The sequence below is a fragment of the Pseudonocardia petroleophila genome, from assembly GCF_014235185.1.
In the GTDB taxonomy this organism is placed as follows: domain Bacteria; phylum Actinomycetota; class Actinomycetes; order Mycobacteriales; family Pseudonocardiaceae; genus Pseudonocardia; species Pseudonocardia petroleophila.
Map to the genome: position 1 here is coordinate 2,757,609 of NZ_CP060131.1, position 55,630 is coordinate 2,813,238.

Sequence of the window (55,630 nt, forward strand, 5' to 3'; positions counted from 1 at the left end):
TGCTCGCCGTCCTCATCGCGGCCACCGCGGCCGAGGGATGGGCGGGCTACCGGCTCCGCACCATGTACGTGGTGCCCGACGGGCCCGCGACCAGCGGATCGATGACCGGTATGTCGGACTCGACGACCGGTGCGCGCCCTGACGCCGACGGTCCGGCCGTCGAGGGCCCGTCGCACCCCGACCGCGCAGAGTGATCGACTCGCGGGCCCGAACGGCCTGGTCGCACGCGGGGTGGGCCCGTCCGACCCGTGGGAACCGGCTGATAATGTGCGCAACGTAAGCGAAACCTGGCGCAGACGGCCGTACGCCGGCGTGCGCGCGCCAGGCGCCCGCGACGACATCGTGCGGGCTTAGGCGATCTCCTGGACCACGGTAGGCGGGCCGGGAGCACCGGAAGGATCCCCATTGGGCGAGTTCGTACTGGCGGCCGAGGAGTTCACTCCGCCCGGCGTCGGCACCTTCATCTACCCGCCGATCTTCGGTGAGGTCACCAAGCCGATCGTGCAGGCCGTCCTCGCCGCGATCCTCGTGGGCGTGTACTTCACGGTCGTCACCCGACGCATGTCGATGGTTCCGAGCAAGGGCCAGTTCATCGCCGAGTACATCTACGGCATGGCCCGCAACACCATGGCCCGGGACCAGATCGGGGGCAAGGAGTTCAAGCCCTTCATCCCGCTGGTGCTCGGACTGTTCAGCTTCGTGCTGGTGAACAACCTGTTCGGGATCATCCCGTTCTTCCAGTTCCCGACGATGTCGCGCATCGGCTTCCCGATCGCGCTGGCCCTGTTCGTGTACGTGGCCTACCACTACGCGGGCTTCAAGAAGCACGGCTTCGTCGGCTACATCAAGCACGCGGCCCTGCCGCCGGGCGTGCCGGCGTTCGTGGCCCCGCTGATCATCGTGATCGAGCTGTTCACGAAGTTCGCGTTCCAGCCGTTCTCGCTCGCCCTGCGTGTGTTCGCCGCGATGTTCGCCGGTCACCTGATCCTGGTGCTGGCGGTCGTGGGCGGGGAGTTCCTGCTCTTCTCCGGTAGTGCGCTGGTCGTCGCCGCACCGTTCGCGTTCATCGCGGCGATCGCCTTCACCTTCCTCGAGGTGCTGGTCATGAGCATCCAGGCCTACGTCTTCGCCCTGCTCGCCGGTGTCTACATCGGCGCTGCGGTCTCCACGGAACACTGATCCCCCGGCCTCGCGGCCGACTCCCGCTTCGCCGATCGATCCGCTCCCCGGCGGACCCACCGAAAGGAACCAGCACGTGAACTCGACCATCGTCCTCGCCCAGGCCGCGGAGGCCGTCAACATCAACCCGGGCCTCGCGGCCATCGGGTACGGCACGAGCGCCATCGGTGCGGCCATCGGCGTGGGCATGATCTGGTCCGCCGTCATCAGCGGCACCGCCCGCCAGCCGGAGGCCCGCGGCACCCTGATGGGCATCGCGTGGACCACCTTCGTGCTCGTCGAGCTGCTCGCCCTGATCGGCCTGGTCGTCTTCTTCATCGCGTCCGCGGGCTGATCGACCGAACTACAGCGGCTCCGTGTTCCACGGGGCACCACTCCTGATGGAAGGAATGACGGTGGACATCTCGATCCTCGCCGCCGAGGAGCCGCTCCCGGTTCTCCCGCTGCCCGGTGAGCTGATCGTCGGCCTCGTGGCGTTCGCGATCCTGCTCTTCGTGCTCAAGAAGTACGCGGTCCCGCGGTTCGAGGCCCTCTACGAGGAGCGGACCGACGCGATCGAGGGCGGGCTCAAGCGCGCCGAGGAGACGCAGGAGCAGGCGCAGCGCCTCAAGGCCGAGTACGAGGAGCAGATCGCCGGGCTCCGCGCCGAGGCCGCGCGCATCCGTGACGACGCCCGCGCCGAGGGCACGCAGATCAAGGCCGAGCTGCGCGCCCAGGCCGAGGAGGAGGCCGCGCGCATCAAGCAGCGCGGCGAGGAGCAGATCGCGGCCGCCCGCGAGCAGGCCGTGCGCCAGCTCCGCGGGGAGATCGGTGGCCTCTCGGTCCAGCTCGCCGGCCGGATCATCGGCACCGAGCTCTCCGACGACGCGGCCCGCCGCGGCACCGTCGACTCCTTCCTGGCCGAGCTCGACGGCATGGAGCCCCGGCAGAACGCCGCCGTCCCGTCCTCCGGGGCCAGCTGATGGCCGTCGTCCTGCAGGCAGCGAGCCGGGAGTCCCTGGCCGCGGCCGGTGACCGGCTCGACGGCATCGTCGACTCCTCGTCGGCCGCCGACCTCGGGACGCTGGGCGACGAGCTGTTCGCGGTCACGCGGCTGGTGGTGGGGCAGAAGCCGCTGCGCACCCACCTCGCCGACCCGTCGGTGCCACAGGAGGCCCGCAGCGGGCTGATCCGCCAGGTGCTCGACGGCAAGGTCGGCGAGCGCACCCTCGAGGTCGTCTCCGGCATCGTCGGGTCGCGCTGGTCGCAGTCGATCGACCTGGTCGAGGCGCTGGAGACCGTGGCCCGGCGGGCCACGCTGGCGGTGGCGGAGAAGGACGGCAGCCTCGACGACGTCGAGGACCAGCTGTTCCGCTTCGGCCGCATCCTCGACCGGGAGCCCGAGCTGACGGCGCTGCTGGCCGACACCACGCAGCCCGAGGACCGGCGCATCGCGCTGCTCGACTCGGTGCTCGGCCGCGACCGGGTCTCCCCGGTCACGGCCGCGCTGCTGCGCCAGACCGTCCGCATCCCGCGCGGCCGGCACCTCGACATCGCGGCCGAAGAGCTCTCCGAGCTGGCCGCCGCCCGCCGCGACCGGTACGTCGCGCGGGTCCGCACCGCCGTCGCGCTGAGCGACGAGCAGGAGCGCAAGCTCGCCGACACGCTCACCCGGATCTACGGGCGGCCGATGTCGCTGCAGGTCGAGCTCGACGAATCCCTGCTCGGTGGTCTGGTCGTCGAGGTCGGCGGAGAGGTCATCGACGGCAGCGTCGCGGGCCGGCTCGCCGCCGCCGGACGCCACCTCCCGAGCTGACATTCCTTCTTAGAGATAGGACAGACGACAGCCATGACAGAGCTGACGATCTCCCCGGAGGAGATCCGGAGCGCGATCTCCAGCTACGTCTCGTCGCTGGAGACCGGAACGTCCCGCGACGAGGTGGGCCACGTCTCCGACACCGGTGACGGCATCGCCCACGTCGAGGGACTCCCCTCGGCGATGACCAACGAGCTCCTCGAGTTCGACGGCGGCGTGCTGGGTGTCGCACTGAACCTCGACCAGCGCGAGATCGGCGCGGTCATCCTCGGTGACTACGCCGGGATCGAGGAGGGTCAGCCGGTCAAGCGCACCGGCAACATCCTCTCCGTGCCGGTCGGCGACAACTTCCTGGGCCGGGTCGTCGACCCCCTGGGCAACCCGATCGACGGGCTCGGCGACATCGAGGCCGAGACCCAGCGCGTGCTGGAGCTGCAGGCCGCGGGCGTGATGGACCGCCAGGGCGTCAGCGAGCCGCTGCAGACCGGCATCAAGGCGATCGACGCCATGACGCCGATCGGCCGCGGCCAGCGCCAGCTGATCATCGGTGACCGCAAGACGGGCAAGACCGCCGTCTGCGTCGACACGATCATCAACCAGAAGCAGAACTGGGCCACCGGCGACCCGCAGCAGCAGGTGCGCTGCATCTACGTCGCCATCGGTCAGAAGGGCTCCACGATCGCCGGCATCCGGGCGTCGCTGGAGGAGGCGGGCGCGCTGGAGTACACCACCATCATCGCCTCGCCCGCCAACGACCCGGCCGGCTTCAAGTGGCTCGCCCCCTACACCGGCTCGGCCATCGGCCAGCACTGGATGTACGAGGGCAAGCACGTCCTCATCATCTTCGACGACCTGTCCAAGCAGGCCGAGGCCTACCGCGCCATCTCGCTGCTGCTGCGCCGCCCGCCGGGCCGCGAGGCGTACCCCGGTGACGTCTTCTACCTGCACTCCCGCCTGCTGGAGCGCTGCGCCAAGCTGTCCGACGAGAAGGGCGCCGGCTCGATGACCGGCCTCCCGATCATCGAGACCAAGGCCGGTGACGTCTCGGCGTACATCCCGACCAACGTCATCTCGATCACCGACGGCCAGGTCTTCCTCGAGTCCGACCTGTTCAACCAGGGCGTCCGGCCGGCGATCAACGTCGGCATCTCGGTCTCCCGGGTCGGTGGCGACGCGCAGATCAAGGCCATGAAGACGGTCTCCGGCTCGCTGCGCCTGGACCTGTCGCAGTACCGCGAGCTGGAGGCGTTCGCCGCCTTCGGCTCCGACCTCGACGCCGCCTCGGCCGCCACGCTGGGCCGCGGCAGCCGCCTGGTCGAGCTGCTCAAGCAGGGCCAGTACGCGCCGCAGCCCGTCGAGGAGCAGGTCGTCTCGATCTTCCTCGGCACCCAGGGCCACCTCGACTCCGTGCCGGTCGCCGACATCCAGCGCTTCGAGTCGGAGTTCCTCGACCACGTGCGCCGCAACGAGGAGGGCATCCTCGGCGAGATCCGCGACGCGAAGAAGATGTCCGACGAGCTGTCGGACCGCATCGTCTCCGCGGTGAAGGGCTTCAAGGAGAACTTCACCGCCTCCGACGGCTCCTCCGTGGTGCCGAAGGAGAAGGAGGCCGAGGCGCTCGACGAGGACGACGTCGACCGCGAGTCGGTCAAGGTCACCAAGAAGAAGCCCTCGGGCGAGAGCTGAGCGGGTAACGCATGGCAGCGCAGATTCGCGTCCTGCGGCGGCGGATCAAGTCGACGCAGTCCATCAAGAAGATCACTCGCGCGATGGAGCTGATCGCGACCTCCCGGATCGTCAAGGCCCGGGCGCGGGTCGAGGAGTCCAAGCCCTACGCCGAGCAGATGACGGCCGTGCTCACCGAGCTGGCCAACAACTCGGCGCTCGACCACCCGCTGCTCGTCGAGCGGGAGGAGCCCAAGCGGGCCGCGGTGCTGGTCGTCACCAGTGACCGCGGCCAGTGCGGCGGCTACAACGCCGGCGTGCTCAAGGAGGCGGAGCAGCTGCAGTCGCTGCTGCGCGAGCAGGGCAAGGAGCCGGTGCTCTACGTCATCGGGCGCAAGGGCGTGAACTACTACCGGTTCCGCAAGCGCAAGGTCGAGCAGTCCTGGACCGGCTTCTCCGAGCAGCCCGACTACGAGAACGCGGCCGTGGCCGCGCGCACCCTCGTGGCGTCGTTCATGGCGGGCTCCGACGACACCGTCGGCGCCGACGGCGAGCGCGAGCCCGGCGAGGACGGCGTCAAGGGCGTCGACGAGCTGCACCTCGTGTACACGCAGTTCAAGAACATGGTCACCCAGACGCCGCAGGCGCGGCGGATGGCGCCCATGGAGGTCGAGTACGAGGTCGACACCGTCGCCCAGCCGGGCGGGGAGATCGAGGAGCGCCGCGAGGAGGCCGCCGCATCGAAGGGCGAGCTCCAGCCGCTCTACGAGTTCGAGCCCAGCGCGGACGTCCTGTTCGACGCGCTGCTGCCGAAGTACATCGGCGCGCGGCTGTTCGCCGCGCTGCTGGAGTCGGCGGCCTCGGAGTCGGCGAACCGGCAGCGGGCCATGAAGGCCGCCACCGACAACGCCAACGATTTGATCCGTACCCTGACGCTGGAGTCGAACCAGGCCCGTCAGGCCCAGATCACCCAGGAGATCAGTGAGATCGTCGGTGGCGCCGACGCTCTCGTGAGCACAGGAAGTGAGAGCTGAGATGACCGCCACCGCTGACGCCCCCACCGGCACCAGGACCGGCCGGGTCGTCCGGGTCACCGGCCCGGTCGTCGACGTCGAGTTCCCGCGCAACGAGGTCCCGGCGCTCTACAGCGCGCTGACCGTCGAGGTCGAGTTCGGTGACCTCGCGAAGACGCTGACGCTGGAGATCGCCCAGCACCTCGGCGACAACCTCGTCCGCACGATCTCCATGCAGCCCACCGACGGCGTGGTCCGCGGCCAGACGGTCACCGACCTCGGCCGTCCGATCTCGGTGCCGGTCGGCGACCAGGTCAAGGGGCACGTGTTCAACGCGCTCGGCGAGTGCCTGGACAAGCCCGACCTCGAGATCACCGGCGACCTGTGGGGCATCCACCGCAAGGCGCCGAACTTCGACCAGCTCGAGGGCAAGACCGAGATGCTGGAGACCGGCATCAAGGTCCTCGACCTCATGACCCCGTACGTGGTCGGCGGCAAGATCGGCCTGTTCGGAGGTGCGGGCGTCGGCAAGACGGTGCTGATCCAGGAGATGATCCAGCGCGTCGCCCTGAACTTCGGTGGCACCTCGGTGTTCGCCGGCGTCGGCGAGCGCACCCGTGAGGGCAACGACCTCATCACGGAGATGACCGAGTCCGGCGTCATCCAGAACACCGCGCTGGTGTTCGGTCAGATGGACGAGCCGCCGGGCACGCGCATGCGCGTCGCCCTGTCCGCGCTGACGATGGCGGAGTACTTCCGCGACGAGCTCAGCCAGGACGTGCTGCTGTTCATCGACAACATCTTCCGGTTCACGCAGGCCGGTTCCGAGGTCTCCACGCTGCTCGGCCGCATGCCGTCCGCGGTGGGGTACCAGCCCACCCTGGCCGACGAGATGGGCGAGCTGCAGGAGCGCATCACCTCGACGCGCGGCCGCTCGATCACCTCGATGCAGGCGATCTACGTGCCCGCGGACGACTACACCGACCCCGCGCCGGCCACGACCTTCGCCCACCTGGACGCGACGACGGAGCTCTCCCGCCCCATCTCGCAGAAGGGCATCTACCCGGCGGTCGACCCGCTGACGTCCACCTCGCGGATCCTCGACCCGCAGTACGTCGGCAACGAGCACTTCCGGGTCGCCAACGAGGTCAAGCGGATCCTGCAGAAGTACCAGGACCTGCAGGACATCATCGCGATCCTCGGTATCGACGAGCTCTCCGAGGAGGACCGGCAGCTCGTGGGCCGGGCCCGCCGCATCGAGCGCTTCCTGTCCCAGAACCTCCTGGTCGCCGAGCAGTTCACCCAGCAGAAGGGGTCGACGGTCCCGCTCAAGGAGACCATCGAGGCCTTCGACAAGATCGCCAAGGGTGAGTTCGACGACTACCCGGAGCAGGCGTTCTTCCTCTGCGGTGGCATCGAGGACCTGGAGAAGAACAAGAAGAAGCTCGAGGGCTGATCGCACATGGCGGAGATGACGGTCGACCTGGTCGCGGTCGAGCGGAAGATCTGGTCGGGTCAGGCCAGCTTCCTCAAGGCGCGCACCACGGTGGGTGACATCGGCGTCCTGCCGGGCCACCAGGCCACGCTGGCGCAGCTGGAGGACGCGGGGGTCGTGCGCGTCGACGGCACCGACGGCTCGTCCACCACGCTCGCCGTGCGCGGAGGGTTCCTCTCGATCACCGCCGACACCGTCACGGTGCTGGCGGAGTTCGCCGAGCTGGCCGACGAGATCGACGTGTCGGCGGCCCGGGCCGCGCTCGACCGGGCCGACACGTCGGACCCGGACGGCGCGGCCGAGGCCGCCTGGGCGAACGCGCGGCTGCAGGCCGCCGGCGCGTCCGAGTAACCGGCAGCGCGGGTGGCCACGGCGCTCGGCCTCGTGCTGTTCGTCGTGTGCCTGTGCATCGGCTACCTCGCCTTTCGGCGAGTACGTCTCATGCGGGGCGGTGGTGTGGACCTGAGTCTGCGCCGCCGCCCCGCTGTCGTCGCGCGGTACGCCTCCCGCGACGCCTCCGCGGGCTGGCACGCCGGGGTCGCCCGCTACCGCGGTGACGAGCTGGCCTGGTTCCGGCTCACCTCGTTCCGGCCCGGGGCGTCGCTGCGGCTCGACCGCAACGAGCTCGAGATCATCGACCGCCGCGAGCCCGCCGACGCCGAGGCGTACGTGATGCCGTCCCGGTCCGCCGTGCTGCGCTGCCGCAGCCACGGCGTCGACGTCGAGCTCGCGATGACCCCCGGCGTCCTCACCGGCTTCCTGGCGTGGCTGGAGGCCGCCCCGCCCGGTCGCAGCACCGGGTACCGCCAGGCCTCCTAGGAGGCCGCCTGGGGGCCGCCGGGCTGCCACAGGACGTCGCCGTCGGGGTTGGCGGCGCGGCCGAGGATGAACAGCAGGTCGCTGAGGCGGTTGAGGTACTTCGCGGTGAGCGGGTTGGTGCGCTCGGCGTCGACCTCCAGCAGGGCCCACACGCTGCGCTCCGCGCGCCGGGTGACGGTGCGGGCCACGTGCAGGTACGCCGCTCCCGGGGTGCCGCCGGGGAGGATGAACGAGTCCAGCTTGGGCAGGTCGGCGTTGAACTCGTCGCACCACCCCTCCAGGCGTTCGACGTAGTCCTCGGTGACCCGCAGCGGCGGGTACTCCGGGTCGGGGACGATCGGGGCGCACAGGTCGGCCCCGACGTCGAACAGGTCGTTCTGCACCTGCGCGAGGGGCGCCAGCAGCGCGTCGGAGAGGCCGCCCACGGTGACCGCGACGCCGACCGCGGCGTTGGCCTCGTCGGTGTCGGCGTAGGCGGCGAGCCGGACGTGGGTCTTGGGGACGCGGCTGAAGTCGCCGAGCGCGGTGGTGCCGTCGTCGCCGGTCTTGGTGTAGATCCTGGTCAGGTGCACGGACATGGGGCCGAATCTAGCCGGGATCGCGTGCCGATACCGTCGTCGCTCGTGGCTGAGCATTTCGCGGTGGACGGCGGCGCGCGCCTGCGGGGCACCGTCGACGTGGTGGGCGCCAAGAACAGTGTGCTGAAGCTCATGGCGGCGGCACTGCTGGCGGAGGGCACGACGACCCTCACCAACTGTCCGGAGATCCTCGACGTCCCGCTGATGGCCGACGTCCTGCGCAGCCTGGGCTGCACGGTGAGCGTCGAGCACGGCACGGTGACGATCGACGTGCCCGCCGACCCGAGCGCGGAGGCCGACTACCGGTCGGTGTCGAAGCTGCGCGCCTCGGTGTGCGTGCTGGGCCCGCTGGTGGCGCGGTGCCGCCGCGCGGTCGTCCCGCTGCCCGGTGGCGACGCCATCGGGTCGCGGCCGCTGGACATGCACCAGGCGGGCCTGCGCAAGCTCGGGGCGACCACGGAGATCGCGCACGGACGGGTCGTCGCCACGGCGGAGACGCTGCGCGGCGCCCAGATCTGGCTCGACTTCCCGAGCGTCGGCGCCACCGAGAACATCCTCATGGCCGCCGTGCTCGCCGAGGGCACCACGGTGATCGACAACGCGGCCCGCGAGCCGGAGATGGTCGACCTGTGCCTGATGCTGCAGCAGATGGGCGCGAAGATCGACGGCGTCGGCAGCTCCACGCTGACGGTGCACGGCGTCACCGGGCTGTCCCCGACGCAGCACCGCGTGATCGGCGACCGGATCGTCGGGGCGACGTGGGCGTTCGCCGCGGTGATGACGCGCGGCGAGGTCACGGTCCGCGGCGTCGACCCGCACCACATCGACCTCGTCCTCGACAAGCTCCGCAGCGCCGGGGCCAGCACCGACGTCTCGGCCGACGGCTTCACCGTCGCGATGGACGGGCGCCGGCCCAAGGCCGTCGACTTCGTGACGCTGCCCTACCCCGGCTTCGCCACCGACCTGCAGCCGATGGCGATCGCGCTGTCCGCCGTGGCCGACGGCACGTCGATGATCACCGAGAACGTGTTCGAGGCGCGGTTCCGGTTCGTCGACGAGATGGTGCGCCTGGGCGCCGACGCGCGGACCGACGGGCACCACGCCGTCGTGCGGGGGGTCGAGCAGCTCTCCAGCGCGCCCGTGTGGGCCAGCGACATCCGGGCCGGGGCCGGGCTCGTGCTGGCCGGGCTGTGCGCGGAGGGCCGCACCGCGGTGTGGGACGTCGAGCACATCGACCGCGGCTACCCGCGGTTCGTCGAGAACCTCTCCGGCCTGGGGGCCGGCATCTCGCGGGTGGTCGGCGAACCCGACACGTGAGGTGCGTGTGAGGCGTCACCCGATCGGGTACCCGGCCCGATGACCAGCGCAGCCCAGTCGGCCAACAGCAACGCCAAGCAGGCGGCCCGCAGCCGACCCGTGAAGATCGCCGCACGCGTCGGGATCCTCGCCTACGGCATCACGCACCTGCTGATCGGCGGGCTGGCGCTGCAGGTGGCGTTCGGCCAGGGCGGTGAGCAGGCCGACCAGACCGGCGCGTTCCAGGCGCTCGCCCAGCAGCCCTACGGCCCGCCGCTGCTCTGGGTGCTCGCCGTCGGGTTCGTGGCCGCGGCGCTCTGGCGGGCCGAACTGGCCGTCTGGGGCTACAGCTACGTGTCCGACACGAAGAAGGTCGTGCGCAAGAAGGCCGTCAGCGCGGTGAAGGCCGTCGTCTTCGTGGCCCTCGCGGTGCTGGCGGCCACCACCGCCTCGGGCGGCGGCGGTGGCGGCGGGGGGCAGCAGCAGGCCACCGCCGGGGTGTTCGGCCTGCCGGGCGGGCCGTTCCTGGTCGGGCTGGCCGGACTCGTCGTGCTGGTGGTCGGCGTCGTCAAGGTCGTCGAGGGGTACCGGAAGAAGTTCCTCGAGGAGATGGACGCGCCGTCGGACCGGCACGCCCGCACGGTGCTGGAGCGGGTCGGGCAGGTCGGCAACATCGCCAAGGGCGTCTCGATCGGGCTGATCGGCATCCTGATCGGCGTCGCCGCGCTCCGGCACGACCCGGCGGAGGCCACGGGCCTCGACGCCGCGCTCAAGGGTCTCGCGGCGCAGCCGTACGGGCCCTACCTGCTGATGGTCGTGGCCGTCGGGATCGTCGCGTACGGCGTCTTCTGCTTCTTCGACGCCCGGTACCACCGGGTCTGAGCCGCGCCGGGTCCGGCTCACTCGGACGTGAGCACGAGCTTCGCGTCGACCAGGTCCTTCGGGAAGACGAGCAACCGGTAGCCCCCGTCGACGCGGCCGACCGTGGCGCGGATCCCCGACGCGAGCAGGCGCGAGCGCAGGACCTGGGCGGCGGTCTCCGTCGGCACCCGCGAGACCTCCTCGAGCAGGCCGTCGCCGGTGGGGTCGTCGGGGTCGGGGATGCGGGGGCCGGGTTGGTCCTTGCCCGTGCCGAACGTCCACCGCAGGGCGAGCGCCAGCACGCTCATCATGATCAACCCGCCGAAGAGGGCGAAGAAGCGCGTCGCCTGGTCGGCCATCCGCCCATCATCGCCTGCTGGATCGATCCCTGCATGTGACGACGGTCCTCCGGGCCGGGCCGTGGCACTACGTGCCAGTAGCATCACCGCGTCCCGACATGGCGGAGGTAGTCCGGTGCCGTACCCGACCGACCGTGAGCGCGACCGTCCGTGGGTGATCCGCACCTACGCCGGTCACTCCTCGGCGAAGAAGTCCAACGAGCTCTACCGGCGCAACCTCGCCAAGGGCCAGACCGGGCTGTCGGTCGCCTTCGACCTGCCCACGCAGACCGGCTACGACCCCGACGACGAGCTGGCCACGGGCGAGGTCGGCAAGGTCGGCGTGCCCGTCAGCCACATCGGCGACATGCGCACGCTGTTCGACGGCATCCCGATGGCCGAGGCCAACACCTCGATGACGATCAACGCGCCGGCGATGTACCTGCTCGCGCTCTACGTCGCCGTGGCCGACGAGCACGACGCGCCCCGCGCGACGCTCGCCGGCACCACCCAGAACGACATCGTCAAGGAGTACCTCTCGCGGGGCACCTACGTGTTCCCGCCGGCGCCGAGCATGCGCCTGATCACCGACATGGTGGCGTGGTCGGTGGCCGAGATCCCCAAGTGGAACCCGATCAACATCTGCAGCTACCACCTGCAGGAGGCCGGGGCCACGCCCGCGCAGGAGCTGGCCTACGCGCTGTCCACCGCGATCGCGGTGCTCGACTCCGTCCGGGACTCCGGGCAGGTGCCCGCCGAGAAGTTCGGTGACGTCGTCGCCCGCATCTCCTTCTTCGTCAACGCCGGGCTCCGGTTCGTCGAGGAGATGTGCAAGATGCGCGCGTTCTCCCAGCTCTGGGACGAGATCACGAAGGAGCGCTACGGGATCGAGAACCCCAAGCAGCGCCGCCTGCGCTACGGCGTGCAGGTCAACTCGCTGGGGCTCACCGAGGCGCAGCCCGAGAACAACGTGCAGCGCATCGTGCTGGAGATGCTCGCCGTCACCCTCTCCCGCGACGCCCGGGCCCGCGCCGTGCAGCTGCCCGCCTGGAACGAGGCGCTGGGCCTGCCCCGGCCGTGGGACCAGCAGTGGGCGCTGCGGATGCAGCAGGTGCTCGCCTACGAGACCGACCTGCTCGAGTACGAGGACCTGTTCACCGGCTCCGTCGTCGTCGAGGCGAAGGTGAAGGACCTGGTCGAGGGCGCGCGGGCCGAGATCGACCGCGTCCAGGAGATGGGCGGGGCCGTCGCGGCCGTCGAGTCCGGGTACATGAAGGGGCAGCTCGTCTCGTCGCTGTCCGAGCGGCGCCGGCTGATGGAGTCCGGCGAGCACGTCGTCGTCGGGGTCAACAGGTTCGACACCACCGAGCCGTCGCCGCTGCAGGCGGAGGGGGCGGCCGCGATCGAGACGGTCGACCCGGCCACCGAGGCCGCCGCCGTCGCGGCCATCCAGGAGTGGCGGGCCGGGCGCGACGCGGCGGCCGTCGAGAGCGCCCTCGCAGGGCTGCGCGACGCGGCCAAGACCGACACGAACCTCATGGACGCCTCCATCACCTGCGCCAAGGCCGGCGTCACCACGGGGGAGTGGGCGGGGGTGCTCCGCGAGGTGTTCGGCGAGTTCCGGGCCCCGACCGGGGTGTCGGCCGCCGTGTCCGGGGGCGAGGCCGCCGTCGAGATCTCCGAGGTGCGCGAGCGCGTCAAGCAGGCCGGGGCCGACATCGGCTCGCGGCTGCGCATGCTCGTCGGCAAGCCCGGACTCGACGGGCACTCCAACGGCGCCGAGCAGGTGGCCGTGCGGGCCCGTGACGTCGGCTTCGAGGTGATCTACCAGGGCATCCGGCTGACGCCCGCGCAGATCGTGTCGGCCGCGGTGCAGGAGGGCGTGCACGTCGTCGGGCTGTCGATCCTGTCCGGCTCGCACCTGGAGGTCGTCCCCGCCGTCGTCGACGGGCTGCGGGCGGCCGGGGCCGACGACGTGCCGGTGGTCGTCGGCGGGATCATCCCGCCCGACGACGCGGCGGCGCTGAAGGCGAAGGGCGTGGCGGCGGTGTTCACGCCCAAGGACTACAAGCTCACCGAGATGATGGACGAGATCGTGACGCTGGTCCGGCAGGCCCACGGCGTCTGACGGCCGAGATCGACACCATCGGGTTTCTCGGGCCCCGGAACCCCGCTGGTGTCGATCTCACACGTCGAGCGCGCGGCGGATCTGCGCGACGATGCGGTTCGGCTCGTCGCGGATCTCGTACTTCGTGTACCGGTAGATGCGCCAGCCCGCGTCGACGAGGCCGGTGTAGCGGCCCACGTCGCGCAGCACGTCCTCCGGGCGGGCGTGCTGCTCGCCCTCGTACTCGATGCCGATGCGCCGGTCCGGGTAGGCGAGGTCGAGCCACACGGCGGTGCGGGCCACCGCGTCCTGCACCGGGTGCTGGGCCACCGGCCGGGGCAGCCCGGCGAGGACGAGGAGCATCCGCAGTCGCGTCTCCATCGGCGACATGGCCATCCGGTCGGCGTGCGTCAGCACCTCGGGGAGCCGCAGCACGCCGCGGGCCCGGGGGTAGCGCGCGCCGAAGTTGAGCAGCAGGTCGGGGTTGAAGCGGAACCGGTGCGCGAGCGCGTCGACGCCGACGACGGCCTCCACCACGTCGTCGAGCCGGCCCAGGTCGAACGCCGTGCGCAGCGGCGTGGTGGTGCGGACGTCGTCGACCCGGGTGATCTCGCCCGGGTGGAGCCGGTCCCGCCGGACCGCCAGTCCCGGACGGGGGCGCTGGTCCCGGCCGGGGACGGTGACCTCGGCCGGTGCGTCCCACGGCCCGCAGGACGCCCCGAGGATCTCGGCGGCCGACCAGCCCGACAGCACGCCGCGTCCCTCCACGAGCCGGTACGCGGCTCGTGAGCGCAGCGCGAGATCGGGCGGCTCGGTGCCGACCGGTACGTAGACGTCGGGGAAGATCCGCAGGTAGCGGGGTCCGCGCAGGCGGTCCCACGTGACGAGACCGGCCGCGACCGCGAGCGATCCGCGGAACGCGGTGGGCCACCCCGGGACGGACACGTCGGCATCGTGCCGCGCGGCCCCGCTGCCCCGTGGCGTTTCCACGCAACCCGTGAGATCGACCTGGTCGGGGTTCCGGGGCGTCCGGACCCCGATGGTGTCGATCTCAGCCGTGGTTCGCCCGACCTGGCACGATCCGCCCATGTTCCGGATCGCTGTGCCCGTCGACGAGCCCCGTCGGCCGCGGCGGGTGGCCACCGTCGACATCGCGATGCTGGTGCTCGCGCTGGTCTCGGTGGGGCTGCTCGGCTACGTCGCGTTCTTCCCGCACTCCGAGGAGACCGCGCACCTGGTGTTCGTGATCGACACCGTGATCTGCGGGATCTTCCTCGTGGAGTTCCTGTTCCGGTGGCGCGACGCGGGGTGGGAGCGCTGGTTCCCGGTGCGCCGCTGGTACGAGGTGCTCGGCATGATCCCGGTCGCGCACCCCGCGCTGCGCAGCCTGCGGCTGATCCGGGTCGTCGTGATCGTCATGCGGCTGGCGCGCACGGCCGACCGGGTGTTCGGCGAGCAGTTCACGCAGCGGCTGGTGGAGCGGTTGTCCCGCCCGATCGTGCTGGCCATCAAGAAGCCGATCACGGTGGCCGTCATGGACGAGGTCGTGAAGGTGATCGGGACCGGTCACTTCCCGCGCAACATCGCGCGCTCGGTCGGGGAGAACCAGGAGCTGCTGCGCAGCATCGTCACCGAGAAGCTGCGCGAGGACCAGCTGGCCGGGCGGCTGTCACGGATGCCGTTCCACGACGAGATCGTGCACACGGTGGTGGACACGACGATGCGCGTGCTCGTCGACGTGCTCACCGACCCGCGGATGGACGCGTTCGTCGGCGAGGTGGTGCGGGAGAACGCCGAGCAGATCCGCGGGGCGGTGGAGGCCGGGCACCACGAGGTGGGCGTGGCCGACGTGCCTGGTCGGGAGGGCTCCCGCCCGGGCGTGGTCCACTCGGACGCATGAACCCGCAGCATCCGCAGCAGTGGCCGCCGCCCCCGGGGGCGTGGGGGCCGCCACCCGCGCCGCCGTCGCCGCCGTCGCGCCGGAGCTCCGGATCGCTCGTCGCAGCGGTGCTCGCCGCCGTCCTGCTGGTCGGGGCGGTGGGCACGGGCGGGTTCTTCTGGGGGGCGTCGACGCGGGCCCCGGCCCCGGACGCCCCGCCCGCGGCGCGCCTGGCGGTCGACCTGGGTGACGAGCGGAGCGTCGACCCGTGCGCCCTGCTCAGCGAGGACGCGCTGCGGCGCTTCGGGACCCCGCAGGAGTTCGCCGACTTCGGCCTGCTCACGGGTTGCCGGATCGACCTCGCCACCTCCTCGGGCGAGCAGGTCGCCGTCGGGGCGTACCTGGACAGCGCCGCCTACGTCGAGGAGGTCGCCGGGGACCGGGAGGCACTGGGGGACCTGGAGATCCGCCGTCCGGCCGCCTCGGACACGTCGTGCGAGCGGTGGATCGTGCTGCCCGACCGCACGGGCGTGCAACTGCTCGCCACCCGCTCGGCGGCCGGCGCCACGGACCTCTGCGCGGTCGCCGACGCCGCCGCCACCTCGGCCGCCGTGGTGCTGGCCGACACCGCGCCCCTGCCCACCCGGACGCTGCCCGCCCCGACCGACCGGCTCGCGGCGATCGACGTCTGCACCGTCGTCGACGACGCCACGCTGCGCTCGGTCCCCGGGCTCGACGTCGGACGGCGTGCGGTGGGCTACGGCGGGTGGGGGTGCACCTGGGGGGTCCTGACGGGGACCTGGTTCCGCGTCACGCCCACGCGCCTGGGCCCGTTCGAACCCGCGGCCGCCACGTCGAGCACCGTGGCCGGCCGCCAGGTCTGGACCTCCGACTACGACACCCCGTCGTTCTGCGAGGCGTCGATCGTGCTGGACGAGTACGTCGGGAGCACCGGCAACTCGCGGGTGAACGTCCTGACCGTGCAGCTCGGCTCCTCGGCCGACCCGTGCGGCCAGCTCGGCTCGCTGATGCCCGGGCTGGTGTCCCGCCTGCCCGCGTGACGGATCGGGCCGCGCGACGGATCAGGCCCCGTGACCGATCAGGCCTCGGCCTCCTCGCGCTCCTTCTCCTCCCCGCGGCGGCGCAGGAGCCGGAACCCGGGCACGCCCTGGATCGCGTGACGGACGTCCTGGAGCACGTCGAGGAGCTCGTGCACGTCGGGTCCGACGCGGTCGAGGGTGACCAGGATGGGCATGATGTCGGTCTCGAGGTGGTGGGTGAGCTGCGGGAGCTGGTCGACCATCCGGATCGCGGCCTGCAGCTCCGCCTCGGTGAAGTCCTCGACGAACCGGTGCGCGAGCGGGGCGGCCTTCTGCGCGATCGGCTGGTAGAGGTCGAGGATCTCCGACGCCCCCCTGCTGGTCGCGGCGGCCTCGCCGACCAGCGCCTGCGCCTCGTCGGCCACCCCGGTGGCCTTGCGGATGACCCCGCCCGCGTCGCCCGCGACACCGCCCGCGGTGGTGACGAGCGCGGCGGCCTCGTCGGCGACGGTCCCGGCGCGCCCGACCAGACCGGCGGCATCCTCCGCGACCGAGTCGGCGCGGGTGATGAGGGTCGCGGCGCCGTCGGCGACGGAGCCCGCGCGGCCGATCAGGGCGTCGGCGCTGCCGGCGACCCCGTCGGCGCGTTCGATCAGCTCGGAGGCGCTGCCCGCCACGCCGTCGGCGCGCCCGATCAGCTCGGACGCGCTGGTGGCGACCGTGTCGGCCCGGCCGATGAGCCCCGCGGCGTCCTGCGCCACCCCGTCGGCGCGGCTGACGAGCCCGGCGGCGTCCTCCGCGACGGTGCCGGCGCGGTCGACCAGACCGGCGGCGTCGCCGGCGACGGAGTCCGCGCGGGTGATGAGCGCGGCGGCGCCGTCGGCGACGGTGCCGGCGCGGGTGATGAGGGCGTCGGCGTTCCCGGCCACGGAGTCCGCGCGCCCGATGAGGTCGGCGGCGTCGCCGGCGACCGTGCCCGCGCGGTCGATCAGCTTCGCGGCGTTCCCCGCGACCCCGTCGGCCCGGTTGATCAGCAGCGCGGCGCCGGTCGCGACGTCACCCGCGTCGGTGATCAGGCGGTCGGCGCGGGCGGCGACCCCGTGCACCTCCCCGAGCAGGGGGTCGACCCGGCGGACCATGCGCTCGGCGTCGGTCAGCACCGTGTCGACCCGGCCGACCGCGCCCCGGGCGTCGGCGAGCACGCCCTCCACGCCGTCGACGAGGCCGTCGGCCCGCCGGACCATCCCGTCGACGTCGTCGGCGATCGCGGCGACCCGTCCGACCAGGGTCTCCACGTCCTCCAGCAGGTCGGCGATCCGCCCCGGGAGGGTGGCGACGACGCCCACCGCCTCGTCGGTCCAGCCCAGGACGGCCCGGGCACCCGCGATCATGTCGGAGGGGCCCCATACGGGTAGCCCGGCGATGCGCATGGACCCGATAGTGGCCTATCGCGGGCCGGTGCGCCCGGACGCGCGGGTCACGGCGGGGCGCAGAGTTCCTCGACGGTCAGGTCGGGATCGGGCAGGTTGCCCGCATCGAGGCCGAACGGCTCGGTCAGGCTGAGCCATTCGCCGGAGGCCTGTAGTGCGGTCAGCTCCGCGTTGAACGCGGCGAGCAGGTCGGTCTCGCCGATCCGAGCGGCGAACGCCGACGCCGGGACGACGGTGCGCCCGTCGACGGTGGGGTTCACCGGATCGGTGATCTCCACGCCGAGGCCGGGGTTGCGGCGCAGCTCGTCGACCAGTGACACGGCGGTGAGGGCGCCCGCCTGGGCCCGGCCGTCGACGACGTCGCGGAACAGGTCGCCCTGCGAGTCGCTGAGCACCAGCCGGTCCTCGGTGATGCCGGCGGCCCGCGCGTAGGTCAGCTCGGAGGAGCGCTCCAGCACCGCGAGCCGCACGCCCGAGCGCCGGACCCCCTGGAACGTGCCGATGCCGCGCGGGTTGCCCTCGGGCACGAGGAACGCGGGCGGGGCGACGAAGTCGGGCCGGGAGAAGGCGATCTCGCCGCAGCGCTCGGGTGTGACCGTCAGGCCCGCGGCGATCAGGTCGAACCGACCGGCCTGCAGCCCCGGGATGAGGTCGGCGAAGCGCACCTGCACCGCTTCCAGCCCTCCGACGCCGATCCGCTCCAGCACCGTGCGGGCGACGACGGGCTGGGCGCCGGTCAGCTCGCCCCGGCCGCCGACGTAGCCGAAGGGCCGCTCGCCCGCGATCCCGACGCGCAGCACCCCGGAGGACCGGGCGCGCTCCAGCGTGGTGCCCGTGGGCTGCGCGCACGCCGCTGCGGCCACGGCGAGCGGGGCGAGCAGCAGCAGGTGTCGGCGCGTGAGCATCGCCGAGCAGGCTAGGTGGACCGCTCAGGATCCGCCGGACCGGGCCGCGTAGGCCAGGATCGCGAGCTGCGTGCGGTTGGTCAGGTCGAGCTTCGTCATCGCGGCGGACAGGTGCGACTTCACGCTCGACATCGACAGGTGCAGCGCGGCCGCGATCTCGCCGTTGCTCAGCCCGTCGGCGACGGCCGAGGCCACCTCCTGCTCGCGCTCGCTCAGGAGCGCCATCCGGGCGCGGGCGTCCGGATCGGGCCCGGCGGGGGCCCGCTCGGCGGCCATCGCGATGACGCTGCGGGTCACCGAGGGGGACAGCACCGGGTCGCCCGCGGCCGCGCGCCGCACGGCGTCGACGATCTTGGCGGGCGGGGTGTGCTTGAGCAGGTAGCCCGCGGCGCCCGCGCGCAGCGCGCCGAGCACGGTGTCGTCGCCGTCGAACGTGGTGAGCACGACGACCGCGGGCCCGTCGCCGGGGCGGGACGTGAGGGCGCGGGTGGCCGCGATGCCGTCGAGCCGGGGCATCCGCACGTCCATCAGCACGACGTCCGGGGCGAGGGCGTCGACGGCGGCGAGGACGCCGGAGCCGTCGGAGGACTCCCCGACGAGCTCGATGTCGACCGCCCCGCCGAGCATCAGGGCCAGCCCGGAGCGCACCAGCGGGTCGTCGTCGACGACGAGCACGCGGATCATGACGCCCACGGTATCCGGGCCAGCAGCCGGAACCGGCCGTCGACGATCTCCCGGGTGAGCTCGCCGCCGTGCAGGGCCACGCGTTCGCCCAACCCCACGAGCCCGGCCCGCGCCCCGGGGATCTCGGTGCCCGTGACGCCGACCGCGACGGGGTTGACGATCTGCACGACGACGTCCGCGTCCACGTCCACCAGCACCTCGACCCCGGCTCCGGGAGCGTGCTTGCGGGCGTTCGTCAGGCCTTCCTGGACCAGCCGGTAGACGGTGTGCTGCAGGCGCGGGCGCAGGGCGGTGAGGTCGCCGCGCAGGGTGGCGTCCACCCGCTGACCGCTGCGCCGGGCCTCGGCGAGCAGGTCGGGGAGCTGGTCCACCGTCGGCTGGGGGGCCTCGGCCGGGTGGTCGTCGGCGTCGGGCGGGCGGAGCACCTGCAGCACCTCGCGCAGCTCCTCGAGCGCACGGGTGGCGTTGCCGCGCATCACGCCGACGGCGTCGTGCACCTCGCCGGCGGTCAGCGGCGGGGCGGAGCCGGCCTCGGCCTGCTCGGTGCGGTACTCCAGCGCGCCCGCGTGCACCGACAGCAGCGAGATCCGGTGCGCGAGGGTGTCGTGCATCTCGCGCGCGATGCGCGCCCGCTCCTCGCGCCTGCTGTCCCGCAGCCTGGCCTCGTACTCGACACGGGCCTGGTCGGCGCGTTCCCGCAGGACCAGGACCAGCCGTCGCCGGGCCCGCACCGCGAGGCCCGCGGTCATCACCAGCAGCCACAGCAGCACGATCACGACGAAGGGCGAGTACGGGTCGTCGGACACGATGTAGGTGACGACGTACGGGATGCCCAGCAGCGTCGCGAGCGCGGCGACCAGCGGCAGCGCCGGGCTCCACCCGCGGTGCAGGGCGAGGGAGAACATGAGGACCAGCGCCGCCCCGGTGGCGCTGTTGGAGACCGCGACGGCGACCGCCGCGAGCACGCCCAGCGCGACGGGGAACCGGCGGCGCCACCACAGCGCCAGGCACAGCACCATCCCGATGACCGGATCGGTGACGCGCAGCCACGTCGGCAGGCCGTAGACGTCGTCGACGACCGTGGCGTGGAACAGCACGACCCCGACGACGAGTGCGCCGAGGAAGAACGCGACGTCGACGATCCAGTCGCGCGGGGTGCGCCCGGCCGGGCCGCCCCCGGTGCCCGCCTCGGCCGCGCGCGCCAGCTCGCCCGGCAGCATCCAGCGGTCCACCGGTGCCGCGTCCATCCGCCCAGGGTAGAAGAACGGGCGGGGGCCGGGAGGGCACGATCCGGTGGCCGATCGGCTGTCCGGAATGTCCGTCCGGTGGAGGTCTCCGCGCGGTGCCGCCGGGAACGTACCGGCCATGACCACTGCGCTGCGCCTCGACGGGCTGACGAAGGACTTCTCCGGCACCCGCGCCGCCGACCACGTCGACCTGACCGTGCCGGTCGGGTCGCTGACCGGCCTCGTCGGGCCGAACGGAGCGGGCAAGACGACCTCGATCGCGATGGCGGTCGGCCTGCTGCGCCCCGACGCGGGCACCGCGACCGTCCACGGCGTCGACGTCTGGGCCGAACCGACCCGGGCGAAGGCGCTGCTGGGCGTGCTGCCCGACGGGCTGGCCCTGCCCGAGCGGCTCACCGGCGCGGAGCTGCTCACCTACTGGGGGCTGCTCCGCGGCCTGCCGGCCGACGTCGTGCGCTCGCGCGCCGCCGAGCTGCTGCGGATCCTCGAGCTCGACGTCGCCGAGGAGCGCGGGCTCATGGTGATCGAGTACTCCACCGGCATGCGGAAGAAGATCGGGCTCGCGACGGCGCTGCTGCACGCGCCGAAGGTGCTGGTGCTCGACGAGCCCTTCGAGGCCGTCGACCCGGTGTCCGCCCGGGTGCTGCGCGGGATCCTGCGCCGGTTCGTCGCCGCCGGGGGGTCGGTGGTGATCTCGTCGCACGTGATGAGCCTGGTGGAGGACCTGTGCGACCGGGTCGCGGTGATCGCGGGCGGGCGGGTGCTGGCCGACGGCACGCTCGCCGGGATCCGCGGCACCGCGACGCTGGAGGAGACGTTCGTCCGGCTCGTGGGCGAGCGGGAGATCGGGGCGGAGGAGCTCGCGTGGTTGGGACACTGATCCGGCTGAGGTTCGCGATCCAGCGGCACACGCCCCGCGGGAAGCGACTGCTCGGGCTGGGGCTCGGGATCGTCGCGGTGCTGCTGACCTGGGGCGTCGCGCTGCTCGCACCCGCCGCGGGCGACGTGCTCCTGCTCGTCCTGGCCGGCTGGCTCGCCGGGTGGGTGGTCGGGCCGGTCCTCTCGTCGGGGGCGTCGGTGCTGCGCCCGGAGTACTTCGCTCTGCTGCCGCTGGACCGGCGACGGCTCGGCGCCGGGCTGCTGGCGTCGGTGTTCGTCGGGGTCGGCGCCGCGGTGACGGCGGGCGGGACCCTGGCGCTCGTCGGCTACGCGACGGTCGTCGCCGAGGGCCCCGCGGTCGTCGCGGCCGGAGCGGCGGCGGTGCTCGGGGCGGCCCTGCTGCTGGTGTTCGTGGTGGCGCTGTCGCGCGCGGTGTACGCGGTGCTGGGCGCGGCGATGCGCACCCGGCTCGGCGTCGAGGTCGCGGCCGTCCAGTACGGGTTGCTGATCGCGACGCTGTTCGCCGGGTGGCTCCTCGTCGTGCCGGTCGTCGGGGCGACCCCGGCGTTCCTGCGCGAGGGGTTCGCCGGGCTGCCCGGCGCCGCGCAGGTGCTCGCCGGGCTGCCGTCGGGCTGGCCCCTGCGGGCGGTCGAGGCGGCCGCCGCGGGACGGTGGTCGGCCGCACTGGGGTGGCTGGGCCTGCTCGCCGCGGCCGCCGGGGCGGCGGTGCTGGTGGCGGTCGCGCTGCTCACCCCGCACGTCGGCCCCCGCACCGCGCGGCGCACCCGGCGGCCGTGGGGCAGCCGGGTGCTCACCGGATCGCGGCTCCTCCCCGGCACGCCGCTGGGCGCGGTCGTGGGCAAGGAGCTGCGGGCGTGGTGGCGCGACCCGTGGCGGAGCCTGGAGGTGCGCAGCGGGATCTGGTTCGGCGTGTTCCTCGCGGTGTTCGGGGTGCTCGCCGGGATCCCGCAGGTCGCCGCGCTGTCCGGCGTGGCCGTGGCGCTGATCGTCGCGCTGAGCGGGGCCAACCTGTTCGGCCAGGACGGCACCGCGCTGTGGCAGCTCGTCGTCGGGCAGAGCCCGGCTGCGGTGCGCGCCGACATCCGGGGCAGGCAGATCGGGTTGGTGGTCGCGCTGGGCGTCCCCGCGGTGCTGCTCGCAGTGCTGATGGCGCTGCTCACCGGGACGTGGGCGCTGCTGCCCGCCGCGCTGTGCGTCGTCGTCGCGGTCGTGCTGGCCGGCAGCGGCGTGGCCGTGGTGATGTCGGTCGTCGGCGTCACCCCGGGCGTCGACCCGCACCGCCGCGTCAACGCGACCGACGCGGGGGAGAACACCGTGGCCATCCAGGTCGCGCTCTGGGCGACGGCCCTGCTGGTATCGCCGACGCTCCCGCTCGTCGTGCTGCTCGCCCTGGACCCCGGACCGGGACTCGCGACGGCGGCCGCGACCACCGCGCTCGTCAACGGGGCGGCGGTGGCCTGGTTCGCCGGGGCCGTCGCGGTGCACCGGCTGGAGACCCACCTGCCGGAGACGTTCGCCCGCCTGCGCTACCCCGGCGCCGGCACCGCGACGACCCGGGGCGACGGGGTCCTCGACCGCCTGTCCGGCCGGGCCGAGGCGGAAGCGGTGACGGCGGCGGGCAGGCGGTGACCCCACCGATGGATCCACCCACGCGCTACTTCGGTCGGTGGCGCGTGCGGGCCCGGGTCGTCGACGCTCGGGTGGTGTCCGATCCCACCGTCCTCGCCACCTCCCGCCGCTCGCGCCTGGCGACCGCCGTCCTGCTCCCGCTCGGCGGTGCGCTGCTCGGCTGGGCCGTGCTGACCTGGCACGACGTCTGGCTCGCACTGGACTGGGCGCCGATGCGGGGCCCGGTCGCGCTCGTCGACCGGTTCGATACCTGGCTGGGGGCCGGCGACACCCCGGTGCTCGTCGGGCTCGGCGTGCTCCTCGGCGTGGCACTGGTGCTGGTCGCGCGGAGCGAGGAGGTGACCGTCGCCGTCGGCTGGGACCGGGTGCGCGTCACGCGGGACTCCGGCGAGCGCACCTACCGCCGGGCCGACGTCCGGGAGGCGCTGGTCGACGGGAAGCACCTGGTCCTGGTCGCGGACAACGGCACCGAGCTGCTGCGGGTGCGGACGGAGTTCGGCCGGGAGGCCCTCGCCGACGCGTTCCGGGCGCACGGCTACGAGTGGACGGGGTCGTGAGCGCCCTGGCCGCGCGCGGCGGTGTGCGCGACACCGAGCGCGCACTCACCCCGGACCTCGCCCGCGGGCTGATGATCCTGCTGATCGCGCTGTCCAACACCGCGTTCCACTTGTGGGCCGCGCGGCACGGCGAGTCGGGCTGGCATCCCGTCGACGGGTCGCCGGTCGACCGCGCGGTGCAGTTCGCGATGATCGTCGGCCTGGACCTGCGGGTGTACCCGCTGTTCGCGTTCCTGTTCGGGTTCGGGATGGTGCGGCTCCACGACCGGCAGACCGCGGCCGGGGCCAGCCCGCGGGCGGCGCGGGCGCTGCTGGGGCGACGCAGGGTGTGGCTGATCGGGTTCGGGGCGGTGCACGCCGCGCTGCTGATGGCGGGCGACATCCTCGGCGCGTGGGGCCTGCTGAGCCTGGTGCTCGGGTGGCTGTTCGTGGCCCGCCGGCCCGGCACGCTGCTGGTGTGGAGCGCGATCGCGGTGCTCGTGTCCCTGGCGTCGCTGGTGCCCGCACTCGTCGTGCTGGGCACCGCGGACACGTCGGCGTGGGCCCCCGGGGCGGTGACGGAGCCGACCGCCGCCGTGTACGCCGCGGGGCAGCCCGACTGGGTGGCCGCGGCCGGCACCCGGCTGTCCACCTGGCTCTACGTCACCCTCGCGGCCCCGCTGAGCCCGGCGTCGGTCGCGGCGATGCTGCTCGGGATGTGGGCGGCCCGCCGAGGCGTCCTCGACGACCCGGCGGCGCACCTGCGGCTGCTGGCCGTCACCGCGGGCTGCGGGGTGACGATCGGCTGGCTGGGCGGGCTGCCGAGCGCGCTGGACCACGTCGGGGTGTGGGACGCGCCCGCCGGAGCCGCGAGCGAGGCGGGTGAGCTCCTCGCGGTGCAGGCCGCCACCGGTCTGGCCGGCGGTCTCGGATACGTCGCGCTCGTCGCCCTCGGGGTCGCCCTGCTGCCCCGTGCTGTGCTGGGGAGCGCCGGTGTCCGGGCCGTCACGGCGGTGGGGAAGCGCTCGCTCTCGGCCTACCTCGCGCACTCGCTGCTGTTCGCCCCGGTGCTGGCCGCGTGGGGGCTCGGCCTGGGCGCCCACCTGGGCAGCGCGTCGATGGCCGCGTTCGCCGTCGCCGTCTGGCTGGTGACGGTGGCCGGCGCGGTCGCGCTGGAACGCCGCGGCCTGCGGGGTCCGGCCGAGGCGGTCCTGCGCCGGCTCGTCTACCGGTGAGTCAGTCGGTCCAGACCGGCTTGCGCTTCTCCAGGAACGACGCCATGCCCTCGCGCGCACCCGGGCTCTGCGACATCGACGCCATCACCTCGACCGCGATCGCGTAGGCGTCGGACTCGGGGCGGTCGAGCTGGGCGTAGAGCGTCTGCTTGCCGACGCCCTTGCCGAAGCGGGTGCCGCGGGTGGCGCGGGCGAGCAGGTCGTCGGTGCGGGCGTCGAGCTCGTCGTCGGGGACGGCGTAGTTGATCAGCCCCCACTCCGCGGCGGTGCGGGCGTCGATCGGGTCGCCGGTCAGCGTCAGCTCCATCAGGCGCTTGCGCCCGATGTTGCGGGCGACCGGCACGGCCGGGGTGTGGCAGAACCAGCCGCCCTTGCCGCCGGGCAGGGCGAAGCTCGCCGACTCGGCGGCGACGGCCAGGTCGCAGGTGGCGACGAGCTGGCAGCCAGCGGCGGTGGCGATCGTCGCGACCTTGGCGACCACCACCTGCGGCACCTGCTCGATCGTCTGCATGACCCGCGTGCACAGGCGCAGCAGGTCGCGGACGCCGGCGAGGTCGCGGGAGGAGACGTCGGCGAAGTCGTGGCCGGCCGAGAACGCCCTGCCCTCCCCGGACAGGACGATGCCGGTGGCATCGGAGTCGCCCGCCTCGGTGAACGCGTGCAGCAGCTCGCGCAGGTGCGGCTCGGAGAGCGCGTTGCGCCGCTCGGGGCGGTTCATCGTGATCCGGACGGTGTCGCCGTCGTGCTTGACCAGCAGGTACTCGTAGTCCGCCATGGGACCGACGGTAACCGTCCGGCGTCGGAATCGGGAGCCCTCCCGATCTTCTGGCCTACTACTACCGGGGACGTCACAGGACACGGGGGGACGACCGGATGGACGAGCACCGACCGGGCGCGGCGCGGTCACCGATCGCGGCCGCACTGCTCAACCTCACCGGGCTCGGGCTCGGCTACTCCTACCTGGGCCGGTGGTGGCGCCAGGCGCTGCACCTCGTCGTCACCGCGGGGCTCGTGGTCATCGCGTTCGCCACGGGGGCGGCGGCGCTGCCGTGGCTGTGGGTGGCGATCACGATCGCGTGGCTGGGGTGGATGGCCGTCGACGCGTGGCGGATCGCGCGGTCCCGGCACGCCGCACCGGCCGGGGCGGGCGGTCACGCGCTGCCGGTCGCCGTCGCCGTGCTGCTGGTCGGGGGGCTGGTGACCGGGTACGTGCTCTACGGCGCGGCGGGCGGGCGGGCCTACGCCGACGCCGCCGCGGCGCGGGACCGGGGGGACTGCGCCGCCGCCGTCGACGGGTTCGGCCGGGTCACCGGCGTCTACGAGCTCACGCTCTCCGGTGACGTCGCCCGCGCCGACGCCGGGCGCGCCGAGTGCTCGGCCTTCCTCGCCGCGGGCGACGCGGCCGCGCGCGGGGGCTACGCGGAGGCGGTGGCGCTCTACGGCGACCTGCGGCGCGCCCACCCGGACACCGCGCTCGCGCCCTTCGTCTCCGCCGACCTGCGCCGCACCTACGACGAGTGGGGGACGCAGCTGCGCGGAGCCGGGGACTTCGACGAGGCGGTGCGGGTCTACCGGGACCTGCTCGTCGAGGTCGGCGACGGGCCGGAGGCAGCGGGCGTCCGTGCGCAGCTCGCGGCGACCTACGTCGAGGAGGCCGACGCGCTGCGGGGGCAGCTCGCGACGCTGGACGGGCAGCAGAGCGTCGACGCGGTGCGCTCGGCGGTGGAGAACCTGGTCGCCGTGCAGCGGGAGTTCGCCGACACCCCCTCCGCGCCCGCCGCGGCGCAGGGACTGGTCGACGTCTACGCGGCGGCCAACACCCAGGCCGCCGACGGGCTGTGGTGCGAGGCCCTCCCGGTCCTCGACCACCTCGTCACCGTGACCGACCCCGAGGCCGCCGGGATCGTCGCCACCGCGACCACCGACCGCCCGACGGCGCTGTTCCGGTGCGGGCTGCAGCGGTACGAGGCCGAAACCTGGACGGAGTCGGCCGCGGCGTTCGACCGGTTCGTCGCGGAGTACCCGGGTGACCCCCAGGCCGCCCAGGCCCGGGCCGACGCCATCGCGGCGCGGGCGGCCGGCGTCCAGGGGGCCGCGCTGCCCGCCCTGCCCGGACCGTTCGCCGGCGACGGCCCCGGCTCCATCCCGCTGACGCTCTACAACGACAACCCGTCGGAGGTGCGCGTGTACGTCGTCGGTCCGACGGCGCACGAGATCGTGCTGTCCGGCTGCCCCGGCTGCCCCGCGACGTACGCCACCGACGGCGAGGCGTGCCCGACCTTCGACGGCCGCCCGTCCCAGCGGCTGACCCTGCCCGCCGGGAGCTACACGATCATCAGCCAGTACGCGACGACGAACCCGGCCGTGCAGACCAGCGCGGTGGAGCGGGGGTTCGAGTACACCAACTGCCTCTACGTCGGGCCCTGATCAGGTGTCGCCCAGGATCTCCAGGTCCGGCGGCACGAGGGTGGTGGAGAGCACCAGCTCGCGGATGAGGTTGTCGTTGAGCGCGTTGCCGACCGGCTCGCCGACCTCCTCGCGCGTCAGCCCCGGCACGCCCCCGCGCGACATGCGGGTGCGGATCGCGGTGACGGCGTGCTCCACCCGCTTGGGCGTCCACCCGGCGTCGGGCTGCAGCTCGGCGAGCTGGTCGGCGGCCTGGCGCCAGGACAGCGGCTGCGGCCGGTGCTCGTGCAGCAGGTAGCGCTGGCCGAGGACGACGAGGACGAGCCGCTCGTCGTCGTCGAGGCGCCACAGCACCGGCTGCTGGGTGGCGTCGCGGTGCCGGGCCGCGGGCCGCTCGCCGTCGGCGCCGGTGACGAACAGCTCCAGCAGGTGCTCGCGGTGCGCCGACCCCCGCACGAACACCGGCGTGTAGCCCTCGGCGAGCGGGACCGGCTCCTCCTCGGCGAACAGCAGCCGCCCGCCGGGCAGCCGGACCGGGAGGCGGCCGGTGTTGCGGATCCACCAGCGGTCGGCGCGGTGCTCCAGCACGCCGTGCTCGCGGCTGACGCGCGGGTCGTCCTCGCCGACGCACACGTGCACCTCGGGCCGGTTGCGCCCGAACACCAGTGTGCGGCCCTCCTTGGGGCCCACCGAGATCCCGCCGGCCACCGACAGCGCGAAGATCGTGGCGCGGGCGGCGGCCGGCACCCCGTGCGCGAGGCTCGCGTGGCTGGTCGGGAGGAGGCGGTCGGGCACGCCGGTCATCCTGTCAGTAGGACTTGGGCAGGCCCAAGGTGTGCTGCGCGACGAAGTTGAGGATCATCTCCCGGCTGACGGGGGCGATCCGCGCGGTCCGCACGGCGCCGATCAGCGTGCCGACCCCGTACTCGACGGCCATCCCGTTGCCGCCGTGCGCCTGCACCGCGGCGTCGACGGCGTTGATCGCGGCCTCCGCCGCGGAGTACTTCGCGATGTTCGCGGCCTCGGCGGCGGCGGCCATGTCGCCCGCGTCGTAGAACCAGGCCGCGCGCGTCGTCGCCATCCGGGCGAGCTCCACCTCCATGTGCGCCTTGGCCAGCGGGTGCGCGATCGCCTGGTGCGCGCCGATCGGGGTCTTCCAGACCGTGCGGTCCTTCGCGTAGGCGACCCCCTTGCCCAGCGCGTAGCGGGCGAGGCCGTTGGAGTAGGCGGCGACCGTGATCCGCTCGGGGTTCAGCCCCGCGAACAGGGCGGCCAGCCCGGCCTCCTCGCCGCCGACCAGTGCCTCGTCGGGGAGGTGGGCGTCGTCGAAGAAGACCGTGAACTGCTTCTCCGGGCTCTGGATCGCCATCTCGATCGGCTGGTAGGTCATGCCAGGGGTGTCGGTGGGGACGATGAACATCGCCGGGCGCAGCGTGCCCTCGGCGCCCTCCAGGCGGGTGACGACGAGCGTCGCCTCGGTCTCGTCGACGCCGGAGATGTAGTACTTGGTGCCGCTGATCCGCCAGCCCTTCCCGTCCGGGTCGCGGCGGGCCGTCGTCGTGATCCTGTGCGAGTTCGAGCCGGCGTCCGGCTCGGTGATGGCGAACGACATCTTCGCGCTGCCGTCGGCGAAGCGCGGGAGCCAGCGCTCCTTCTGGTCGGTCGTGCCGCTCGTCGCGATGACGGTGGCCGCGATGGCGGGGGAGACGACGATGAGCAGCAGCGGGCAGCCGGCCGCCGCGATCTCCTCGGCGACGATGGACAGCTCCACCATCCCGGCCCCGCCGCCGCCGTACTCGGCGGGCACGGCCACGCCCAGGTAGCCGTTCTCGCCCGCCTCCTTCCACAGCTCGGTGGTCTTGCCGCCGGTGCGGGCCTTCTCGATGAGGTAGTCGTGGCCGTACTTGCCGGCCATCCGGGCCACGGACGTCCGCAGCAGCTGCTGCTCGTCGGTCTCGCGCAGGTCCATCACGCCTCCAGGCGGGTGTCGAGGTGTCGGGCCCAGTCCGCCAGCAGGTGCCGGCGGCGTCGTTCTTCCCGCCCGCCCGTGGCGTCGGAGAGCAGCCCGGAGACGCCCAGGCCGCGCACCAGGTCGAGCGTCTGCTGGACCGCCGCGCGCACGCCGGGCCGGGACTCGTCGGCGCCGAGCAGCTCGACGGTGAGCCGGTGGGTCTCGCGGCCGACCTCGGCCTCCAGCGGCACGACGGCGGCGCGCAGGGCGTCGTCGGTGCGGGCGGCGACCCACAGCTCCAGCATCGCGCGGAACAGCGGGCCGGTGTGCAGGGCGGCGAGCATGTCGAGGACGGCCGCGGTGCGCCCCGGCCCGTCGGGCAGGGCGGCGGCCCGCTCCCTGGCCTCGGCGAACCGCGCCGCTCCCAGGTGGGCGACGGCGGCGAGCACCAGCTCCTCGCGGGTGGGGTAGTGGTGCAGCTGCGCGCCGCGGGACACCCCGGCGCGGCGGGCGACCACCGTCGTCGTGGTGCCGGACCAGCCGAGCTCCACCAGGCAGTCGACCGTGGCCGCCATCAGTCGCGCGCGGGTGGCGTCGCTGCGCTCCTGCTGGCGGCCGGCGGTCACGAGGGGGAGCGTGCCCGCGGAGAAACAAACAGTCAAGCCTGCTTGTGTGCGACCGCGGACCGTCAGCGGCGCCCGCGCAGCACCAGGAGCAGGTAGGCGGCGAGGGTCTGGGCGTCGACGATCCCGCCCTCGCGGACCATCGCCTCGAACTCCGCCGTGCCGAACCACGCCGCGCGCATGTCCTGCTCGGGCAGCTCGCGGCTCGGGGGGCCCGCGGTCAGCTCCGTCGCGAGGAAGACGTGCTCGCGCTGGCTCGACATCCCCGGCGCGATGTCCAGGCGCCCCAGCAGCTCCATCCGGCCGGCGACCAGCCCGGTCTCCTCGGCGAGCTCCCGTGCCGCGAGCACCGCGGGGTCGATCTCGGCCCGCTCCGGCGCCGTGCCCATCGGGAACTCCCAGCGCCGTTCGCCGACCGGGTAGCGGTACTGCTCGACGAGGTGCAGCCGGTCCCCGTCGAGCGGGATCACGACGGCCGCGGTGGGCTTGTCGACCACCCCGAAGACGCCGTCCGAGCCGTCGGGGCGCCGGATCGCGTCCTCGCGGACCGTCATCCAGGCGTTCGCGTACACCTGGCGGCTGCTGATCGTCTCCACCCGGGCAGTATCGCGGGGTGCGCGCGTCCCGGCTCGTGACCCTGCTGTTCACGCTGCAGCGCCGCCGCGCGGCCACGGCCGCCGAGCTCGCGGCCGAGCTGGAGGTCTCCGAGCGGACGATCTACCGCGACGTTGCGGCTCTCGCCGACGCCGGGGTGCCGCTGTTCACCGAGTCCGGGCCCGGCGGCGGGATCCGGCTCGTCGACGGCTGGCGCACCCGCCTCGACGGGCTCACCGCGCACGAGGCCGCCGCCCTGTTCGCCGTCGGGGCGCCGCAGGTGCTCGCCGACCTGGGGATGAGCGCCGCACTCGCCGGCGCGCAGGCCAAGCTGCTGGCGACGCTGCCCGAGGCGCTGCGCGAGCACGCCCGGACGGTCGCCGAGCGATTCCACCTCGACGCCCCCGGCTGGTTCCACCGCCCGCACGACGTGCCCCACCTCGACACCGTCGCGGCGGCCGTGTGGGACCAGCAGCGGCTCCGCGTCGGCTACCGGCGCCGCGACGAGGTGGTGCGGCGCGACCTCGACCCGCTCGGCCTGGTGATGAAGGCGGGCACCTGGTACCTGGCCGCGGAGTCCGGCGGGCGCGTGCTCATGTTCCGGGTGGACCGGGTCGTCGACGCCGAGCCGTCCGGGGAGCGCTTCGAGCGCCCGCCCGGTTTCGACCTCCCGAGCTGGTGGGCGGGGGCGTCGGCGGGGTTCGAGTCGACGATGCTGCGGCTGACCGTGCGCCTGCGGCTGGGGCCGGGGGGACGCGCCCGGCTCGCGCGCGTGACCGACGCCGACGCGGCGGCGGCCGCCCTCGCCGGCGCGGGCGTCCCCGACGCCGACGGCTGGTGCGAGGTGCGGCTCGACGTGGAGGACGTGCACGTCGCGGCCGGTCAGCTCGTCGGCCTCGCGGGGGAGGTGGAGGTGCTCGACCCGCCGGAGCTGCGCTCGGCGCTGCGGGCCTCGGGCCTCGCGCTCGCCGCCCACAACACCGGCACCGGGTAGCCCACCCACAGCCACGCGTGCGCCCAGCCGTGGTCGCCGGCCAGGCTGCGGACCAGCACCTCCCACCGCGCGTTCACGACGGCACCGCCGCGGTCCGCCGCACGACCTCACCGGCGACCAGCACCGCGACCGGGGACAGCAGCGCGCCGATGTCGACGGCCGGGTCGCCCGCCACGGCCACCAGGTCGGCGTCGTACCCGGGCACGACCCGGCCCTTGCGTTCACCCAGCCCGCAGACCTGCGCCGCCGTGGCGGTGCCGGCCCGCAGCGCCTCCACCGGCGTCATCCCCAGCTCGACGAGCTGCCCGAGTCCGCGCGGGAGCACCCCGTGCGGCTTCGGCGGCGCGATGCCGGCGTCGGTCCCGGCCACGACGAGCGCCCCCGCCCGGATCAGCGCGGCGTGCGCGAGGAGCAGGTCGGGGAGGATCCGGGCGAGCAGCGGCGGGGGCCGCATCCCGGCGGCCACGGGGGCGAGGCCGACCGTCGACCCGATCGCGATCCGGCGCGTGACGAGGGCGTCGGCCAGCTCCGGGGGCAGCACGACCCGCTCGCCGTCGAAGCAGGTGCAGTGCTCGATGCCGTCCACCCGGGCCGCGACGGCGTCCCGCACGGCGGACAGGGCGTGCGCGTGGGCGGTGACCGGCAGCCCGTGCCGGTGCGCCTCCTCCACCACCACCCGCAGCTCGGCCGCCGAGAACTGGGCGCCGGCGACATCGGTGCCCTCCGTCAGCATCCCGCCGCTGGCCATCACCTTGATGACGTCGACGCCGCGCTCGGCGTGGTCGCGCACCGCGGCCCGCACGCCCGCGACGCCCTGCGCGGCGCCGCCGAGGAAGTGGCAGTGCCCGCCCGGCGAGGTGATCGGCGGCCCGGCGGCGACGATCGTGGGCAGCGGTCCGCCGCGCTCGCGCAGGCGCAGCGCCGCGAAGCCGCGGTCACCCAGGTCGCGGACGGTGGTCACCCCGGCGTCCACCTGCTCCGCCGCGGCCGCGGCCATGGCGGTGAGCAGGGCGTCCTCGTCGCGGTCGGCGAGTGCCGCGACCGGGTCCGGGCCGGCGTCGAAGGCGAGGTGGACGTGGGTGTCGACCAGGCCCGGGAGCAGCGTCGCCCCGGGCAGGTCGACGAGCTCGGCGTCGTCGGGGACCGGGGCGTCGCGGCCGTGCCGGACCTCGGTGACGCGGCCGTCGGCCACGAGGACGAGCGGGTCGTCGGTGCAGGTGGTGCCGTCGAAGAGGCGGGCGGCGCGCAGCGCGGTTCGGGTCCGGGCGGTTCGGTTCATGGCTAATGTGTAGGACCGTCCGGCGCGCGGGCCATCGTGGAAACCACGTATCCGTGGTACTGCTACGCCGCTCACGGGAGCGGGAGGCGCAGTGGAGCCGAGGTTCGTCGGGCGCGCGGCCGAGCTGGACGAGCTGGTCGCGGCGCTGGACGGCGCCCTCGACGGCCGTGCGGCCGCCGTCCTGCTGGTCGGCGAGCCGGGGATCGGCAAGTCGCGGCTGGCCGCGGAGCTCGGGCGGCTGGCGGGCGCGCGGGCGGTACCGGTGCTCTGGGGCGGGTGCACCGACGTCCCCGGCGCGCCCGCGTTCTGGCCGTGGCGCCGGGTGCTGCGGTCCTGGCCGGGGGACCTGCCCGCCGGTGTCGCGCCCGTCGCCGCCGGGGTGGCCGTCGACGGGGCGGGCGACCGCTTCGCCCTCGCCGACGCGGTGACCGGCTTCCTGCGCGACGCGGCGTCGGACACCGGGCTCGTGGTCGTCCTCGACGACCTGCAGTGGGCCGATCCCGCGTCGGTGGCCCTGCTGGCCCACGTGGTGCGCGAGGCCGCGGACGCGCGGCTGCTGGTCGTCGGCACGTGCCGGGCGGGCGGGGCCCCCGCCGGGCTGCCCGGGGCGCGGCTCGTCCTGCGCGGCCTCACCCCGGACGAGGTCGGCTGCGCGCTGCCCGGGGTGCCGGCCGGGCGGGCTGCGGCGATCGCCGACCGCGCGGGCGGCAACCCGTTCCTCGTCGGCGAGCTCGTGCGGGCCTGGCGCGCCGGCACCCCCGACGACGCGGTGCCGGCCGGTGTCCGCGACGTGGTGCGCGCCCGGCTCGACCGGCTGCCCCGCACCTGCCGCGACCTGCTCGCCCCGGCCGCCGTGCTGGGCCGCGAGATCGATCTCGACCTGCTCGGCGGCGTCGCGGGGCTGCCCCCCGACCGGGTCCTCGACGACCTCGCCCCGGCGGTGGCGGACGGCGTGCTGGAGCGCCCGCGGGGCCGGACGTCGCTGCGCTTCTCCCACGACCTCGTGCGCGAGGCGGTGCCGGCCGACGACGACGCGGGCCGCGTGCACGCCCGGGCCGCCGCGGTGCTCGCCCCGCTCGCCGAGGACCCGGACGTGCTCCCCGCGCTGGCCGCGCACGCGCTCGCCGCACTGCCGCACGGGGACCGGGCGGCCGCGGTCGGCTGGGCGAGGCGGGCAGGCGAGCAGGCGACCGCGCGGTGCGCGCACGAGGACGCGGCCCGGTTCTTCGGCGGCGCCGTCGACGCCGCGCGCGGGGTGCTCGACCCGGCCGGGCGGCTGGAGCTGCTGCTGGCGCAGGCGGAGGCACTGGCCCGCAGCCACGACGTGACCGCGGCGATGGCCGCGTGCCGGGCCGCGGTCGACCTCGCCCGGCACACCGGGGACGCCGCCGCGCTCGCCCGGGCGACGCTCGTGCTGCCCGGCGTGTCGCACGCCGCCTGGCTCGACGACGTCCGCGGCTGGTGCGCCGACGCGCTCGCCGGACTCCCCGACGTCGACGACCCGCTGCGCAGCCGGGTGCTCGCGCAGCTGGCGCACAGCGCCGTGCTCGTCGCCGACCTGCCCGTCATGGCCCGCGCGAGTGCCGCCGCGCTCGCCATGGCCGAGCGGCTCGACGACCCGGCCGCCCTCGGCGACGCCCTGCGGTCCCGGCAGCTCGCCCGGGCGGGGGCGGACGGGTGCGCGGAACGGCTGGTGCTCGGCGGACGGCTGCTCGCCGTCGGGGAGCGCACCGGGGACCCCGCGGACACGATGTGGGGCCACCTGTGGCGGTTCGACGCCCTGCTCCAGCTCGGACGCGTCGCGGAGGCCGAGGTGGAGCTGGACCGCGTCGACCCGGTCGTCGCGCGGCTGCGCCGGCCGCTGGCCCGCCTGCACCTGCTGCGCGGCCGGTTCGCGGTGCTGTTCGGCCGGGGCCGCTTCGCCGAGGCGGCGCAGCTCAACGAGGAGGCGCTGGACCTGGCCCGGCGCGGCGGCGACGACGGCGCCGTCGGCACCGCCCACGGCATGCGGATCATCCTGGCCTGCCACACCGGCGAGTCGCCGGGTGACCTCTCCTGGTTCCACGGCGCCCCCGAGCTGGCCTCGCCGTTCACCGCTCTCGCCCGGGTGGCCTACGCGCGGCTGCTGCTCGGCGGCGGCGATCCCGACGGGGCGCGGTCCTGGTACGCGGGCCTGCCCGCCGTGGGGTCGCCGCGGATCCCCTCGTTCGTCGCGCTCCCGCTGGAGGCGTGGCGCGCGGAGCTCGCCACCGACCTGGGCGACGCCGAGACCGCGCAGGCCTGCCACCGGCTCCTGCTCCCGCACGCCGACCTGCACGTCGTGGGCGGCGCCGGCGCCATCTCGACCCACGGCTCGGTGCGCGGGGCGCTCGGGGTCGCCGCGCTCGGTGCGGGCCGCCCGGACACCGCGGTGCGCCACCTGGAGGCCGCCGCGGCCGCGAACGACGCCGCGGGCCTGGTGCCGTGGGCGGCGCAGGCCCGGCACCGGCTCGCCGAGGCGCTGCGGCAGCGGGGCCGCAGCGGGGACACCGACGCCGCGCTGGCGGCGGCCCGCGCGGCGGGGGAGGCGGCCGGGCGGCTCGGGATGGCCCCGCTGCGGGCCGCCGCGGCCGGGCTCGCCGCCGGGCTGCGCGACGGCGGGGTGCTGAGCCCGCGGGAGACCGAGATCGCACGGCTCGTCGGCCAGGGCCTGACCAACCGGCAGATCGCCGCCGCCGCGCACATCTCCGAGCGCACGGTGGAGACCCATGTGCAGCACGTGCTGGCCAAGCTGGGGTTCTCCGGGCGGAGCCAGATCGCCGCGTGGGTGGCGAGGCACGAGCAGTAGGGTGCCTCGCCGTGCGCCTCGTCATCGCTCGTTGCCAGGTCGACTACGTCGGCCGCCTGACCGCCCACCTGCCGATGGCGCCGCGGTTGCTGCTGGTCAAGGCCGACGGCTCGGTGAGCATCCACGCCGACGACCGCGCCTACAAGCCGCTGAACTGGATGAGCCCCCCGTGCTGGCTCTCCGAGGAGCCCGGCGTCTGGACCGTGCGCAACAAGGCCGACGAGTCGCTCGTCATCACCATCGAGGAGGTGCTGCACGACTCGAGCCACGAGCTCGGGGTCGATCCCGGTCTGGTCAAGGACGGCGTCGAGGCGCACCTGCAGGAGCTGCTCGCCGCCCACCCGACGGTGCTGGGCGAGGACTTCACGCTCGTCCGCCGCGAGTACATGACGGCGATCGGCCCCGTCGACCTGCTCTGCCGCGACCCCGCCGGGCGCCACGTCGCGATCGAGGTGAAGCGCCGCGGTGAGATCGACGGCGTCGAGCAGCTCACCCGCTACCTCGAGCTCATGAACCGCGACCCGCTGCTCGCCCCCGTCACCGGCGTCTACGCGGCGCAGCAGATCAAGCCGCAGGCCCGCACGCTGGCCGAGGACCGCGGCATCCGCTGCGTGGTGGTCGACTACGACGCCCTGCGCGGCACGGAGTCGAAGGACCTGCGGCTGTTCTGAGCGCTAGTCGCGGCCCTGCCAGGTCGTGATGCACGCCCTGTTCCCCTGGGCGTCGGCCAGCACGACGAAGGCCGGGGCGGGGGAGTCGTCCACCAGCGTGCCGCCGGCGGCGAGCGCGGCGCCGATGCGCTGCTGCGCCACCTCCGGCGGCACCCGGACGTCGAGGTGCCAGCGCTGCGGCGCCTCGCCGCCCCCGGCCGACTCCTGGAACCAGACCGTCGGGTGCGTGCCGGTGGGGTCGACGATCTCGTCCGGGCGGGCCCCGAGGTCGTAGCCCAGCACGGCGGCCCAGAACGGCCGGATGGCGTCCACGTCCGGGGTGTCGAGCGCGAGCTCCACCACGGCCAGCGCGTCGGTGACGGCCGTGGCGCCGAGGTCGGCGGCGATCGCCGAGATCGCCCGGGCGAGCCGGACGTCGCGCTGCGTCAGGCCGCCGACGTCGTGCGAGGACAGCCGGACGTCGACCCGGCCCCAGTGCAGCCCCAGGTCCGGGTGGTGGTCCGCCTCCTCCGCCGCGGCCCCGATCCGGTTCACCAGCTCCAGCGCGGAGGCGAAGTCGGCGGTCCGGAACCGGGCCCTGAGCTCGTCGAACATCGGGCGCCATTCCGGGAGCCCCTCGCCGTCGATGTCCCGGGCCGTGAGCAGAGCGTCGGTCATGGCGCGGACGGTACCGGCCCCGGCGGGCCGGGGACGGCCTGCGCGGACCGCCGCGCACGTCCTACTCTGCGGTAATGACCGTCACCGACGCGCCTGCGCAGGCCACCTTCACCTCCACCGACCCGCGCACGGGGGAGGTCGTGGGCACCCACCCCGTGCACTCCGCGGCCGACGTCGACGCCGCCGTCGCCCGCGCGGCCGACGCCGCGACCTGGTGGGCCGGCCTGGGCTTCGACGGCCGCCGCACGCTCCTGCTGCAGTGGCGCCGCGGGCTGGTCCGCGGCCTCGACGCCCTCGCGCGCGTCGTCGCCGCCGAGACCGGCAAGCCGTTCGACGACGCCCGCCTGGAGCTGGTGCTCGCGATCGACCACCTCGACTGGGCCGCGAAGCACGCGGAGAAGACCCTCGGCCGCCGCAGCGTCTCCTCCGGCCTGCTGATGGCGAACCAGGCGGCGACGCTGGAGTACGCCCCGCTCGGCGTCGTCGGCGTGATCGGGCCGTGGAACTACCCGGTCTTCACCCCGATGGGCTCGATCGCCTACGCACTGGCCGCCGGCAACGCGGTCGTGTTCAAGCCCAGCGAGCTGACGCCCGGCGTCGGCGTGGCGCTGGCCGACTCGCTCGCCGAGATCGTCGGCGGGCGGCCGCTGTTCCAGGTCGTCACCGGGTTCGGCGACACCGGCGCGGCGCTGTGCCGCTCGGGCGTCGACAAGATCGCGTTCACCGGATCGACAGCCACTGCGAAGCGGGTCATGGCGGCGTGCAGCGAGACGCTGACCCCGGTGCTCATGGAGTGCGGCGGCAAGGACGCCCTGATCGTCGACGCGGACGCCGACCTGGAGGCCGCCGCCGACGCCGCGGTGTGGGGCGGGATGTCCAACGCCGGGCAGACCTGCGTCGGGGTCGAGCGGGTGTACGTCGTCGACACCGTCGCGCAGGAGTTCACCGACGAGGTCGTGGCGAAGGTCCGCGCACTGCAGCCGGGCCGCGAGTTCGGGCCGATGACCATGGAGTCGCAGAGCGCGGTGGTGAAGGGCCAGATCGACGACGCCCTCGCCAGGGGTGCGACCGCGCTCGTCGGCGGGGCGGGCAGTGCCGACGCGCGGCTCGTCGAGCCCGTCGTGCTCACCGACGTGCCCGAGGACTCCACGGCCGTCACCGAGGAGACGTTCGGGCCGCTGCTCGTCGTCAACCGCGTGCCGGACGTCGACGAGGCCGTGCGCCGCGCCAACGCGACCGGCTACGGCCTGGGCGCCACCGTGTTCTCGAAGGCCCGCGGCGCGGAGATCGCGGCGCGGCTGCGCTGCGGGATGGTGTCGGTCAACAGCGTGATCTCCTTCGCGGGCATCCCCGCCCTGCCCTTCGGGGGAGTCGGCGACTCCGGGTTCGGGCGCATCCACGGCGAGGACGGGCTGCGCGAGTTCACCCGGGCGCAGGCCGTCGCGCGGCAGCGGTTCGCCCTGCCCATCGCCGTCACCAGCTTCCGGCGGACCGCGGCCGGGATGGGGGCGCTGGTCGGGCTGGTCCGGGTGCTGCGGGGGAGGTAGCTCACACGGACGGGCGTCCAGGGGATGGGAGACTGCACGTCAGTCATCCCCAACGGCGGAGGTAGGCAGCGTGGCACGCGAGTTCCGGACGGTCGGAGTGGTCGGCCTGGGCACCATGGGTGCGGGCATCGTCGAGGTCTTCGCCCGCAAGGGGCTGCAGGTGATCGCCGTCGAGACCGACGCCGAGGCCGTGGAGCGCGGGCGCACCCACCTGCAGACCTCGACCTCCCGGGCCGTCGGCCGCGGCAAGCTGACGCAGGAGGACGCCGACGCGCTGCTGGGCCGCATCACCACCAGCACCTCGCTCGCCGACCTCGCCGACGCCGACCTCGTCATCGAGGCGGTGCCGGAGAGCCTCGACCTCAAGGCGAAGGTGTTCGCCGAGCTCGACAAGGTGTGCCGCCCCGAGGTCGTCCTCGCCTCCAACACCTCGTCGCTGTCGGTCACCGAGCTCGCGGTGCGCACCGGGCGCCCCGGCAAGGTCATCGGCCTGCACTTCTTCAACCCGGCGCCGGTGCAGAAGCTCGTCGAGATCGTGCGCACGGTCGTCACGGAGCAGGACGTCGCCGACGACGTCGCGGCGTTCGCGGCCACGCTGGACAAGGTGCCGGTCGTCATCGGCGACCGCGCCGGCTTCATCGCCAACGCGCTGCTGTTCGGCTACCTCAACCACGCCGCGAAGATGTACGAGCAGCGCTACGCCAGTCGCGAGGACCTCGACGCCGCCATGCGGTACGGCTGCGGCTACCCGATGGGCCCGCTCGCGCTGCTCGACCTGATCGGGCTCGACACGAGCTACGAGATCCTCGACACGATGTACAAGCAGTCGCGCAACCAGACCCACGCCCCCGCGCCCGTGCTCAAGCAGATGATCACCGCGGGGCTGCTCGGCCGGAAGAGCGGGCGCGGCTTCTACACCTACGCGAAGCCGCACAGCTCCGAGGTCGTCGCCGACGCGCTGACGCCGTCCGGCACCGTGCCCGACGACGTCACGGTCCGCGACATCTCGCGGGTCGGCGTCGTCGGCACCGGGACGATGGCGTCGGGCATCGTGCAGGTGCTCGCCACCGCGGGGCTCGACGTGGTCGTCCGCGGGCGCAGCGACTCCAAGGTGAGCGCGTCGATCGCGGGGATCAAGAAGTCGCTGGAGAAGGCCGTCGTCCGCGGGAAGGTCACCGAGGAGGACAAGGACGCCACCCTCGCGCGGATCACCGGCACCACCCGGCTCGAGGACTTCGCCGACGTCGACCTCGTCGTCGAGGCCATCGCCGAGGAGCTCGACGTCAAGCGGGCGGTGTTCGCCGCCCTCGACGAGATCTGCAAGCCCGGCGCGATCCTCGCGACCACCACGTCGTCGTTGCCGGTCGTGGAGTGCGCGGCGGCCACCACCCGGCCGCAGGACGTCATCGGGATGCACTTCTTCAACCCGGCCCCGGCGATGAAGCTGGTGGAGGTCGTGTCCACGATCACCACCGCGCCCGACGTCGCCGCCTCGGTCCTCGCGCTGTGCGAGCGGATCAAGAAGGTGCCGGTGAGCTGCGGCGACCGCGCCGGGTTCATCGTCAACGCGCTGCTGTTCCCGTACCTCAACGACGCCGTGAAGATGCTCGAGGCGCACTACGCCACGGCCGACGACATCGACGCGGCCATGAAGACCGGCTGCGCGCTGCCGATGGGGCCCTTCGAGCTGCTCGACGTGGTCGGCCTCGACGTGTCGCTGGCCATTGAGCGCTCGCTCTACCTGGAGTTCCGCGAGTCCGGGTTCGCCCCCGCCCCGCTGCTGGAGCACCTCGTCACGGCCGGGCGCCTCGGGCGCAAGACCGGGCACGGGTTCCGCGACTACGCGGCGCGCTGATCCTCCGATGGCCCGAGCACGCCGACCGCGGCAGCCCCACGTGCCGCTGCGGTCGGCGTCCTACACCCGGACCGAGGGCGACTGGATCGTGCGCAGCGTCCCCGGGTCCACGGCCTCGGACCGGTCCTACCGCTGCCCGGGCTGCGACCAGCTGATCCCCGGTACCGCCCCCCACGTCGTCGCCTGGCCGGCGGGGGAGCACGGCTCGGTGGACGACCGCCGGCACTGGCACGCCACCTGCTGGGCGGCGCGCGACCGGCGCGGACCGGGGCGGCGCCGGTACTGACGGCGTCCGCACCGACGCGCCGCGGGTCGGCGAGCCGCCGGGCGTGGGGACGGCCGACCGCACGGCGGTCGCCGGGCGTCGGCGGTGCTCACCGGGCCGGGGCGCCCGGGGTGAGGGAGTTCGGGCGTCAGCGGCGGCCGGAGGTGGCGCGGGGCCGGGGCGGCCGGTTGCGCTGGCGGGGGGTGGGGCTGGGCGCACCACCGGGCTGACCGTTGCCCGGCGTCGCCGCCTGCGGGTTCGGTGCCGTCGGCTCCGGGGCGTCCGCGGCGGGTGCCTCGCCGTTCACGGGCTCCAGGTCGGTGAGGGTGTCGGCGTGGATCTGCACCGTGGGCTGGTCTAGGGCGGCCGGAGCTGCGGTCGGCTGGGCTGCGGTCGGCTGGGCTGCGGTCGGCTGGGCCGGGGCGGGCGGGGTCGGGACGGCCGCGGCCCGGGCCGGAGAGGCCTGGGCGGGGGAGTCCTCCTGCGCCGCTGCGGCCGGGATAGCCGGGTCGGGCGCTGCGGCGGGGGCGGGCGGGGCCGGGACCGGGGCGGCGGGGGCCGGCGCGGCCGGCGCCGGGGTGCGGCCGTTGGTGTGCGGCCCGGCCTCGCCGTCGAGCGGGGCGAGGGACACGAGGACGCGGCCCAGGACCGCCTGGGCGCCGGTGAGCTGCTCGGTGATGCGGCTGCGCAGGCCCGCGAGCTCGGCGACCCGACGCTCGGCGTCGGCGACGAGCCGGCGGGCGTGCTCCTCGGCCTGCTGCGCCTCCGTGCGCATGCGCTCGGCGTGGGCCTCGCGCATGCCGTCGATCTCCTGGCGGAGAGCGGCGCGCTCGGCGTGCAGCGCGGCCAGCGCCTCGGCGCGGCGCTGGTCCATCGCGATGGTGAAGTCCTCCTCGATCTCCTGGCGCCGCGCCTCGGCCTCGGCCCAGAGCCGGGTGCGCTCCTCGTCGGACCGCCGCGTCAGCTCGCCGACCTCGCCCTCGACGCCGGCCCGCTGCGCGTCGAGCGCCTGCTCGACGGCGCTGCGCTCCTCGGCCAGCCGGGCCTCGGTGGTCGCGCGGAGCTCGGCGATCTCCCGCTCCATCGTCGCGCGGTCGGCGGCGATCTTCCGCTCCATCGCGACCCGGTCGGTGACGAGCTGCGCGCGCTCGCGGGCGGTGCGCTCGGCGAGCTCGGTGGCCTCGACCTGTGCCGGGCCGAGGAAGGACGCGGCCTCCTCGCGGGCGGCGGCGAGCGTCCGCTCCGCCTCCTGCTGGGCCTCCTGACGGCGCTGCGCGGCCTCGGTCTCGGCGCGGCCGAGCATGTCGGAGACCTCGTCCTCGGCCAGCCGCAGCATCGAGCGCATGCGCTCGCTCATGCCCTGCACGCTCTGCGGGGGGCCGGCGAGCGTGCGGACCTGCGCCCGCAGCTTCTCCGCCCGCGCCCGGGCGTCCTCGAGCTCGCGTCCGAGCTGGGCCGCCTGGTCGACGGCGGCGGTGCGGTCGGCGGCCAGGATGCTGATCTCCGCGTCGATCCGGCGGAGATGGGTGTCGACCTGGCCCTGGTCGTAACCCCGGCGCACGACGTCGAATCCGGCGTCGGGCAAGGGCTCAGCGGGGTCGACAGGCATGGAACTCACCGTACCGGCTCACCGCTGAGCGCCCGGGCACGCACTGCGCGTGGTGGGGTTCGTCACTCCGACGGGTCAGATCCCCCGGAACCGGTTGATCGCGTCGAGGTGGACGGCGCGCTTGTCGGGGTCGGTCACGCCGAGCCCCTCCTCGGGGGCGAGCGCGAGGACGCCGACCTTGCCCTGGTGGCTGTTGGTGTGGACGTCGAGCGTGGCCTGCCCGGTCTCGGCCAGCGGGTAGACCTTCGACAGGGTGGGGTGGATGAGGCCCTTGTCGATGAGCCGGTTGGCCTCGAAGGACTCGCGGTAGTTGGCGAAGTGCGACCCGATGATCCGCTTGAGGTTCATCCACAGGTAGCGGTTGTCGAAGGAGTGCATGTAGCCCGAGGTGGACGCGCACGTCACGATCGTGCCGCCCTTGCGCGCCACGTAGACGCTCGCGCCGAAGGTCTCCCGGCCGGGGTGCTCGAAGACGATGTCGGGGTCCTCACCGCCGGTGAGCTCGCGGATCTTCGCCCCGAGCCGCTTCCACTCCTTGGGGTCCTGGTTGTGCTCGTCGCGCCAGAAGCGGTAGTCCTCCGCGGACCGGTCGATGATCAGCTCGGCGCCCATCTTGCGGCACACCTCGGCCTTCGCTGCCGAGGAGACCACGCAGATCGGGGTCGCGCCCCCGTTGAGGGCGAACTGGGTGGCGTAGGAGCCCAGGCCGCCCGAGGCGCCCCAGATCAGGACGTTGTCGCCCTGCTTCATCCCGGCCCCGTTGCGCGAGACCAGCTGCCGGTAGGCGGTGGAGTTGACCAGGCCGGGGGCTGCGGCCTCCTCCCAGGTCAGGTGCGCGGGCTTGGGCATCAGCTGGTTGGACTTGACCAGCGCCAGCTCGGCGAGCCCACCGAAGTTGGTCTCGAACCCCCAGATCCGCTGCTCGGGGTCCATCATCGAGTCCCCGTGCCCGTCCGGGCTCTCCATCTCCACCGACAGGCAGTGCGCGACGACCTGGTCGCCGGGCTTCCAGGCGTTGACCCCGGGCCCGGTCCGCAGCACCACGCCGGCCAGGTCGGAGCCGACCACGTGGTAGGGCAGGTCGTGGCGCGCGGTGAGCGGGGAGATCCGGCCGTAGCGCTTGAGGAACCCGAACGTCGAGACCGGCTCGAAGATCGACGTCCACACCGTGTTGTAGTTGATCGCGCTCGCCATCACCGCGACGATCGCCTCGCCCGGGCCCAGCTCCGGGGTGGCCACGTCCTCCACGTGCAGGGACTTGCGCGGGTCCTTCTCCTTGGTGGCCATCCCGGCGAACATCTCCGCCTCGTCGGCGTGCACCGTGACCGCCCGGTAGTGGTCGGGCACCTCCAGGGAACCGACGGTGTCGAACTGACCGGCGAGGACGGCGTCGCGAATCTCCAGCACGGCTGGGCCTCCGATGGCTGAGTCGTGGGGGCGGATGGGGCACCGGAGGTGCTTGACATCCCGAAAGTTACTGCGCGGTATGGTACCCGCTGCAGCGCGACCGCACCCCGTCCAGGTGGTCAGGACCACTCGACCGGGGCGGTCGGGCCCCCGTCGATCGGTCAGGTACCGGTCAGTGGGCCGCGGCGGCCGCGGGCTCCACGAGCTCCACGAGCACGCCGCCCGCGTCCTTGGGGTGCAGGAAGTTGATCCGCGAGTCGGCGGTGCCGCGCTTGGGCTCGTCGTAGAGCAGCCGGACGCCCTTGTCGCGCAGGGCCGCGCAGGTGGCGTCGATGTCGACGACCCGGTAGGCCATCTGCTGGATGCCGGGCCCGTTGCGGTCGAGGAACTTCCCGATCGGCGAGTCGGGCCGCAGCGGGGCCAGGAGCTGGATCGCCGCGCCGCCGTCGTCGCCGGGGGCCGACAGCATGGCCTCCCGGACGCCCTGCTCCTCGTTCGTCTCCACGTGCGTGGCCACCAGACCGAGCTTCTCGCCGTACCAGGCGATCGCCTCGTCCAGGTCGGCGACGGCGATGCCGACGTGGTCCACACCGATGATCGTGTGCTCTCCCATAGGCGGAATGTAACCGCATCCGCCCGCTGACGTGCGCATGTGCTCCGTGTCACGGCGTCGGGGTCGTCACGGGCGCCGGTGCTCCGGCGGCCCGGCGGGTACCGTGACGGCCACTCTCGACCACACCACCGCAGCTGCTGGAGGTCCCCGTGTCCGGTTCCGTCATCGTCGCAGGCGCTCGCACACCGATGGGACGGTTGCTGGGCCAGCTCAAGGACTTCAGCGGTGCCCAGCTCGGCGGCATCGCGATCAAGGCCGCCCTGGAGCGCGCCGGCGTGGGCCCCGAGCAGGTCGAGTACGTGATCATGGGTCAGGTGCTGACCGCGGGTGCGGGCCAGATCCCCGCCCGCCAGGCCGCGGTCGCCGGCGGCATCGGGATGGACGTGCCCGCGCTCACCGTGAACAAGGTGTGCCTGTCGGGCCTCAACGCCATCGCGCTGGCCGACCAGCTGATCCGCGCGGGCGAGTACGACATCATCGTGGCGGGCGGCCAGGAGTCGATGACGCAGGCGCCGCACCTGCTCGCGAAGTCGCGTGCCGGGTTCAAGTACGGCGACGTCACGATGCTCGACCACATGGCCTTCGACGGCCTCCACGACTCGTTCGACCAGGTCTCGATGGGCGCCTCCACCGAGAAGCACAACTCCCGCTACGAGATCACCCGCGCCGACCAGGACGAGTTCGGCGCGCAGTCGCACCAGCGGGCCGGCAGGGCCGTGGAGAGCGGTCTGTTCGGTGACGAGATCACCCCGGTGGAGGTCCCGCAGCGCAAGGGCGACCCGATCATCGTCGACACCGACGAGGGCATCCGCCCGGAGACGACGGCCGAGAGCCTGGGCAAGCTGCGCCCGGCGTTCTCCGCCGACGGCACGATCACCGCAGGCACCTCGTCGCCGATCTCCGACGGCGCCACCGCCGTGGTCGTGATGAGCAGGGCCAAGGCCGAGGAGCTCGGCCTCACCTGGCTCGCCGAGATCGGCGCGCAGGGCATGGTGGCCGGCCCGGACGACTCCAGCCTGCACGAGCAGCCCGCCAACGCGATCGTCGCGGCCTGCCGCAAGGAGGGCATCGAGCCCGCCGACCTCGACGTCATCGAGATCAACGAGGCGTTCGCCGCGGTCGGCGTCGTGTCGACCCGCAAGCTCGGCGTGGACCCGGCCAAGGTCAACCCGAACGGCGGGGCCATCGCGCTCGGCCACCCGATCGGGGCGTCCGGGGCCCGGCTCGCGCTGCACCTCGCCCTGGAGCTGCAGCGCCGCGGCGGTGGCGTCGGTGCGGCGGCCCTCTGCGGCGGCGGCGGACAGGGCGACGCCCTGATCCTGCGCGTGCCCGCCACGAGCTGATCCACTCCCCGCATGCCCCGGCCCGACGTCCCCGACCTGGTCGAGCGGGCCCGGCGCGGTGAGGCCCGCGCCGTGGCCCGGCTGATCTCCCTGGTGGAGAACGGCGTGGAGGCCGGGGCGGGTGACGCAGGGACCGCCGACCTGCGGGCCGTGGCGGCCGCGCTCGCCCCGCACACCGGGCGGGCGCACGTCGTGGGCCTGACCGGGCCGCCGGGCGTCGGCAAGTCGACGTCGACGTCGGTGCTGGTGGGGGCGCTGCGCGCGCAGGGCCGCCGGGTCGGCGTGCTCGCCGTGGACCCGTCGTCGCCCTTCTCCGGGGGCGCCCTGCTCGGTGACCGCGTGCGGATGGGCGAGCACGCCACCGACGAGGGCGTGTTCATCCGGTCGATGGCCACCCGCGGCCACCTCGGCGGGCTGGCCTGGGCCACCCCCCAGGCCCTGCGCGTGCTCGACGCGGCAGGCTGCGACGTCGTGCTGGTGGAGACCGTGGGCGTGGGGCAGAGCGAGGTGGAGGTGGTGGCCCTCGCCGACACCACCGTGGTGCTGCTCGCGCCCGGCATGGGCGACGGCGTGCAGGCCGCGAAGGCCGGGATCCTGGAGATCGCCGACGTCTTCGTGGTGAACAAGGCCGACCGCGACGGCGCCGCTCAGACCGTGCGGGACCTGCGGCACATGATGTCGCTCGACGGTGGCGCCGGCGGGTGGGAGCGGCCGGTGGTGCCCACGGTCGCCGCGCGCGGGGAGGGTGTGGACGACCTCGTGGCCGCGCTCGACGCCCACCGCGACTGGATGGACGCGGTCGGGGAGCGGCGGCGACGCCGGATCGCGCGGGCGGAGTCGGAGATCCAGGCCATCACGCTAGAGCGCGTGCGCTCCCGGATCGGCGACCTCTCCGGGGGGAGCGGCCTGACCGGGCTGGCCGAGCGCGTCGTGGCCGGGGAGCTCGACCCGTACGGCGCCGCCGACGAGCTCGCCGGGACCGTGTCGGGCCGGTAGCGGTTCCTCCCGGCGGGTCACCGGACGCCGGTCCCGCCCTCGTCGGGTCCGGTCCCGTCGGCCCGGGCGCCGCCGCGTCCGGACCCGTCGATCCCGGCTCCGTCGATCCCGGCTCCGTCGATCCCGGCTCCGTCGATCCCGGATGGGGCGACACCGGACCCGTCGGTGCGGGGTCCGGAGGTGCCGGCCCCGTCGAGTCGCCTCACGAGGCGGCGCGAACCGATCCGCTCGGCGAGCGCCCTGGCCGCCCGGGCGTGCGCGGCCGCCCCGGCGGCGTCGTCGGCGTGCAGGGCCAGGGCGAGGTCGGCGTGCAGCCCGGCGCGCACGCGGGCCGACCGCGGCGCGGCGGCGAGCGCGCCGGCCAGTGGTCCGGCCGCCGCCGGGTCGCCCAGTGCCGCGAGCGCCTGCCCGTGCCGGTGACGGAGATCGGCCAGCTCGACCGCGACCGCACCCGGGTGGACGGCGTCGATCGGAGGGGTGACCGCGGGCGCGGAGCGGGCCGCCTCGTCGAGTGCGGTGCGGGCCGCGGCGGCGTCACCCGCAGCGGCGTGGGCGACCGCCCGCGCCGCCGCCAGCCGTGCGCGGTGGGCCGGGGCCGGGGTCTCCCATCCGGGATCGCCGAGCAGGTCGACGGCCTCTCCGGCGCAGCCGACGTCGCACAGCACCTCCGCCCGGCCGACGAGCGCGTCCAGCGACAGTGCGGGGGAGCCGGCCTCGCGCGCGGCCGCGGCGGCGGTGTCGAGGAGCTGCCACGCCCGGTCCGGGTCCTCGGCGTCGAGGGCGTGCCGCCCGGCGAGGGCCGCCGCGTCGGACAGCAGCGCGGCGATCGACCCCCGCCGGGTGGGCGCCGGGGTGTGCAGCAGCGTGCGGGTGAGCTGCTCGACGAGCGCGCTCGTGACCCCCGCGGCTCCCGCGGCCCCGAGGTCGTCGTCGACCCGGTGGGCGGCGGCGAGCTGCACCCCCCACTGCTCCAGCACGGCGTCGCCGGCCGCGGCGGCCCCGGCCAGCTCCGCGCGCAGCCGCCCGGGGGCGTCCGGTCCGTCCGGCGCCGGGCCGAGCCCGAGCTGGGCCGCGGTGCGCCCGTAGAGCTCCGCGAGCAGGGCCCGGTACTCCGGCTCCGGGCGGGAGCGGCCGTTCTCCCAGCGGGAGAGCTGCGTCTTCAGGCTGGCCGCCGAGGCCTCGGGCCCGCCGCGGCTCTCCGCGAGCGCGCGCAGCGCCGCGGCCGCCCCGGACTGGGACCAGCCGCGGGCGGCCCTGGCCTCCCGCAGGGCCGTGCGGGCCGGGACGGCGTCGAGGGACGGGGCGGGCTCGGTCACGGCGCCAGAGTGTCGGACCCCGGCCGTACTGTCAACGGTGTTGACGCAACGGGTCGTCAACACCGGGAGGAGGGGGTGGCCGTGGATCTGACGACGTGCTCGGCGTGCGTGGTGGCGGGATCGGCCGGTGGAGCGGTGCTGGGGTTCGGCGTGGGCAGGCGCAGGCGGGGGCGCAGGTGCGCGCGGCGGTCGCGCTCCGGCCGCACGATGCGGGTGTGGCCGGGCCGCCGCCCCGAGCGCGACGACGGGGGCGGGGCGTCGTGAGGGGTCCGGTCGGGCCGGGTCAGGTGAAGTCGCCGGCGGCCCGGCGCACCTCGCCGAGCAGGGCGGTGAGCTGGGCCTGCTGCTCGTCGCTGAGGCCCTCCAGCCCGAAGTCGACGGCGGTCACCGACTCGGTGGCCCGGGCTCGCAGCGCTGCGCCGTCGGCGGTGATCTCCACGAGGGTGGCCCGGCGGTCGGTGGGGTGCGGGATGCGGCGCACGAGGCCGTCGGCCTGCAGCCGGTCGACGATGTTGGTCACGCTCGTGGGGTGCAGCTGCAGGCGGTCGCCCATCACCCGCATCGGGAGCCGTCCGGTGCGGGCGAACGTGAGGAGCACCAGCGCCTCGTACCGGGCGAAGGTGAGGCCGTGCGGCCGCAGGGCCGCGTCCACCGCGGAGAGCAGGATCTGCTGCACCCGCATCACGCTGGTCACCGCGGCCATCGCCCGCGACGGGCCGATCCGCTCGGCCCAGAGGTCCGCCGCTCGCATGATCGGATCGAAGGGCAGCGGATCGCGGCGGGCCATGACGGGCGACGCTAGCAGTGCCGGACCCCGGGCCCTCGCGCTCGGGCGTGCCGCTGGGGCACGCTGTCGACCATGCTCTTCGCCTTCAGCATCGCCCCCGCGGGGGGTGGCTCCGACAGCGTCGGCGACGTCGTCGCCGAGGCCGTCCGCGTCGTCCGCGCCTCCGGGCTGCCCCACGAGACCACCTCCATGTTCACCACGATCGAGTCCGAGACCTGGGACGAGGGCATGGCGGTGGTCAAGGCCGCGGTGGAGGCGGTGCAGGCCAGGGCGCCGCGCGTCAGCCTGGTGCTCAAGGCCGACATCCGGCCCGGCTTCGACAGCGGGCAGCTCCGCGCGAAGGTCGAGCGCGTGGAGGAGGCCCTGGGTGCGCAGGAGGCCCCGGGTGTGGGGGACGGGCCGGGGTCGGTGTGAGCGTGCGCACCGTGCTCGTGCACGGGGCCTGGCACGACGGGTCGTGCTGGGCCCCGGTGGTGTCCGAGCTGTCCGCGCGGGGCCACGACGTCGTCGCGGTCGACCTGCCGGGCGACCGGCCCGGTGCGGGCACCGACGCGTACGTCGACGCGGTCCTCGCCGCGGCCGGGCCCGACGGCCGGGTCGTGCTCGTGGCGCACTCGCTCGGTGGGCTCACGGTGCCGGTCGCGGCCCAGCGGCTGGGACCCGGGCGGGTGGCGGCCCTGGTGCTGGTGGCGGCACTGGTGCCGCTCCCGGGGTCGTCCTGGCAGGAACGCACGCGGGCCGAGCCGGGGATCATGGCGCCGGGGTTCGGCCGCGGCCAGCAGCGCCACGACGACGGCACCACGTCCTGGCCCGCCGACGCGGCCGCGGAGAACCTCTACGCGGGCGTGGCGGGGGAGAGCTCCGACGAGGCGGTGCGGGGCGCGGTGGCGGCACTGCGGCCGCAGGACTGGACGGTCACGAAGGAGGTCACGCCGCTCGTCGCGTGGCCCGGGGTGCGGACCGTGCAGGTGGTCTGCTCCGCCGACCGCGTCGTCGACCCGGCGTGGGGACGGTCGGGCGGGGTCGTTCCGGGGGCCGAGCTGGTGGAGCTGGAGGGCGGGCACTTCCCGATGCTCACCCGGCCCGCCGAGCTGGCCGGGCTGATCCACGACGTCGTCCGCGGGGCGGGATGAGCGCGCACACCGAGAGCCCCCGGCGCGGGAACGCGCAGGGGGCCGGCGGTGTCGGGGGTCCGGGCGCGGGTCAGCCCTGGGCCACGTTCAGGGTGAAGAAGAAGACGCCGATCAGGATCGCGGCCCCGCCCAGGGCCATGGCGATCTTGGCCTGCTTGGCCGTCACGGGGCGGCGCACGGCGGCCACACCGAGGCCGAGGGCGGCCGCGCCGAACACCCAGCCCAGGATCGAGATCGGGCTGACGAGCAGGGCCACGACGCCCACGATCAGGGCGATCTTGCCCAGGGTCGGGCTCTCCTCGCGCGCGGTCTTGGCGCGGGCCTCGTCGAGCAGGCGGTCGGCGACGGTCTTGTCCGTGCTCATGACAGGTCCTCCGGGTGGGGGAGCCGCGGGGTGGCGGCCGGCGAATGTCTACGGAGAGCGACGCTTGTGTCACTCACACATCCTCAACGACTGCCCCCAGGTCGTGGTGCTCCGCCGGTCCGGTGATCGACACGGCGGATTCCGGGACCTGTTCGATCACACAACGTCACCGGCGTGCCCCGTATCGGGTGACGCCGACCGGGTGGCGGGACGCACGACAGGAGGGTCACGACGTGGCTGATCAGCACGAACACCGGGCTCGGCGGATGTGGCGGGCGGTGGAGCCGATCCACGCCGTCACCTACTTCGCGCCCGAGTCGAAGGCGGCCTGCGACGCACTGGGCACCCGCGGCTACTGGATGAGCTACTTCGGGCTGCGCGCCGCCCCGCTCGGCGCGGCGCCGCCGGAGCTCGTGACGGCGCTGTTCTACAACTTCCACCCCGCCCACGTCGCCCGTGCGGTGCCCGACGTCTGGGCCGTCGCGCCGCCGGAGCGCTACCTGGAGGCCCGGCTGGAGGCGGTCGACGCGGCGCTGCGGCGGCTCGTCGGGCCCGAGGTGCTGGCCGGTCCGGAGGTGGCCGAGGCCGCGAGCATCGCGCGCGCCGCCGCGCTCGCCGCCCCCACCGCGGGCCGGGCGCTCGCCGCGGCCAACGCCGCGCTGCCGTGGCCGGACGCCCCGCACCTGGTGCTGTGGCAGGCGCAGACGGTGCTGCGCGAGCACCGCGGCGACGGCCACGTGGCCGCCCTGCTCACGGCCGGGCTCGACCCGCTGGAGGCCCTGGTCGTCTTCGCCGCCGACCTGGGGCTCGACGCCGCCGCACTGCGGCTGCGGCGCGGCTGGTCGGAGCAGGAGTGGGACGCGGCGGTGGGCCGGCTGGCCGAGCGCGGCCTGCTCGACGCGGCCGGCGCACTCGACGAGGAGGGACGCCTGCTGCGGGCCGAGGTGGAGGCGCACACCGACGCGCTGGCCGACGTCCCGTGGCTGGCGGTGGGGGCCGAGCGCGCCGAGCGGCTGGTCGAGCTGGCGGCCCCGCTGGTCGCCGCGCTGGCCGCGGGTGACGGCTTCGCCCCGGACAACCCGATGGGTCTGCGCCTGCTGCCGGCGGCGGGGTGAGCCGCGCACGGGTTCGGCTCGGTGTGACCCAGGCATCGTCACCGGTCTCCACGTGCCAGGATGGGTCCTGTGTCACGACCTGATCCCCGTCGGGCGGCCCAGACGGCTGCGCTGTCCTCCGCGATGTCCGGTGCGGTCGATCTCTCCGCGCTGAAGGCCCGTTCCGACGCTGCCAACCGTCCCAGTCCCGCACCGGCCGCCGCCGGTCCCGCGCCCGGCGGCGGTCCGCCGAAGCCGGGCCCTCCGGCGGGCTTCGTCATCGACGTCACCGAGGCCGACTTCCAGGCCGAGGTGCTCGAACGCTCGATGGTGGTCCCCGTCGTGGTCGACCTGTGGGCCGAGTGGTGCGGTCCCTGCAAGCAGCTCTCCCCGGTGCTGGAACGCCTCGCCGAGGCGGCCAGGGGGTCGTGGATCCTCGCGAAGGTCGACGTCGACGCCAACCCGCGGATCGCGCAGGCCTTCGGGGCCCAGTCGATCCCGATGGTCGTCGCGGTGGTCGCCGGCCAGCCGGTCGACGCCTTCAACGGAGCGCAGCCCGAGGCCCAGGTCAAGCAGTGGATCGGCTCGCTGCTCGACGCGCTGCGCGAGCGAATGCCGGCGATCGCCCAGGCCGAGGCGGCCGCCGGCGGTGGCGCCGCGGAGCCCGAGGAGGAGCCGGAAGACCCGCGCTTCACCGCGGCCGAGGACGCGCTCGAGCAGGGTGACTACGCGGCGGCCGAGGCGGCCTACCAGGACATCCTCAACGTCGAGCCGGCGAACGAGCAGGCCGCGGCCGCGCTCGCGCAGGTCCGCTTCCTCGCCCGGTCCGAGGCGGTCGACCCCGAGGCCGTCGCCCGGGCCGACGCCGCCCCCGACGACGTCGACGCGCAGCTGGCCGCGGCCGACGCGCAGGTGGCGGGTGACGACGTCGAGGCCGCGTTCGCGCGACTCGTCGCCACCGCGGGCCGGGTGTTCGGCGACGACCGCGACCGGGTGCGCGAGCACCTCGTCGGGCTGTTCGAGCTGTTCCCCGCCGACGACGCACGGGTCACCGCCGCCCGGCGGGCGCTGGCGCGCGTCCTGTTCTGACGGTCCCGCGCAACTGGTCGCCGTTCGCGCACCGCACACCGTGCGCGAACGGCCGCCGGGTGCGCGGGCCGCGTGCGGTGACCAGCTGAGCGGAGAGCCGCCGGGGCAGCGGGCCGCGACCCGAGCCGGACGGTCCGGCGGCCACCCGCCACCGGGCCCGTTCAGCAGGCGGCCGGCCCGCCCCGGAGTCCGTCCTCGTACCGCGCCACCCGCTCGTAGCCGTGCTCGGCGGGGTCGGCCCGGCCGGCCGCGTCGCGCGCGGCCCAGTCGTCGGCCAGCAGGACCTGCACGGCCTCGTCCAGGTCACCGGGGGAGAGCCGGAAGTCGACCGGGGCCACGAGCAGCTGTCCGGCGTAGGCCCCGGCGAGGCAGACCGCGGCGTGGCCCGCGTCGACGCCCTCGACCGCGGCGCCACCCGCCCGCAGGGCGGCCAGCCCGTAGCGCCCGCTCACCAGCGTGGCCCCGGCGAAGTCGCCGAGCTCGCGGTGCAGCGGGGTGAGCTCGGCGAGGTCGACGTCGACCGCGCTCGGTGCCAGCGGATCGGCGGCCGGGCACAGCCGGGCCGGGCCCTGGGCGGCGGCCTCCGGGCAGCCGTCGGTCACCAGCGGCGGGGCCGTCCATCCCGGCACGCCGGACAGGGCGGTGGACCAGTCGCGCGCGTCGCGGCCGACGGCGACGAGCAGGTCGGGCAGCGGCAGGTCGCCCGCGCGGGCCTGGTCGGCGGCTGAACCGAAGCGCACCTGGGTGAAGCCCCGCTCGGGGACGGTCATCTCCGCGCAGCGCCGGGCCCCGTCGTCGAAGCCGGCGCGGAAGGCGGAGACGCGGTCGAACGCGTTGCCGTGCGCGCCCTCGTCGCCCGCGGCCACGCCGAGGGGGTCGCGGAACCCGACGAGCGTCTGCAGCGCCGCGTCCCGTTCCGCGGTGCCGACCGGCAGGCCGGGGACGGGGTCGTCGGCGAGGTGGCGGACGACGACGCCGGTGTAGCAGTCGGCCATGGCCTCCTGCAGGATCGTCGGGTAGGCGGCCGGGTCGCGCGCCGCGGCCTCGTCGACGCCGAGTCGGGTCTGCACCGCGTGCCCGATCTCGTGGGCGAGCACCACGACGACGCCGACGTGGCCGTGCTCGGCGAACAGCGCGGGGACGAGCTGCGCGGCGTCCCACACCACGGCGTCGGCCGAGGGGCAGTAGTAGGCCTGGTCGGCCACCTCGGCGATGTCCTCGACGCAGGGTGGGAGGGCGTCGCCGGGGGAGACCGGGAGCAGTGTGGCGATGTCGGTCCACCCGCGCCCGAACGCCGCGGGGAGCTCGATGCGCCAGAAGTCCTCGATCGCGGTGGTCGCCGCGGCGGCGGCCCCCGCGGCGTCGGTGACCGGGGCGGCCACGGCGGCCGTCGGGCCGGTCGGGTCGGCGGCCGCGCCGCGGCCGGCGACCACCTGCGTGCACCCGGCGAGCAGCAGCACGAGCAGGAGGAGGGCGACGGCACGCACGCGCCCATCATCGTCCGGACCGGCCCGCGACGGGAGTGGTTCCACCCCGTCGGATAGCGTCGATCCCCGTGCCCGACCCGCGCCCCACCCGCCTCACGCCGACGACCGTGCTCGCGGCGGTGGTGGTGCTCGCGTCAGTGGTGACGACGGTCGTGCTGCACGTCCGCCACCCGGACGCACTGGTCACGCTCCTGCCGCTCACCGACATGCGTGACCTGCACGTCGACTTCGACACCTTCTGGCACTCGGCCGTCGCGCTCACCCAGGGCCTCGACATCTACGACACCCCCGCCAAGCTCACGAACCTCAACCCGCCGCTGCTGACGGTGCTGCTCGTCCCGTTCGCCGGCCTCGACGCGCTCACCGCGTACCGGCTCTTCGCCGCGCTGACGGCGGTGCTGGTGGTCGCGTCGGTCGTCGCGGTGGCCCGGGAGCTGCGGCTCGGCGCGGGTGTCACGGTGGCGGCGGTGCTCGTCGTGCTGGCGTCCTCGCCGCTGCACGGCACGCTCGTGCTCGGCCAGATCTACCCGCTGCTGCTGGTGCTGCTCGTCGCCGGGTGGATCGCCGAGCGCCGCGGACGGCCGCTCCTCGCCGCGGCCTGCTACGGCGTCGCGGTCGCGCTCAAGCCGTCGCTCGCGCCGCTGCTGCTCCTGCCCGCGGTGCAGCGCCGCTGGGCCCCGATGCGGGCGGGGATTGCCTCGGCGGCCGTCGCGACGCTGGTCGGGGTGCTGGTCGCGGGCCCGTCGAGCGCGATCGAGTGGCTGACGATCGCGCTCACCGAGGGCGTGCCCGACACCGTCGACAACGCGTCGTTCCCCGGGCTCGCGATGCGGTTCGGGGTGCCACCGGTGCTCGGGCTCGTCGCCGGGCTGGCCGTGCTGGTCGGAACGCTGGTGTGGGTCGGGCGCCACCGCGACCGGATCGACCCGGCCGGCACCGTGCCGTGGGCGGTGGTCGCGGCCGGGCTGCTGTTCTCGCCGATCGCCTGGCACAACTACCTGCTGCTGCTGGTGCCCGGCGTCCTCGTGCTGGTCACGCTGGGCCGGGGCGCCCTGGCGACGGCGCTGCTCGCGGTGACGCTGGTCCCGGTGTCGTGGAACGCGATCTGGCCGACCGATCCGAGCCCCCTGGAGGAGCTCGGATCGGACGTGGGCCGGTCGCTGTACTGGGCGGTCCTGCTCGCCTACTGGGTGGCGCTGCTGTCGGCCAGCCCATTGCGGCGGTCGGTGCCGCCGGCGACGGGTGCGGCCGACGAGCCGGCGGACGCGGGCGCCTCCACCGGCTGAGCCAGAGCGTGCCGTCCGGTCGGGGCCCCCTCGTCCGGGACCGCCTCGTCCGGCACCTTCTCCACCGGCGTGGCCGCGACCGGGGTCGACGGCGGGTCCGCCGGGGTGGCCGGGGCGAGCACCGGTGCGTCGTCGGTGACCGGTGCGGCCGGGGCGTCGTCGAGGACGGCCACGGCGGGAGCCGCGTCCGCCACCGGGGCCGCTGCGGCGACGACCGGGTCGCCCGCCGCCACCTCGGCCGGGGCGGAGTCGGCCGGGGCGGTGTCGGCCGGGGCCGTGTCGGCCGGGGAGGGGTCCACCGGCACCGGCCCCTCCGGAGCGGCGACGACGGCGGTCCCGGCGGCGTCCGGTGCCTCGTCGGTGGCGGGCACCTCCACGTCGGCCGCCTCCACGTCGGCCGCCTCCACGTCGGCCGCCTCGCCGGCGGATCCGGCGCCGGCGGCCGCAGCCGGGACGGACGGGCCGCCGGCGGGGGTCGCACCCCCGGACCCGTCCCCGTCGGCGCCCGGCTCGGAGGAGACCGGCTCGGCGGAGACCGGCGCGGCGGTGACCGACCCAGCGACGACCGAGGCCGCCGGGGCCGCCGCGGCCGCCGGGGCCGCCGCCGCGATCTGCGACCGCCGCACGGCCCCCTCGAACGGCTCGGGGGCCAGCCACAGCACCCCGGACGGGGGCAGGCGGAGCAGCACCGACGCCGGGCGCCCGTGCCACACCATCTCGTCGGCCTCGACCGCACCGAGGTTGCCCACCCCGGACCCGCCGTACTGCTCGGCGTCGGTGTTGAGCACCTCGCGCCAGCGGCCCGC

At 74.7% G+C, this 55,630-nt stretch carries 55 protein-coding genes and 1 pseudogene (2 of these 56 only partly in view); 34 read left to right on the forward strand and 22 right to left on the reverse strand.

Annotated features, from left to right (window positions below):
- The 10 genes from H6H00_RS13915 to H6H00_RS13960 all read left to right on the forward strand — a co-directional run.
- Positions 1-194 carry the 3' portion of a Cg1360 family ATP-synthase-associated protein gene (locus H6H00_RS13915; RefSeq protein WP_185721668.1) on the forward strand. 358 nt of this gene lie to the left of the window's left edge, so only the last 194 of its 552 coding nucleotides appear in the window; its start codon lies beyond the left edge, outside the window; it ends in the stop codon at positions 192-194.
- A gap of 211 nt (positions 195-405) precedes the next feature.
- Positions 406-1,179 (forward strand): F0F1 ATP synthase subunit A, encoded by a 774-nt coding sequence (gene atpB / locus H6H00_RS13920; RefSeq protein ID WP_185721669.1) that lies wholly within the window; start codon positions 406-408, stop codon positions 1,177-1,179.
- Between the two features lie 76 nt (positions 1,180-1,255).
- Positions 1,256-1,513, forward strand: coding sequence for an ATP synthase subunit C-like protein (locus H6H00_RS13925; protein WP_141277875.1), 258 nt, complete (start codon positions 1,256-1,258; stop codon positions 1,511-1,513).
- Positions 1,514-1,568: 55 nt separating this feature from the next.
- Complete coding sequence (locus H6H00_RS13930; protein WP_185721670.1) at positions 1,569-2,141, forward strand: F0F1 ATP synthase subunit B; 573 nt, start codon at positions 1,569-1,571, stop codon at positions 2,139-2,141.
- Entirely contained in the window at positions 2,141-2,974 is an 834-nt protein-coding gene (locus H6H00_RS13935) for a F0F1 ATP synthase subunit delta (protein ID WP_185721671.1), read from the forward strand. Before H6H00_RS13930 ends, H6H00_RS13935 begins: the two co-directional genes overlap by 1 nt.
- A gap of 33 nt (positions 2,975-3,007) precedes the next feature.
- A complete protein-coding gene (gene atpA / locus H6H00_RS13940) occupies positions 3,008-4,660 on the forward strand; it encodes a F0F1 ATP synthase subunit alpha (protein WP_185721672.1) in 1,653 nt (550 codons plus the stop codon).
- A gap of 11 nt (positions 4,661-4,671) precedes the next feature.
- Positions 4,672-5,673: a F0F1 ATP synthase subunit gamma gene (locus H6H00_RS13945; RefSeq protein WP_185721673.1), complete on the forward strand. Its 1,002-nt coding sequence runs from the start codon at positions 4,672-4,674 to the stop codon at positions 5,671-5,673.
- Between the two features lies 1 nt (position 5,674).
- Positions 5,675-7,108, forward strand: a complete 1,434-nt coding sequence (gene atpD / locus H6H00_RS13950) for a F0F1 ATP synthase subunit beta (protein ID WP_185721674.1) — start codon at positions 5,675-5,677, stop codon at positions 7,106-7,108.
- A gap of 6 nt (positions 7,109-7,114) precedes the next feature.
- Positions 7,115-7,498 (forward strand): F0F1 ATP synthase subunit epsilon, encoded by a 384-nt coding sequence (locus tag H6H00_RS13955; protein ID WP_185721675.1) that lies wholly within the window; start codon positions 7,115-7,117, stop codon positions 7,496-7,498.
- A gap of 12 nt (positions 7,499-7,510) precedes the next feature.
- On the forward strand, positions 7,511-7,966 hold the full coding sequence (locus H6H00_RS13960; protein WP_185721676.1) for a DUF2550 domain-containing protein: 456 nt from the start codon (positions 7,511-7,513) through the stop codon (positions 7,964-7,966).
- On the opposite strand, the gene H6H00_RS13965 is transcribed toward H6H00_RS13960, so the two are convergent.
- Positions 7,963-8,544, reverse strand: coding sequence for a cob(I)yrinic acid a,c-diamide adenosyltransferase (locus H6H00_RS13965; protein WP_185721677.1), 582 nt, complete (start codon positions 8,542-8,544; stop codon positions 7,963-7,965). The two genes, H6H00_RS13960 and H6H00_RS13965, sit on opposite strands and share 4 nt — an antisense overlap.
- A 45-nt stretch (positions 8,545-8,589) precedes the next feature.
- On the opposite strand from H6H00_RS13965, the gene murA reads away from it, so the two are divergent.
- Both murA and H6H00_RS13975 read left to right on the forward strand, forming a co-directional pair.
- The gene (gene murA, locus H6H00_RS13970; RefSeq protein WP_185721678.1) at positions 8,590-9,861 is read left to right on the forward strand and encodes a UDP-N-acetylglucosamine 1-carboxyvinyltransferase; all 1,272 of its coding nucleotides are present in this window, start codon (positions 8,590-8,592) and stop codon (positions 9,859-9,861) included.
- A 39-nt stretch (positions 9,862-9,900) separates the two neighbouring features.
- Entirely contained in the window at positions 9,901-10,722 is an 822-nt protein-coding gene (locus H6H00_RS13975; protein WP_185721679.1) for a DUF1206 domain-containing protein, read from the forward strand.
- A 17-nt stretch (positions 10,723-10,739) separates the two neighbouring features.
- Here the strand turns inward: H6H00_RS13975 and H6H00_RS13980 are convergent, their stop codons facing one another.
- A complete protein-coding gene (locus H6H00_RS13980) occupies positions 10,740-11,060 on the reverse strand; it encodes a TraB/TrbI/VirB10 family type IV secretion system protein (protein WP_185721680.1) in 321 nt (106 codons plus the stop codon).
- 115 nt (positions 11,061-11,175) lie between these two features.
- Here H6H00_RS13980 and H6H00_RS13985 point away from each other — a divergent pair, with 115 nt between their 5' ends.
- Positions 11,176-13,167, forward strand: a complete 1,992-nt coding sequence (locus tag H6H00_RS13985; protein WP_185721681.1) for a protein meaA — start codon at positions 11,176-11,178, stop codon at positions 13,165-13,167.
- Positions 13,168-13,224: 57 nt separating this feature from the next.
- Here the strand turns inward: H6H00_RS13985 and H6H00_RS13990 are convergent, their stop codons facing one another.
- Complete coding sequence (locus H6H00_RS13990; protein WP_185721682.1) at positions 13,225-14,091, reverse strand: DUF559 domain-containing protein; 867 nt, start codon at positions 14,089-14,091, stop codon at positions 13,225-13,227.
- Positions 14,092-14,233: 142 nt separating this feature from the next.
- On the opposite strand from H6H00_RS13990, the gene H6H00_RS13995 reads away from it, so the two are divergent.
- Together H6H00_RS13995 and H6H00_RS14000 are read left to right on the forward strand one after the other, a co-directional pair.
- Positions 14,234-15,046 carry an ion transporter gene (locus H6H00_RS13995; protein ID WP_255425745.1) on the forward strand — a complete coding sequence of 271 codons (813 nt, stop codon included), beginning with the start codon at positions 14,234-14,236 and terminating at the stop codon, positions 15,044-15,046.
- On the forward strand, positions 15,043-16,086 hold the full coding sequence (locus tag H6H00_RS14000; RefSeq protein ID WP_185721683.1) for a hypothetical protein: 1,044 nt from the start codon (positions 15,043-15,045) through the stop codon (positions 16,084-16,086). The genes H6H00_RS13995 and H6H00_RS14000 overlap by 4 nt, the downstream gene beginning before the upstream one ends.
- Before the next feature lie 38 nt (positions 16,087-16,124).
- On the opposite strand, the gene H6H00_RS14005 is transcribed toward H6H00_RS14000, so the two are convergent.
- From H6H00_RS14005 to H6H00_RS14020, 4 genes are read right to left on the reverse strand one after another with little or no spacing between them, the layout of a single operon-like run.
- Entirely contained in the window at positions 16,125-17,495 is a 1,371-nt protein-coding gene (locus tag H6H00_RS14005; protein WP_185721684.1) for a methyl-accepting chemotaxis protein, read from the reverse strand.
- Positions 17,496-17,542: 47 nt separating this feature from the next.
- Positions 17,543-18,400, reverse strand: coding sequence for a transporter substrate-binding domain-containing protein (locus H6H00_RS14010; protein ID WP_185721685.1), 858 nt, complete (start codon positions 18,398-18,400; stop codon positions 17,543-17,545).
- A 24-nt stretch (positions 18,401-18,424) separates the two neighbouring features.
- On the reverse strand, positions 18,425-19,084 hold the full coding sequence (locus H6H00_RS14015) for a response regulator transcription factor (RefSeq protein WP_185721686.1): 660 nt from the start codon (positions 19,082-19,084) through the stop codon (positions 18,425-18,427).
- The gene (locus H6H00_RS14020; RefSeq protein WP_185721687.1) at positions 19,081-20,331 is read right to left on the reverse strand and encodes a sensor histidine kinase; all 1,251 of its coding nucleotides are present in this window, start codon (positions 20,329-20,331) and stop codon (positions 19,081-19,083) included. Before H6H00_RS14020 ends, H6H00_RS14015 begins: the two co-directional genes overlap by 4 nt.
- Before the next feature lie 118 nt (positions 20,332-20,449).
- Between H6H00_RS14020 and H6H00_RS14025 the strand changes: the two genes are divergently transcribed.
- From H6H00_RS14025 to H6H00_RS14040, 4 genes are all read left to right on the forward strand, one after another.
- A complete protein-coding gene (locus H6H00_RS14025) occupies positions 20,450-21,211 on the forward strand; it encodes an ABC transporter ATP-binding protein (protein ID WP_185721688.1) in 762 nt (253 codons plus the stop codon).
- On the forward strand, positions 21,196-22,860 hold the full coding sequence (locus H6H00_RS14030; RefSeq protein WP_185721689.1) for a hypothetical protein: 1,665 nt from the start codon (positions 21,196-21,198) through the stop codon (positions 22,858-22,860). The genes H6H00_RS14025 and H6H00_RS14030 overlap by 16 nt, the downstream gene beginning before the upstream one ends.
- Before the next feature lie 74 nt (positions 22,861-22,934).
- Entirely contained in the window at positions 22,935-23,417 is a 483-nt protein-coding gene (locus tag H6H00_RS14035) for a YqeB family protein (RefSeq protein ID WP_185721690.1), read from the forward strand.
- The gene (locus H6H00_RS14040; RefSeq protein ID WP_255425746.1) at positions 23,414-24,631 is read left to right on the forward strand and encodes a DUF418 domain-containing protein; all 1,218 of its coding nucleotides are present in this window, start codon (positions 23,414-23,416) and stop codon (positions 24,629-24,631) included. Before H6H00_RS14035 ends, H6H00_RS14040 begins: the two co-directional genes overlap by 4 nt.
- A gap of 1 nt (position 24,632) precedes the next feature.
- Here H6H00_RS14040 and H6H00_RS14045 read toward each other — a convergent pair whose 3' ends face one another.
- Positions 24,633-25,406: an enoyl-CoA hydratase-related protein gene (locus H6H00_RS14045; RefSeq protein WP_185721691.1), complete on the reverse strand. Its 774-nt coding sequence runs from the start codon at positions 25,404-25,406 to the stop codon at positions 24,633-24,635.
- Positions 25,407-25,504: 98 nt separating this feature from the next.
- Here H6H00_RS14045 and H6H00_RS14050 point away from each other — a divergent pair, with 98 nt between their 5' ends.
- The gene (locus tag H6H00_RS14050) at positions 25,505-27,058 is read left to right on the forward strand and encodes a hypothetical protein (RefSeq protein WP_185721692.1); all 1,554 of its coding nucleotides are present in this window, start codon (positions 25,505-25,507) and stop codon (positions 27,056-27,058) included.
- On the opposite strand, the gene H6H00_RS14055 is transcribed toward H6H00_RS14050, so the two are convergent.
- From H6H00_RS14055 to H6H00_RS14070, 4 genes are all read right to left on the reverse strand, one after another.
- A complete protein-coding gene (locus H6H00_RS14055) occupies positions 27,059-27,832 on the reverse strand; it encodes an FHA domain-containing protein (RefSeq protein WP_255425747.1) in 774 nt (257 codons plus the stop codon).
- 13 nt (positions 27,833-27,845) lie between these two features.
- A complete protein-coding gene (locus H6H00_RS14060) occupies positions 27,846-29,006 on the reverse strand; it encodes an acyl-CoA dehydrogenase family protein (protein ID WP_185721694.1) in 1,161 nt (386 codons plus the stop codon).
- Entirely contained in the window at positions 29,006-29,563 is a 558-nt protein-coding gene (locus H6H00_RS14065) for a TetR family transcriptional regulator (RefSeq protein WP_185722440.1), read from the reverse strand. Before H6H00_RS14065 ends, H6H00_RS14060 begins: the two co-directional genes overlap by 1 nt.
- 113 nt (positions 29,564-29,676) lie before the next feature.
- On the reverse strand, positions 29,677-30,207 hold the full coding sequence (locus H6H00_RS14070) for an NUDIX domain-containing protein (RefSeq protein WP_255425748.1): 531 nt from the start codon (positions 30,205-30,207) through the stop codon (positions 29,677-29,679).
- 17 nt (positions 30,208-30,224) lie between these two features.
- Here H6H00_RS14070 and H6H00_RS14075 point away from each other — a divergent pair, with 17 nt between their 5' ends.
- Positions 30,225-31,199, forward strand: coding sequence for a helix-turn-helix transcriptional regulator (locus H6H00_RS14075; protein WP_185721695.1), 975 nt, complete (start codon positions 30,225-30,227; stop codon positions 31,197-31,199).
- Between the two features lie 73 nt (positions 31,200-31,272).
- Here H6H00_RS14075 and H6H00_RS14080 read toward each other — a convergent pair whose 3' ends face one another.
- Positions 31,273-32,478: an amidohydrolase family protein gene (locus H6H00_RS14080; RefSeq protein ID WP_185721696.1), complete on the reverse strand. Its 1,206-nt coding sequence runs from the start codon at positions 32,476-32,478 to the stop codon at positions 31,273-31,275.
- Positions 32,479-32,569: 91 nt separating this feature from the next.
- Here H6H00_RS14080 and H6H00_RS14085 point away from each other — a divergent pair, with 91 nt between their 5' ends.
- Both H6H00_RS14085 and nucS read left to right on the forward strand, forming a co-directional pair.
- Positions 32,570-35,305, forward strand: coding sequence for a helix-turn-helix transcriptional regulator (locus H6H00_RS14085; protein ID WP_185721697.1), 2,736 nt, complete (start codon positions 32,570-32,572; stop codon positions 35,303-35,305).
- Positions 35,306-35,316: 11 nt separating this feature from the next.
- The gene (nucS, locus tag H6H00_RS14090; RefSeq protein WP_185721698.1) at positions 35,317-35,976 is read left to right on the forward strand and encodes an endonuclease NucS; all 660 of its coding nucleotides are present in this window, start codon (positions 35,317-35,319) and stop codon (positions 35,974-35,976) included.
- A gap of 3 nt (positions 35,977-35,979) precedes the next feature.
- On the opposite strand, the gene H6H00_RS14095 is transcribed toward nucS, so the two are convergent.
- Positions 35,980-36,633, reverse strand: coding sequence for a 4a-hydroxytetrahydrobiopterin dehydratase (locus H6H00_RS14095; protein WP_185721699.1), 654 nt, complete (start codon positions 36,631-36,633; stop codon positions 35,980-35,982).
- Positions 36,634-36,707: 74 nt separating this feature from the next.
- Between H6H00_RS14095 and H6H00_RS14100 the strand changes: the two genes are divergently transcribed.
- The 3 genes from H6H00_RS14100 to H6H00_RS14110 all read left to right on the forward strand — a co-directional run bounded on the left by H6H00_RS14100 (position 36,708) and on the right by H6H00_RS14110 (position 40,321).
- Positions 36,708-38,180, forward strand: coding sequence for an aldehyde dehydrogenase family protein (locus H6H00_RS14100; protein ID WP_185721700.1), 1,473 nt, complete (start codon positions 36,708-36,710; stop codon positions 38,178-38,180).
- 70 nt (positions 38,181-38,250) lie between these two features.
- The gene (locus H6H00_RS14105) at positions 38,251-40,035 is read left to right on the forward strand and encodes a 3-hydroxyacyl-CoA dehydrogenase family protein (RefSeq protein ID WP_185721701.1); all 1,785 of its coding nucleotides are present in this window, start codon (positions 38,251-38,253) and stop codon (positions 40,033-40,035) included.
- Between the two features lie 7 nt (positions 40,036-40,042).
- Positions 40,043-40,321, forward strand: coding sequence for an Rv1322 family protein (locus H6H00_RS14110; RefSeq protein WP_185721702.1), 279 nt, complete (start codon positions 40,043-40,045; stop codon positions 40,319-40,321).
- Between the two features lie 127 nt (positions 40,322-40,448).
- On the opposite strand, the gene H6H00_RS14115 is transcribed toward H6H00_RS14110, so the two are convergent.
- From H6H00_RS14115 to mce, 3 genes are all read right to left on the reverse strand, one after another.
- Entirely contained in the window at positions 40,449-41,909 is a 1,461-nt protein-coding gene (locus H6H00_RS14115) for a coiled-coil domain-containing protein (protein ID WP_185721703.1), read from the reverse strand.
- 75 nt (positions 41,910-41,984) lie between these two features.
- Positions 41,985-43,316: a crotonyl-CoA carboxylase/reductase gene (ccrA, locus tag H6H00_RS14120; protein ID WP_185721704.1), complete on the reverse strand. Its 1,332-nt coding sequence runs from the start codon at positions 43,314-43,316 to the stop codon at positions 41,985-41,987.
- A gap of 172 nt (positions 43,317-43,488) precedes the next feature.
- Entirely contained in the window at positions 43,489-43,929 is a 441-nt protein-coding gene (mce, locus tag H6H00_RS14125; protein WP_185721705.1) for a methylmalonyl-CoA epimerase, read from the reverse strand.
- Positions 43,930-44,078: 149 nt separating this feature from the next.
- Between mce and H6H00_RS14130 the strand changes: the two genes are divergently transcribed.
- Positions 44,079-45,272: an acetyl-CoA C-acetyltransferase gene (locus H6H00_RS14130; protein WP_185721706.1), complete on the forward strand. Its 1,194-nt coding sequence runs from the start codon at positions 44,079-44,081 to the stop codon at positions 45,270-45,272.
- A 12-nt stretch (positions 45,273-45,284) separates the two neighbouring features.
- On the forward strand, positions 45,285-46,268 hold the full coding sequence (gene meaB, locus H6H00_RS14135; protein ID WP_185721707.1) for a methylmalonyl Co-A mutase-associated GTPase MeaB: 984 nt from the start codon (positions 45,285-45,287) through the stop codon (positions 46,266-46,268).
- Between the two features lie 17 nt (positions 46,269-46,285).
- On the opposite strand, the gene H6H00_RS14140 is transcribed toward meaB, so the two are convergent.
- A complete protein-coding gene (locus tag H6H00_RS14140; protein ID WP_185721708.1) occupies positions 46,286-47,584 on the reverse strand; it encodes a helix-turn-helix domain-containing protein in 1,299 nt (432 codons plus the stop codon).
- Between the two features lie 81 nt (positions 47,585-47,665).
- On the opposite strand from H6H00_RS14140, the gene H6H00_RS14145 reads away from it, so the two are divergent.
- On the forward strand, positions 47,666-47,848 hold the full coding sequence (locus tag H6H00_RS14145; RefSeq protein ID WP_185721709.1) for a hypothetical protein: 183 nt from the start codon (positions 47,666-47,668) through the stop codon (positions 47,846-47,848).
- A gap of 19 nt (positions 47,849-47,867) precedes the next feature.
- Here H6H00_RS14145 and H6H00_RS14150 read toward each other — a convergent pair whose 3' ends face one another.
- Positions 47,868-48,371, reverse strand: a complete 504-nt coding sequence (locus H6H00_RS14150; RefSeq protein WP_185721710.1) for a MarR family winged helix-turn-helix transcriptional regulator — start codon at positions 48,369-48,371, stop codon at positions 47,868-47,870.
- Between the two features lie 72 nt (positions 48,372-48,443).
- Between H6H00_RS14150 and H6H00_RS14155 the strand changes: the two genes are divergently transcribed.
- On the forward strand, positions 48,444-48,785 hold the full coding sequence (locus tag H6H00_RS14155) for a thiamine-binding protein (RefSeq protein WP_185721711.1): 342 nt from the start codon (positions 48,444-48,446) through the stop codon (positions 48,783-48,785).
- 2 nt (positions 48,786-48,787) lie between these two features.
- Positions 48,788-49,504, forward strand: a complete 717-nt coding sequence (locus H6H00_RS14160; protein ID WP_185721712.1) for an alpha/beta fold hydrolase — start codon at positions 48,788-48,790, stop codon at positions 49,502-49,504.
- 70 nt (positions 49,505-49,574) lie between these two features.
- Here H6H00_RS14160 and H6H00_RS14165 read toward each other — a convergent pair whose 3' ends face one another.
- Positions 49,575-49,868: a hypothetical protein gene (locus H6H00_RS14165; protein WP_185721713.1), complete on the reverse strand. Its 294-nt coding sequence runs from the start codon at positions 49,866-49,868 to the stop codon at positions 49,575-49,577.
- A gap of 266 nt (positions 49,869-50,134) precedes the next feature.
- On the opposite strand from H6H00_RS14165, the gene H6H00_RS14170 reads away from it, so the two are divergent.
- Together H6H00_RS14170 and H6H00_RS14175 are read left to right on the forward strand one after the other, a co-directional pair.
- The gene (locus H6H00_RS14170; protein ID WP_185722442.1) at positions 50,135-50,983 is read left to right on the forward strand and encodes an SCO6745 family protein; all 849 of its coding nucleotides are present in this window, start codon (positions 50,135-50,137) and stop codon (positions 50,981-50,983) included.
- Between the two features lie 123 nt (positions 50,984-51,106).
- On the forward strand, positions 51,107-52,051 hold the full coding sequence (locus tag H6H00_RS14175) for a tetratricopeptide repeat protein (RefSeq protein ID WP_185721714.1): 945 nt from the start codon (positions 51,107-51,109) through the stop codon (positions 52,049-52,051).
- A 161-nt stretch (positions 52,052-52,212) separates the two neighbouring features.
- Here the strand turns inward: H6H00_RS14175 and H6H00_RS14180 are convergent, their stop codons facing one another.
- Positions 52,213-53,538 carry a neutral zinc metallopeptidase gene (locus tag H6H00_RS14180; RefSeq protein WP_185721715.1) on the reverse strand — a complete coding sequence of 442 codons (1,326 nt, stop codon included), beginning with the start codon at positions 53,536-53,538 and terminating at the stop codon, positions 52,213-52,215.
- 68 nt (positions 53,539-53,606) lie between these two features.
- On the opposite strand from H6H00_RS14180, the gene H6H00_RS14185 reads away from it, so the two are divergent.
- Complete coding sequence (locus tag H6H00_RS14185) at positions 53,607-54,824, forward strand: glycosyltransferase family 87 protein (RefSeq protein ID WP_185721716.1); 1,218 nt, start codon at positions 53,607-53,609, stop codon at positions 54,822-54,824.
- A gap of 641 nt (positions 54,825-55,465) precedes the next feature.
- Here the strand turns inward: H6H00_RS14185 and glgB are convergent.
- Positions 55,466-55,630: pseudogene (glgB, locus tag H6H00_RS14190) on the reverse strand (1,4-alpha-glucan branching protein GlgB) (its annotated part continues 2,016 nt past the right edge of the window); the annotation flags it as partial.

Bases quoted from the DNA above. Each gene is read 5' to 3' on its own strand.
- H6H00_RS13975 (WP_185721679.1), top strand. From the start codon at position 9,901: ATGACCAGCGCAGCCCAGTCGGCCAACAGCAACGCCAAGCAGGCGGCC.
- atpD (WP_185721674.1), top strand. From the start codon at position 5,675: ATGACCGCCACCGCTGACGCCCCCACCGGCACCAGGACCGGCCGGGTC.
- H6H00_RS14155 (WP_185721711.1), top strand. From the start codon at position 48,444: ATGCTCTTCGCCTTCAGCATCGCCCCCGCGGGGGGTGGCTCCGACAGC.
- H6H00_RS14150 (WP_185721710.1), bottom strand. From the start codon at position 48,371: ATGGCCCGCCGCGATCCGCTGCCCTTCGATCCGATCATGCGAGCGGCG.
- H6H00_RS13930 (WP_185721670.1), top strand. From the start codon at position 1,569: ATGACGGTGGACATCTCGATCCTCGCCGCCGAGGAGCCGCTCCCGGTT.
- H6H00_RS14065 (WP_185722440.1), bottom strand. From the start codon at position 29,563: ATGGCGGCCACGGTCGACTGCCTGGTGGAGCTCGGCTGGTCCGGCACC.
- H6H00_RS13955 (WP_185721675.1), top strand. From the start codon at position 7,115: ATGGCGGAGATGACGGTCGACCTGGTCGCGGTCGAGCGGAAGATCTGG.
- H6H00_RS14080 (WP_185721696.1), bottom strand. From the start codon at position 32,478: ATGAACCGAACCGCCCGGACCCGAACCGCGCTGCGCGCCGCCCGCCTC.
- H6H00_RS14010 (WP_185721685.1), bottom strand. From the start codon at position 18,400: ATGCTCACGCGCCGACACCTGCTGCTGCTCGCCCCGCTCGCCGTGGCC.
- H6H00_RS14100 (WP_185721700.1), top strand. From the start codon at position 36,708: ATGACCGTCACCGACGCGCCTGCGCAGGCCACCTTCACCTCCACCGAC.
- H6H00_RS14175 (WP_185721714.1), top strand. From the start codon at position 51,107: ATGTCCGGTGCGGTCGATCTCTCCGCGCTGAAGGCCCGTTCCGACGCT.
- H6H00_RS13945 (WP_185721673.1), top strand. From the start codon at position 4,672: ATGGCAGCGCAGATTCGCGTCCTGCGGCGGCGGATCAAGTCGACGCAG.
- H6H00_RS14015 (WP_185721686.1), bottom strand. From the start codon at position 19,084: ATGATCCGCGTGCTCGTCGTCGACGACGACCCGCTGGTGCGCTCCGGG.
- H6H00_RS13965 (WP_185721677.1), bottom strand. From the start codon at position 8,544: ATGTCCGTGCACCTGACCAGGATCTACACCAAGACCGGCGACGACGGC.
- H6H00_RS14050 (WP_185721692.1), top strand. From the start codon at position 25,505: ATGGACGAGCACCGACCGGGCGCGGCGCGGTCACCGATCGCGGCCGCA.
- H6H00_RS13935 (WP_185721671.1), top strand. From the start codon at position 2,141: ATGGCCGTCGTCCTGCAGGCAGCGAGCCGGGAGTCCCTGGCCGCGGCC.
- mce (WP_185721705.1), bottom strand. From the start codon at position 43,929: ATGGGAGAGCACACGATCATCGGTGTGGACCACGTCGGCATCGCCGTC.
- meaB (WP_185721707.1), top strand. From the start codon at position 45,285: ATGCCCCGGCCCGACGTCCCCGACCTGGTCGAGCGGGCCCGGCGCGGT.
- H6H00_RS14110 (WP_185721702.1), top strand. From the start codon at position 40,043: ATGGCCCGAGCACGCCGACCGCGGCAGCCCCACGTGCCGCTGCGGTCG.
- H6H00_RS14165 (WP_185721713.1), bottom strand. From the start codon at position 49,868: ATGAGCACGGACAAGACCGTCGCCGACCGCCTGCTCGACGAGGCCCGC.
- H6H00_RS14115 (WP_185721703.1), bottom strand. From the start codon at position 41,909: ATGCCTGTCGACCCCGCTGAGCCCTTGCCCGACGCCGGATTCGACGTC.
- H6H00_RS14170 (WP_185722442.1), top strand. From the start codon at position 50,135: ATGTGGCGGGCGGTGGAGCCGATCCACGCCGTCACCTACTTCGCGCCC.
- H6H00_RS14005 (WP_185721684.1), bottom strand. From the start codon at position 17,495: ATGCGCATCGCCGGGCTACCCGTATGGGGCCCCTCCGACATGATCGCG.
- H6H00_RS14045 (WP_185721691.1), bottom strand. From the start codon at position 25,406: ATGGCGGACTACGAGTACCTGCTGGTCAAGCACGACGGCGACACCGTC.
- H6H00_RS14025 (WP_185721688.1), top strand. From the start codon at position 20,450: ATGACCACTGCGCTGCGCCTCGACGGGCTGACGAAGGACTTCTCCGGC.
- atpA (WP_185721672.1), top strand. From the start codon at position 3,008: ATGACAGAGCTGACGATCTCCCCGGAGGAGATCCGGAGCGCGATCTCC.
- H6H00_RS14020 (WP_185721687.1), bottom strand. From the start codon at position 20,331: ATGGACGCGGCACCGGTGGACCGCTGGATGCTGCCGGGCGAGCTGGCG.
- H6H00_RS13995 (WP_255425745.1), top strand. From the start codon at position 14,234: ATGTTCCGGATCGCTGTGCCCGTCGACGAGCCCCGTCGGCCGCGGCGG.
- H6H00_RS14000 (WP_185721683.1), top strand. From the start codon at position 15,043: ATGAACCCGCAGCATCCGCAGCAGTGGCCGCCGCCCCCGGGGGCGTGG.
- H6H00_RS14060 (WP_185721694.1), bottom strand. From the start codon at position 29,006: ATGGACCTGCGCGAGACCGACGAGCAGCAGCTGCTGCGGACGTCCGTG.
- H6H00_RS14095 (WP_185721699.1), bottom strand. From the start codon at position 36,633: ATGACCGACGCTCTGCTCACGGCCCGGGACATCGACGGCGAGGGGCTC.
- H6H00_RS13980 (WP_185721680.1), bottom strand. From the start codon at position 11,060: ATGGCCGACCAGGCGACGCGCTTCTTCGCCCTCTTCGGCGGGTTGATC.